The organism is Arthrobacter sp. Cr_A7, from assembly GCF_029222765.1.
GTDB lineage: Bacteria > Actinomycetota > Actinomycetes > Actinomycetales > Micrococcaceae > Arthrobacter.
This window is the reverse complement of record NZ_JARHXQ010000066.1, coordinates 1-57,671: the sequence shown is the minus strand read 5'-3', so window position 1 is coordinate 57,671 and position 57,671 is coordinate 1. Positions and strand designations below refer to the sequence as shown.

Here is a 57,671-nt window from a genome sequence, read left to right as displayed (position 1 = left end):
TGGATCAGCAGGCGCCGCAACCCGCCGCCATGGTGTTCGGCGAGCCGTACCTCCGTGACATGGTGCTTGCCTATCCGGAACGTTTCGACGGCGTCCAGGACCTGTCCCTGGAGGAAACGCCGGCAGAGTCCGGGACGTTGTGGGGCCTCGATGCCCCCGTCACCGCCGCTGAACTGTCCGGCCGCGGCGAAGTGCTGTTTGTCGGGCTCGGAAATGCCGCCCCCAGCGACCTCTCCGCTTTCACCGCTGCGCAGTGCCGGGAGACCGGCAACCAGCCCTTCCAGCGGCTGGTCCTGATCTCCTTCACCTGCTCCTGAAAGTCCCGGCCGCAAAGGTCCCGCCGCACATGCGGCAGGAATATCAGTGCCGGCCGTACATGTCAGCGCAGCCCGCTCATCTGTTGGTGCATCAGGACAAATACGTCATTCCGCTGCCGCTCCAAGAGGTCTTGGTTGAACAGCATCCTGCTCCTGGTCCGCCGTGGCGCAGTGAACAGGAACTTCCGGAGTTTTCGGATCATTGGTTCTCACCTCCCTACGGGGTGACAGCCAGCCTTATAAATGGGCATAACAAAATAAGGCCGCGTTGAAAAGGAATTAGCGCCCACATAATTGCGCTACAAATTGCCGAACTAATCGAGGGTATTTTGGCGGAAACGGGATTTCCGGCAGGCGACCGAGACACATCGGAAAACTGGTTCCGAATTATGGGATGCGGGAGTCCGCGCTCACAGGAAATGCCCGGAACCGCCGCCAGCTGCACGCCACCCAGAAAGGGGAGACAGGCCTAGGGACGCGAAATTCCGCCGGATATACCGTGAATACCTTGCCGCCCCACCAGGGGACGGAGGACAAGGGCAGGCGTCAGCAGCCTGGCTGGCCCCCGAACAGGTGCGCATTGTGCGCGGGGGCCGGGTGCGCGGTGATGGTGGTCTTCCGTCCGCCAGTCAAAGTCATCATTTCTCCCAACCTCCTTTTCCGCTGTTCGCTGCAGACAAAGCGTGCAACCGGGGCGCTGACCCCGGCAGTTGGCTCTGGGGTCAGGAATAAAAGTACACCAGGATTCTTCCGGTGACTACTGCTTTTGGGGAATTCAGCAACCCTAATTTACAAAAAGGGAATTAAAGGCCCCAGCGGACAATTGCGGGCGTCCTCTTATCCCACCCCAGTGTGCAGACTTTTGCGGTCCCCAGGATGAAGTGCCTGCCCTCTGTGGGGGCCAGTTCCAGCCACCGTGCCGTGAGGATCCGCGAGAAGTGGCCGTGTGCAACGATCAGCACATTGTCCATTCCCGATTCCAGGACCCGGCCAATGATCTTATCCGCCCTGGCCGCAACCTCGTCCAGCGTCTCGCCGTTGGGAACACCGTGCGTCCAGATGAGGTAGTCGGGGTTGTCCTTGCGGATCAGGTCCGAGCTGATGCCTTCGTAGTCGCCGTAGTTCCACTCCACTGCCAGCGGTTCGTGCTGCGCGTCCGGAAATCCCGCCAGTTCCGCGGTCCGCCGGGCACGCCGCAGCGGCGAGGTGAGCACCAGGTCGAAGTCGACGGCGTCGAGCACTTTACGGGCTTCCACAGCCTGCTGTTCGCCTTCGACCGTGAGCGGGAGGTCCGTGAGCCCGGTGTACTGGCCGCTCTTGGACCACTCGGTCTCGCCGTGCCGGAGGATCCAGAGCTGGGGGCGGGGGGCAAGGGCGGGATCGGTCACTTGGTCTCCTCAGACGGGGAAGGTTCGACGGCGGCGGGAGACTTTCCGGCCTCCGCTGCGGCAGGAGCTGATTCGGGCTGTTCGGCCCACCAGCGGAGCAGCCGTGCCTCCGCGTCCTCGACAGGCAGGGGACCGTGTTCCATCCGCTCATTGAGCAGGAACTTGTACGCCCTGCCCACCACGGGTCCGGGCTTGAGGCTGAGCAGTGCCATGATCCGGGCGCCGTCCAGGTCCGGCCGCACAGCATCCAGGGACTCCTGCTCCCGCAATGCGGCGATGCGGTCTTCAAGGTCGTCGTAGGCAAAGGCCAGACGCTCGGCCTTCCTCTGGTTCCGTGTGGTGACGTCTGAGCGGGTGAGCCGGTGCAGGCGTTCCAGCAGGGGCCCGGCGTCTGTGACGTAGCGGCGGACCGCCGAATCGCTCCAGCCGGCGTCGCCGTAGCCGTAGAAACGCATATGCAGCTCCACCAGCCGGGCCACGGCCTTGGTGGTGTCGTTGTCGAAACGCAGGGCCTTCATGCGTTTGGTGGTGAGCTTTGCCCCCACCATGTCGTGGTGGCGGAAGCTGACCGCCCCGCCAGGTTCGAAGCGCCGCGTCGCCGGCTTGCCGACGTCGTGCATCAATGCCGCGAACCGCAGCACAAAGTCGGGCCCGGGCACCGGGCCGTCACCGTCCGTCTCCAGCTCCGCTGCCTGTTCCAGCACCTGCAGGGAGTGCTGGTAGACATCCTTGTGGCGGTGGTGCTCGTCGGACTCAAGGCGGAGGGCGGAAACTTCGGGCAGCACGAACTCGGCGAGGCCCGTGTCCACCAGCAGGTCCACGCCGACCCGGGGCTGTGCCCCGCAGATGAGCTTGACCAGTTCGTCGCGCACCCGCTCGGCGGAAATGATGGTGATGCGTTCGGCCATGCGGGTCATGGCTTCCCGGACGTCGTCGGAAACTGACACGCCCAGCTGCGCCGCGAACCTGGCGGCCCGCATCATCCTCAGCGGGTCATCGGAGAAGGACGCCTCGGGCGATCCCGGGGTGGCCAGCACGGAGGCGTGCAGGTCGCGGACGCCCCCAAAGGGGTCCACGAGCTCCATGGCGGGCAGTTTCAAGGCCATGGCATTGATGGTGAAGTCCCGCCGCAACAGGTCGTCGGTCAGGGATGAACCGAATGCCACCAAAGGTTTGCGGGATTCGGGATCGTACGCCTCCGCCCGGTAGGTGGTGATCTCAATCTGGAATCCGTCCTTGCGCATGCCGATGGTTCCGAAGGCGCGCCCGATCTCCCAGAAATTGTCAGCCCACTTCTTGATGAGGGCCACGGTCTGGTCCGGGGTGGCGTCCGTGGTGAAGTCCAGGTCGGGGGAGGTCCGCCCCAGGAACAGGTCCCGCACCGGCCCGCCCACCAGGGACAGTTCGTGGCCGGCGTCCACAAAGCGCTGGCCGAGCTCCAGGACCACCGGGTCCACCTGGAAATCGACGGTGTGGGAATCAGTCTTGTGATGTGCGTGCGCCATAGTTACTTAAGCTTGGCAGAAACCTGCCGCCCGGCAGGCCAAAAAAGCGTCAAGATCCCGTGGATTCGGTCCGCCGCCGGGAAACTGCGTCATATGCCGTCCATGTTGGTGTCATGTTCCGGTCATCACGAGCGGGCAACAGTCGTTAGAGTGGACTCCATGGCCCATCCAGTACCGAGCGCTCCAGGCAGGAGGACGAACGCACCATTGCCGTCGGCAATCGGTGCGCACGTTGCGCCTGCCCAGCATTCGGCGCCGGCTTCACTGCCGACGGTGGAGGAAGTCTCCGCCGGCGGCGTGGTGGTGGACACGTCCGACGCCGAGTTGAGGGTTGCGATCATCGCCCGCCTTAACAGGGGCGGACGCCTTGAATGGTGCCTGCCCAAGGGCCATCCGGAGGGCAAGGAAAACAACGAGGAAGCGGCGGTCCGGGAGATCGCCGAGGAAACCGGCATCGAGGGCAGCATCCTCGCCCCGCTGGGCAGCATCGACTACTGGTTTACCGTCAGCGGCCACCGGGTCCACAAAACGGTCCACCACTACCTCCTGCGCGCCACCGGCGGTGAGCTGACCATCGAAAACGATCCCGACCAGGAAGCCGTGGACGTGGCATGGGTGCCTATCCAGGAGCTGGCCCGGAAACTGTCCTTTCCGAATGAGCGGCGCATCGCCGACCTTGCCCGCGAAGTCCTGCCCGGACACCTGTAGCGCCGCACTGCCCGTGCCGGCGTTGCGGCGATAGCGGCGTCCGGGTGAGACGATGAACTCGATGTCAGCTTCCAATTTTCCTTCCGATAAACCCGGCCGGCCCGGCGATGCGGTTCCCGAGGGTGTACCCATGGAACCGGCAGGCCCGGACACCGGTCCAGTAGCCGTCGGCGCCAGCGAAACCCGTTCCAGCGCCATCATGGCCGCCGGCACGCTCGTGTCGCGGTTCCTGGGGTTCGGCAAGACCTGGATGCTGGGCACGGCGCTGGGGCTTGGCTCCACGGTCAATGACACGTTCATCAACGCCAACAACCTGCCCAACCTGATCTTCCTGCTGGTGGCCGGCGGCGTGTTCAACGCAGTCCTGGTGCCGCAGATCATCAAGGCCAGCAAGGCTCCGGACAGGGGAGCGGACTACATCAGCAGGCTGCTGACGCTTGCTGTCCTGCTCCTGCTGGGCCTAACGGCGCTGGTCACCCTGGCAGCCCCGGCGGTCATTGAACTCACCACGCAGGGATACACCCCGCAGCAAAAGGCCCTGGCTGTAACGTTCGCTTTCTGGTGCCTGCCGCAGATCTTCTTTTACGGCCTCTATGCCCTCCTGACCCAGGTCCTCAACGCCAACGGCGCCTTTGGTCCTGCCATGTGGGCGCCCATCCTCAACAACCTCGTGGCCATCGCCGGCCTCGGAATGTTCATCTGGATCTTCGGCACCAACGAGCTCAGTCCGCACACCCTGGAGAACTGGGGTGAGACGCAAACACTGTTCGTGGCCGGCTTCTCCACCATCGGCGTCATCTCCCAGACGGCCATCCTCCTGATACCCGTATTCCGGCTCCGGCTGGGACTCCGGCCGCGCTTTGGCTGGCGCGGCGTGGGACTGGGCCAGGCAGCCAAGCTGAGCGTCTGGACCCTGCTGACTGCCGCCGTCGGGCAGCTCGCGTTCCTGTATGTCATGCGCATCGCCACCATCCCCGGCGCGGAACGCCTCCGGCTGCAGGAAGCGGGCAACCCGGCCGCGGAGATGCTGCCGGGCAACGCCGTGCTGGAAGTGGCCAGCCAGCTGTACCTGCTGCCGCACTCCATCATTGCGCTGTCCCTGGCCACGGTGCTGTTCAACCGGATGACCAGGGCCTCTCAGGACGGCAACCGGGACGAGCTGCGGGATGCCCTTTCACACGGGCTGCGCACCATGGCCGTTGCCACCGTTTTCGGTGCCCTGGCCCTGTTCGCCCTCGCCGGCCCGCTGGGCATGTTCTTCTCCGGCGGGGACAAGCAGGACGGCGTGATGCTGGCGCAGACGCTCACCATCCTGGCGCTCAGCACACCGTTCATGAGCGCAAACTTCATGATGTCCCGGGTGTTTTACGCCAACGAGGACGCACGTACCCCCTTCTACATCCAGCTGCTGCTCGCGGTGGTTTACGTTGCCGGTGCCTTTGCGATCCAGTTCCTGCCGGTCAACCAGATCATCTACGCCATCGCGGTCCTCTACATGGTGGGCAACATCCTGTCCGTGGTCATCAGCGCGTACTTCCTGCGCCGGCTCCTCGGACACCTTGATGGGGCCCGGATCGCCAACTCCTACATCCGCATGGGCTACGCCGCCCTCGGATCCGCCATCGCCGGTGCGGGTGCGCTGTGGTTGATGGGCAGCTACGACCCCAATGGCTTCGCCTGGCATGACCGGCTGACCGCGCTGATCACGGTCATTGTTGTAGGTCCCGTGATGCTGGTGGTCTACTTCTTCCTGCTCAAACTGTTCCGCGTGGCTGAACTTCGCGATCTCCTCCGCCCCCTGCTCGGCCGCCTGGGCCGTGGCGGGCCCGCTGCCCCCGCGGCGGCAGGCGGGGCCCCGCCGTCGTCCTCTCCGGAGGGAACGCCCTCCGTGGAAGGTGCGGTCGCCGCAGAACGCCCCGTCCGCCCCGAACGGGCCACGACCTCCGTGGACACGGGGCTCATTCCCCGGATTTCCGGCGAGTTTGATGCTGCTTCCTTCCGCGCCGGCCCCGAGCCGGAGCGTGTGGGCAGGCGCCCGGATTCTTACGACGGCGGCGGCCAGGGAACGTCCGACGGCGGCTACCTGCCGGGCGAGGACCAGCCGGGGACAGCCCGCGGCGGATTGCTCCGTGAGCAGATCCCGCTGCCCGGCCGGCGCACGTTCCAGGGCAAGGCAGGCGAAAACCCTTATTTCAAGCGGCGGCGCCCCCGTAAAAAGTGACTGCCCTGCCGTTTCCGGAGGTCTTTGTCCACGGCGCGCCGGACGCAATCCGCTAGGATCGAAAAGGTACAGGGGGAGTTGTATCCAGGGGCAGGCCGCGCGGCAGTCCCTGAACGGCGGTTGCGTCATCTATGCCGGCAATCCCGGAAAATCTAGGAGGAACACGTGTCCAACCCGATCGATGTCGGATCAGTACTGGGCGGCCGCTACAAGGTCACAGCCACCGTATTGGCCTCGCACGACCACGATCTGGTGCTGGATGGTGTGGACCAGGTCCTGAACCGGCCCGTCAGCATCCTGGTCGCCGGACCCGAAAACACAGAGCAGGTTGCCCAGAGCGCCCGCGAGGTTGCCACCGGTGAACGGCCCGGCACCGTGCAGGTGCTGGACCTCGGCGTCACTGAGGCAGCCACCTACCTCATCACCAACCACACATCCGCCGCTGATCTGCTGGACCTCGTGGTGGCATCGAATCCTCCGTACGTGGAGCCCTTTTTCACCGACACCCTGGGCAGCGAAATCTTTGGCCAGCCCCGGTCACACGAGCCGGAACCCTACGACGATGAAGATCACGTCGACGCCGGCTACATCAATTACGGCCAAACACACCCCAGCCAGGTGGACCCTTACCGGACTGCACCCGTTGTGCCGCCCAGGCCTCCCGTCCGGCCCGCAGCATCGCCTGGGGTTGGCCGGTCTGGAGCCTCCGCGGTCGGTGGGTCCTCGGCTGATCGTGGGGCCGCCGCTGTTGGCGGCGCTGCGGCTGTTGGCGGTGCTGCCGCTGCGGCTGCCTCCGGTGCCAGTGGGGCTGCGCGCGGTGGCGCGGCTGCGCCCGAAGCTGATCCGGACGCCACCGCCGCGCACCCCGTTCAAGACGCTTCCCGTGGCGCCGATGGTGCTGCTTCTTCCGCTACTTCAGCCGAAGCAGCAGGCTCCGGGAAGCCCAAGGTATCCCTGTGGTCGGACGACGATTACGTGCAGTCGGACCAGGAGGGCTACAACCACCACGAAGAACCGGTGGATGAGCCCCAGCCGGTGAACAAGAAATCAGCCGTCTTTGCCCGGGCAGCAGCCCCCGCGGCCGCGGGAGTTTCTTTTGCCGACCCGGGTGACTACGACGGCGACCGGGACGAGCCTGAACGTGAACCGCGGTCCATGCGTTGGCTGGTGGGCGGACTCCTGGCTGTTGTCCTTATCGCCGGTCTCGTGTTCGCCGTAACCAATCTGGGCAGCCTCTTTTCCCAGCCCCAGGCAAATAATCCGGCTCCAGCCACCAACACAAGCGCACCGGAAGGTTCGGCCGCTCCCTCCGCAGCTCCCAGCTCCGCTCCGCCTGCCGCGCCGCCCGTCATTGAGAGTGTGACCCGGCAGGGCAACTTCGACTTTGCCGCCACGTTCGACGGCGACCTGGTGAAGGCATACGACGGCAATGCCGCAAGCTACTGGTCGGACATGGAATTCGCCACCGACAACTGGGGCGGCCTGGCAGCACAGGGCGTTCCGCTGGTGGTGAAGCTCGAGAGCCCTGCCACTGTTTCTTCCATCACCCTCTCTCAGCTTGGTGGCTCTGGCGGAAATATCACCGTTTACACCAACGACCAGCCATCCCTGGACGGTGCCAAGGCTGTTGGGACCAACAGTTTTACTTCCACGGACCTCAACATGCCGTTGGCCGCGCCTGTGGAAGCGGAATATGTCATCGTTTCGGTCAACTCCCTTCCCCGGCTCGCTGCACCGAAGACCCGGTACGGCTACGGCATCCGTTTGGCGGAGATCAAAGTCCAGTAGTCGTCCGCTCTTCACCATCTGCGGCCCTCCCCATCAAATGGGGGAGGGCCGCAGGCTTTTAATACGTTTCCGGGTTGCGGTCTTTACAGCCGGTGATGGGGAACTGCTGTGGGACGGTAATCTGGAAAGAGCGTCTGGCGGAGATGGCATGATGCCGTCTACCGGCGGTCTTCCATGTCCAGTCGCCGGAATATCCAGCATCCAGTAGCAGTTGTGCCATATGGCCGGCCTCCAGAGGGAGGTGCGTCAAATAAGGAAGAGGTTCACCGTTCAGTGACCATCGAAGAAAACACCGCGTCCGAAGTGCGTGATGTCATCATTGTCGGCTCCGGTCCGGCGGGTTACACGGCTGCCGTTTACACGGCCCGCGCAAATCTCAAGCCCTTGCTGCTCGCTGGCTCCGTAACCGCCGGCGGTGAACTGATGAACACCACTGACGTCGAGAACTACCCGGGCTTCCCCGACGGCATCATGGGTCCGGACCTCATGGAGAACTTCGAGAAGCAGGCTGCCCGCTTTGGCACCGAGATCCAGTTTGAGGATGTCACCGCACTTGAGCTCCAAGGTCCGGTCAAGACGGTGACCATCGCCACGGGGGAGACCTTCCGGGCCAAGGCCATTATCCTCTCCACCGGCTCTGCATACCGGGAACTGGGACTGCCGAACGAGAAGCGCCTTTCAGGGCACGGCGTCAGCTGGTGTGCAACCTGCGACGGTTTCTTTTTCAAGGACCAGGACATCGCGGTGATCGGTGGCGGAGACTCCGCAATGGAAGAGGCGCTGTTCCTGACCAAGTTCGCGAAATCGGTAACGGTTGTACACCGCCGTGATTCGCTTAAGGCTTCCAAGATCATGGCGGACCGTGCGCTGGCCCATGAGAAGATCAACTTCATCTGGAACAGCACTGTGGATGACGTTATTGGCGAAGACAAAGTCACCGGACTTAAGTTGAAGAACCTGGTTGACGGAACTGTCTCCGATCTTGCCGTTACGGGTGTGTTCGTCGCTATCGGCAACGACCCGAGGACCGACCTCGTGAAGGATGTCTTGGCACTGACCCCGGAGGGAACCATTGCCGTGGAGGGGCGCAGCTCCCGTACCAGCATTCCCGGAGTATTCGCTGCCGGCGACGTTGTTGACCCCACCTACCGGCAGGCAATCACAGCTTCCGGCTCAGGTTGTGTAGCCGCTATCGACGTGGAGCATTACCTGGCAGACCTGGCCGCATAAGTTTCGCCCATCCCTATTGGAAAGAAAGACAAGGTATATGAGCAACGCAAAAGATGTAACTGACGCAAGCTTCGGGACGGACGTACTGTCCTCCGACAAGCCGGTTATCGTGGATTTCTGGGCGGAATGGTGCGGTCCGTGCCGCAAGCTCGGTCCGATTCTCGACGAGATCTCCGTTGAGTACAGCGAGAAGGTTGATGTCGTGAAGGTGAATGTTGATGACAACCCCGCCATCGCCGCGGAGTACGGCATCACGTCCATTCCTGCCGTTTACCTGTTCCAGGGCGGCGAAGTGAAGAACACGGTTATCGGTGCGAAGCCGAAGCAGTTCTTTGAAAAGGAATTCTCCGACGTCCTTTCCTAGGGATTCCGATTCTCAGATTGCTATCTGAGACATTCGAAAGTGGTCACTGCCCTCGGGTAGTGGCCACTTTTTGTTTGTCCGGCACATCAGGATCCTTTGTTCTCGTGTGCGATGGTCCCTTGGGTTGCCCTTCGAACCGCTAGCAGCACCAAATCGACCACGTTGGGGATTAGACGTGTCTCGGGATGCAAAGGTGCGCCCATACTTATGTTTCACGTGAAACAAGCCGGACCGTAAGGCGCTGCTCCTGTTAGATGGCGGCAGATGGACTTCTGCTTCCCGATACCGCTGGCCGCGGGTTCGCGAAGATGACAGGGAAGAGCTGCGTCCTGGTGTCCGTACGGCTGCCGCGAACCCAGCGGATGCTAATCAGGCACCGCATAAGTGTGCTCTCATCATGGTCCGGAGTACGGCAAGCAGGCGGTACTTGTCACAACCTCAAGTAAGCATCGTCAAGGGAATCTGTTGGCGACCACTGGGATGGTCAAATAGGGCTTGACGAGCCGAGTGCTGCTCGTACGCCTGCAATCGGCGCCCCCATGACGGAGGGCGCTCGGACGGTTCGCATTGGCTCAGGCCGACGACTCGCGTGCTGTTGTACTGTTGCACGTGAAACATAGGACCCACCATTTTCGCGCTCCCCAGCTCCGCCGTGGGGAAGGGGGCACTCTGCCGATGCACCTGATACCGTCATCATCGACATCAAGGTGAATTGCACATCGCTTCGTAAGCGCCCGCTGCCCGCTGACAGCACGATTGTGCTCTTTTCGTATATCCACGAACCTTTCAGTCTCCGCTGATGCCGAGATACCAGCCGTGGTGCGAGCAACTCATGTTTCACGTGAAACGGCGCACCATCCCGGGAAAGTAGCTAGGGAGCATGTAAGCACGCCCACATGTCGTTTTTCCTACTTTCACGTAGGCAAGCTTGATTGCATACTCGACGCCCTTCTCCGCCAACGGCGAAGCGAATTTGGCATCCCCTAGGAGCTGTTACGGGATCCCTAGGCCGCAAACGATAGTGGACCATGAGTTCGAAGAGTGCGGGCACGTCAATCGCCGCTTCTTCGTTTGACCCGAACCAGGGGGACCACGGACGAGTCTCGCACCCATCGCCCCCTTCTTCACAGGCGTAGCCCGCCGACACACACTTTCGACGCGCCAGCTCCAAGTGCCGAATACGAGAGCACGTACAAACGTCCAACTTCTAAAACCATTCGGGCCCGGGACTAGGCCTCCAGAAGGACCATCATCAGCGGCCTGCATACCGACAGAGAGCCTAATCAGACAAGAGAAGCATGTTGCGCCTAAAGACTGGATGAGTCGAAGGGCCCTTCCAGCTGTTCCGGAAGAAGGCCACACAGCTTCAGCTGCTTACCGTCATCTTCGTCGTGACATAACTTCGCAGCCGCCGGCAACGTCGCCGCGTCAACGAAAGGCTGGAGCTTCAGGTGAGGCTTTCGAACCACGCGCCTGATCCGTCGCTGCCACATAGCAACGATTGCCGCCCTGTCGGTTTTTAGGAACACCAGGGGATTGACCGGCGGCATCGACGTGGAAGCCACCGCTAACGTGTGTGATGTTCGTGCTGGCCGTAACACAAAGGATCTAGATGATCAGGGCACGACAGTCGGTACCGGCCTAGGCATCCTTGCCTCAGCAAGGACTGACTAGTGCGACCGAGCAGACCCCGCAAGGAAGCCATAGAGGAACGGCATCCCTAAATGTTTCACGTGAAACGAAAGGCCGCCGGCGGGAGGTGCCAAGAAGCACAAGCTGCACCCGCTCTTGAACCACGGCAAAGCTTCAAGTCGGCCGACATCCAGAAAGTCACCAGTAACCCGGCCTACCACTGGCCGCCCGCTGTCGGTGGATAACCACGACGCTCGGCACCTTGCCAATGCACAGGCCGGGAATGGCTCTCCGTAGCGAAAGAAGGATCTACAGGGCCAAGAAGGGGCGCCGTACCAAGAACTGGGGGAGATGAGGGGAACCTACATACAGTACCACTGGAGGCTCAACTACAGTTACTGCCTGAGTCATATTGCACAACGAGCTTCCAGAGGAAGACAACTTCGTCTATCCGAAGGACTCGCCCCCGAACTTCCTTCGCTTCGTAGGCAGATGCGTTCCTACCATATGGGCATCCACACCTCGGCGAGTAGACACAAGCTCAGCCGGGCCTTCCACTTCAAACATCCATGTTCCCGGTACATCACGCCGACCCGACGACCACACCTACCGACCCGACACGGAGACAAAGTCGACTCCAAGTCGTCCTTGTCCAGCGAGAGACGCGCTGCCGATACCCCCTGATACGGGTCAGGAGACTCCTATGCGCTACGCTAATCCACAAGTTATCCACAAGCGGTGACCCTGGTTATCCACGTAGTTATCCACAGCCCTACGATGTGTGCTTGTTGTGGTCCGGGTAGCCGCCTCCCCTCATTGGCATAGCGTCGGGAAGGATAGGCGGCTCTATGTGCCTAGGGTCCGCCCTTCAATCTGAACCGACAGCACCACAAGACGCAGCTAAAGGCCTCTAAGACCACCGTATTCATGCGAATATTGGCGGCATAGTCCCCATTCCGGTGTCGTCTCTGGTGTTTCACGTGAAACAGGAGCGCGCGGGGAACGGGCGCTAAGCGAACTGGATGTCACTAACTTGGGACCTATCCTTCCAAGCGACCTGCACCTGAGTGTAGTCCATGCCACTTATCCACGCTTGGGCGCCTGGTAATCCACAAAGTTATCCACAGCGATATCCACCACCTATGATGTTGCTCATACTCACAAGCAAGTGTGGAAATCTCACTGACCTTGTCGTCCCGATCGACCTACGGGCTCGTGACAAGGCGTTGTACTGGAAGTGCTGGCTGTGACCAGAAGTTCACCCCGACTGCGACACGTTGTCGGCCCGCACTAGGTCTCGACCGTGGTGCCGCCCTGCTGATCCCGAGCCGTCGCACCATACGAAAGTAGCCCACCCAGCCTGGAAGGAGGCCTGGTAGCTGCAACCCTCCATCAGCGTCTTTGTACGCCAAACTGAAGGGACAGCGCGAATGCAAGGAGTGGTCTCCCTCGAACTCGGCCGTTGTCGGCGCCACTATTGCGGCGGATACAGAGCACCGAGCTAGTGTCCATTTTGGGACTGGCGCCCTCACGTCGGCGCAAAGTGAACGCAGGCTTGATGTGATCTCGGCGCACGGGTTCTACATCGACGACCACAAAAGCAGCGCGCGGGGTTAGTGGAATCCAATCAGGGGGGAGGAATAAAACGGGGATCATGTTTCACGTGAAACACTCATCCGTGACCGGCAGGAGTACGTGAGAGATGCTGGGGCCAGGGCCCGGAGGATATGGTCGACGCGCGGCCGGATATTCGTTGCAACTCAAAATTTGCAAGGACGCCCCTCCGCCCTGGGAGGCCTGCGCACCTGCCGCTCGACCCCAATCCGCTCATAAAGGCATAACGCTGGGACCGGGTCGTCCTGGTTGCGTCTGATCCTTCTTCCTAGTGCAGCCTTCCGTGCGGTGCCATCGATCGGGGCCTACGAAGATTTGCCGTGGCGACCATCAGTTCTAGTGATGGCAGCCCTTGGAGCGGAGGTCTATCGAGAGTGTAGACACCAGCGAGCTCGGAAAGCGCAAGGGGACAGGGAGGGGAGCTCGGAAAGCGCTAGGGGACAGTGAAGGTGCGCCAAGTGCCGGCGAGGCTGACCCCGTTTCACGTGAAACACCGACTGCACCTCGACAGCAGACGGGTCAGCGTCGTTAAGGGGGATGGGATGGAGGGCCGCAATTGCTCGCGTGATACGCGACGCTGTGGCTCACTGGCTCGGAGCAAGAAACACTTTAACGGCATAAGGAGCGGGCGAAAGGTGGGCGCGCGGCCTACTGCGTAGGTGTCGACTGTGGCCGTCTCCGCATTATGCTTATGAGGCGCTCATGCGTGGAGGCTACCAACTCTTTTGGTGCCAACCCGCCTGAACAACTCCCGCTTGATCTCATCGGGACGGCATACGTGCAGTACAGCTTTCGCCGTCCCGGACGCACAGTAGTGCCCCCCTGACAGGAAAACGAGATGCCAAGACTTTTCCTGGTCTAGTGACACCTGCATTCTGCTTGGCCCTACGCCTGCATAGGTGCGGCCCCGACACCCCATCAAGGATTCTGCTAGGCCGAACGATCAGGGGAGAGAGCCGCGCCCGGAACGAGTCCCCATCCACGAGGAGCGCGAAACCGGCCGTCGAGCCATCCTTCGCTTCGGACCACGTGATCGAGTGCGAGTTCTGATGCTCCAGAACCGATACGCTGGAGCGACCGACCCCCAGCGGCGGCCGTCAAAGGTCCTAACGTTGTTGATCGCCCTTCAGGGCCATGATGCCCTCGAGACTCTTGAATCATCTGAAGGCGGATACTCAAGTACGCACCATAGCGTGCGCCATGCCGGACACCGCCACTCGTCTAGCGGCGCCGTTTCACGTGAAACAGGGGCGTCGCCATGCGACCGGTTATCCAGGACGCTCAAGCTCCCGGGTGCCATCTCCGATAAGTCTTACCTGAATTACTGTGCTGCGAACGTGTGGACAAGCTGTCGCTTGCGATAGAAGCGATGAAGAAGTGCGACCTGCAGGCAGTGCACGCGGGGCGGCAGTGCTTCCACGGCCGGCCTATATGCTTGGCATATCGGTGTCTGTCCCATCCATGAAAAGACTGCGAATGCTTTCGATGCAGCAGATCGGAGAGGATCCTTGAATGCCTTTGTGTATGACCGAACGGACAACGGTCAGCATGTGGATCGGAATGACACGCCCGTATCCAAAAAAACTATATTCAGGCAGAAAAAAGGCCCGGTTCGTGGTGAACCGGGCCCTTAGGAAAAGATTAGTTTGTTGAACCGGGAGCCAACACATCCATGATGCGGTTCAGGTCTTCAACACTCGCGAATTCGATGCTGACCTTTCCTTTCCTGACACCCAACGAAATCTTCACGTTGGTATCGAGGCGGTCTGACAAGGATGATGCGAGGTAATCAAGACGCTCATGACGCGCGCCGGGACGAGGCACATTGTTTTTCGGCTGCTTCGTCGGGTCCTGGTAAAGGGTGACCGCCTCTTCTGTGGCCCGTACCGACATACCCTCAGCGACGATCTTTTGGGCCAGACGCTCCATTGCGGCAGCATCTGGAAGGGACAGCAGCGCGCGGGCGTGACCGGCGGACAGAACGCCCGCAGCAACGCGCCGCTGCACCAACGGAGGAAGCTTGAGGAGCCGCAGTGTGTTTGACACCTGGGGCCGTGAGCGACCGATACGGTCAGCCAGCTGCTCATGCGTCGTGCCAAAGTCCTCCAGAAGCTGCTGGTAAGCCGCAGCTTCTTCCAAGGGATTCAGCTGGCTGCGGTGCAGGTTCTCCAACAATGCGTCGCGAAGGAGATCATCGTCGGTGGTATCCCTGACGATCGCGGGGATGGTTTCGAGTCCCGCAGCCTGAACGGCACGCCAACGACGCTCACCCATGACGAGCTCATATGGCTCATCACCGGATTCGGTTGATTTACGGACGACAATTGGCTGAAGGACGCCGATTTCCCGAACCGAGTGAACAAGCTCGGCCATGTCGTCTTCATCGAAGACGGAACGCGGCTGCTTCCGGTTGGGATGGATCTCGGAAACGGGTATTTCGGCAAAACGGACACCCGGAACTTCAACAAGCTCAACATCGGCATTGGATCCGGCGAACTCATCCAACGGCTCGGCGGCAGCAACGTCCGGGCGGACCTCGGGGGATACCTCAGGCTCCTGGCCGGACTCAGCATTGTCGGACTCGCCTTTCCCGGCTGCAGGAGCCGGTGGAGTGGCAGCCTTCTTGGCTGTGGCAGCACTGGAAGAACGGGAAGTAGCTTCGGCAGCCGGGGAGGCGGTGTTCCTGGCAGTCGACTTCGCCGGGGCCTTTCGGGCTGGCGGGGCGGTCAACTTCTCGGCTACGGTCTTTGCTGTGCCCGCGGCATTTTCGTCCGAGGGTTCGGTCTTCCTTCTGCCCTCGGGAAAGAAGAGATCTACAGGACGGGATACGGCTGCACCGTTACCCTGCCCATTGGACGCGGCGGAACTTGGAATCAGCGCGCCAAGACCGCGGCCTAGGCCCCGTCGCTTCTCGCTCATGGGTAAATCCCTCCAGTGGTAGAACCAGGCGTGAGCCGGCTCCGGTCGTTGCAGTGTTGAAGATATTAGCGTTCTGCTATTTCAGCAGCGGCTTCCAAGTAAGACAGGGCTCCACTGGAGGATGGGTCGTACGTCATGACCGTCTGCTGGTAGCTCGGTGCCTCTGAGATCCGTACCGAACGGGGCACCACTGCAGACAGCACCTGGTCGGGGAAGTGCGTCCGCACCTCGGCAGCAACCTGCGCAGCCAGGTTGGTGCGGCCGTCGTACATGGTGAGCAGGATGGTTGAGACGACGAGATCAGCGTTGAGGTGCTTCTGGATCATCTCGATGTTTTTGAGAAGCTGGCTCAAACCTTCGAGGGCATAGTATTCGCACTGGATAGGAATCAGGACTTCATTGGCTGCGCAGAAGGCGTTGACGGTGAGGAGCCCCAGGCTTGGCGGGCAGTCGATGAAGATGTAATCGAGACGCTCTTCGCCGTTCTTTTCACGGGTCTTTGCGTAGACGTCGATCGCCCGGCGCAGTCGCTGCTCCCGCGCTACCAGCGATACCAGCTCAATCTCGGCACCTGCCAAGTGAATGGTGGCCGGCGCGCAGATGAGCTTGTCGATATCGGGGCACTGGGCCACCACATCTGCCAGGGCAACATCGTTGATCAGGACGTCATAGATGCTGTCGACATCGGCATGGTGCTCAATACCCAGCGCGGTGGAGGCATTGCCCTGGGGATCGATATCGATCACCAGGACGTTCAGTCCCGCTGCTGCCAAAGCGGCGGCGATGTTGACGGTGGTGGTGGTCTTACCCACGCCGCCCTTCTGGTTGGACACGGTGAAGATGCGTGTCTTTTCGGGACGCGGCAGTTTGCGTCCCATCAGGCGCTCACGGCGCTTCGTTTCATGGGCCAGCTCCCGGGCAATAGGGCTGGAATCGTCGATTGCATCAATGATGTTGGTTCGACCTGCTGAGGTTGTTTCACGTGAAACAAGCGAGGAGGTTCCAAGGGTTGATACTTGTTTTGGGTGAATTCCCCCTCTGCCGGGGACCGAAAACGGGCCAGCGACAGAACGAGCTGACCCCAATGACACAAACGGTGGTATCCGTTGTGCGGAGGCTTCACTACTGGTCACTGGGGCACACTCACTCTCGTTCAGCCAATTTTGCTGCCGTTGACTAGCCTAACTGCTTGACCCGGCAGACTTCGGTCACCGGGCCTTGATTAGGATTTCTTTTGGGACTTGTTCACAACGATGCGGACTACGGTGGTGGGCTCCTCAAGCAGGTTGTCACCAACTGTAAGGACCGAGGTCTGAACACCGCCCAATTTTCGAATGACCTTGGCGGCCTTCTCGATTTCCTCGGCCGCGCTGCGGCCTTTAATGGCAACAACCTCGCCATGGCCGGCCAGGAGGGGGATGGTGAGGCCGGCCAGGTTGCTCAAGGCAGAAACTGCCCGCGCTGTCACCACATCGGCTTCCACTTGGCCCACTGCCAGCTCAGCACGGGTCCGCATCACCGTCACGTTATCCAGTCCGAGGTCGTCGACCACTTCCTGGAGCCAGATCACCCTGCGTTCGAGCGGCTCGATCAGGGTCAGTTCCAGGTCCGGCCGCGCAATCGCGAGGCAGAGGCCGGGCAGCCCGGCGCCGCTTCCGACGTCGGCCACGTGGCTGCCCTGGGCAATCTCGCTTTCGATGACGGCGCAGTTGAGTACATGCCGGCTCCAGAGCCGCGGAATTTCCCGTGGGCCAATCAGCCCGCGCTCTGTTCCGGAAGTAGCCAGATGTTCGACGTAGCGCTTGGCCAGGTCCAGTCGGTCGCCGAAAATCTTCTCAGCGGCCAGAAGCTCAGCTGCCGTGATGTCAACCATGATTAGCGGGTCAGCAATTCTCTAGTCTGCGGAAACAACAATGTGGCGTCCGGTGCCTTCGCCCTCGGACTCGCTGACGAGGCCCAGGTCAGCGACAGCGTCGTGAACAATCTTCCGCTCGTAGGCGCTCATCGGTTCCAGCGCCACGGACTGGCCGGTTTCCTTCACCGTAGCCGCAGCGTCTTCCGCGATCTTCTGCAGGTGGCCGGTGCGTTCCTGCCGGTAGCCGTTGATATCCAGGACCAGCCGTGAACGGTTCTCCGTCGCGGACAGCACAGCAAGCCTGGTGAGCTCCTGAAGGGCTTCAAGGACTTCCCCGTCCTCGCCCACCAGGCTGTCCAGGCCTTCGGTCTCCTCTTCGGCAACGATCGAAATATAGGTGCGGCCGTTGCGGACCTCAATGTCGATGTCACCATCGATGTCAGCGATGTCGAGCAGTTCCTCCAAGTAATCCGCCGCGATGTCGCCTTCTTCTTCAAGACGGCTGACAGCTGAGACCTTGGGGGAGGAAGCTTCTTCGTTCACGGACTCGTCCTGATCTTCGAGGATCTCTTCAGAAAGGGCGTGTTCGGTACTCTCGGCTGACATTACTTCTTCTTCCTGTTCTTGCGTTGTGGCTGGACACGCTGGCCCTTGGATTCAGCGACGGCGGCCGCAGCAGCAGCGTCCGCTGCTTCATCCTTCTTGCCGCTCAGGATCGAAAGGGCCGGAAGGCCCTTGGCGGCACGGCGTTCGGCGAGGGCCTTTGCGGCGGGGGATCCCGGCGTCGGCATGCGGCGGATGACGAAGAACTGCTGGCCCATGGTCCACAGGTTGGTGGTGGTCCAGTAGATCAGGACGCCAATGGGGAAGTTGATGCCACCCACGCCAAAGACGATGGGCAGGATGTAGAGCATCATCTTCTGCTGGCGCATGAAGGGGCTGGCCATGGCTTCTTCAGACATGTTCTTGGCCATGATCTGCTTCTGGGTGATGAACTGCGAGGCCGTCATGGCCAGGATCATGAGGATGGAGAGGATCCAGACAGCGACGACGTTGCCGCCAGGAGGAGTCCCATGGAGCAAAGTCGCGGAAAGCGGAGCGCCGAAGATGGTGGACTGGTCGAACTGCACCACCTGCTCGTGGCTCATCGCGCCGATGCCCTCACCCTCGCGGCTCGCCGTCGAAATGCCGGACAGCACAGTGAACAGGGCGAAGAAGAACGGCATCTGGATCAGCATGGGCAGGCAGGCCGAGAACGGGTTGGTCCCGTGCTTCTTGTACATGGCCATCTGTTCCTGCGCCATTGCCTGGCGGGACAGCTGGTCCGTCTTGCCCTTGTACTTGTCCTGGAGCTTCTTCAGGTCCGGCTGCAGCAACTGCATGCCGCGCTGGGCCTTGATCTGCTTGACGAAGACGGGAATCAGGGCGGCACGGATCACCAGCACGAGGCCAATGATGGACAAGGTCCAGGTCCAGCCAGAGGCTTCAGGAAGCCCAATAGCAGTCAGGCCCTCATGGAAGCCCACCATGATGATGGATACAAGCCATTTGAACGGAAACATGATTGTTTCAAAGAAGTCCATACTTATCCCTATTCGTCAGGCCGCACTGCGGCCTTCTTCATCAGTCCGAGCAGCCAGGTACTTGTCCGGGTTGTTCAGCACAACAATTGTGGGGGCTTGGCTCTCCGGCCAATCCCGCTTACCGGCGGGGACATGGTCCACGCCGCCGGCATTCCATGGATGGCAGCGGCCAAGGCGCCTGACTGCGAGCCAGCTGCCCTTGACGGCTCCATGGACAGTAACCGCTTCAAGGGCGTAGGCCGAGCATGAAGGGAAGAATCGGCAGACCTGGCCGTACAAGGGAGAAATCACCTTGCGGTAGGCCTTGAGCAACACGATGAGGATGTTCCTGGGCAGGTTCCAAAAGAACATGCCGACGGCGGCGGCAACAGGATGGGGACGGGCGACGACGGCGGTGGCGTTACGCACGCGGTGTCCCCTCCTGTGTTGTACCGGCCGAACCGTTGGCGGCAGCCTTCGGGAGGCGGCCGGCCAGCCGGGTCAGCGTCGATTCCAGTGCAGCGTTGTAGTCCGACAGCAGCTGATCCCAGCTGGCAGTCGCGGACGCAGGAAGCGCCCGGACCACTATGGCGAAGCCTGTGCCATGCTCGCGCAGCGACGCAGCACCTGCTTCTCTTAGTCTCCTCTTAACGAGGTTCCTGACCACAGCGTTCCCTACACTCTTGGAAACGATGAACCCGATCCGGCTGGGTTCGTCGGCAGCAATAGCTGCCGCATATAACACTACGTTCCGGCGCCCATTGCGGACACCGGAACGTACAGTTGTTGAAAAATCGGATGCAGTCCTTAAGCGGTTGCGGGTGGCCAGCACCTTAAACTCGCAAAGAGATGTCTACCGAAAAGTTCAGTTATTTAAGCCGACAGCTCGGTACGGCCCTTGCCACGACGGGCTGCCAGGATGGCGCGGCCGGCACGGGTACGCATACGAAGGCGGAAGCCGTGCTTCTTGGCTCGACGGCGGTTATTCGGCTGAAAAGTCCGCTTGCTCACGTTAGTTACTCCAGTGGATCAAAGGTGCGCCCACCCGATCAGTATGGGGAAGAACTGGCCGACGCTAAGTTTTGTATATGCACGCTTCCCCCGGCTGCTCAAACGCGGAGCGCCTGAGAGATTCAGATGGGGCCAAAAAGCGGACACAAAGGACTTCACAACGTTAGGGCAATTTAAGCCTTCGAGTCAAACCGGCTGGTCGCCCCCACGCTATCCCCAGCTGTGCCTAACCCACCCGCCGTGCCTGTGGATGAAGTGGCTCACAACCCCCTTTTTCGAACAACAACCGTGTAATTATCCACAAGCTACTTGCCAGCTATCTTCTAGGCTTTTCATCCCCTAGAGTGGCTCAGTAGCCGATTATCCACGGACTGTGCATAACCCTGTGGATGAAGCTGAACCGATAGCGGTTCACGACTTGCGGCTGCAGGCAATGCAGGCAAAGCAAGTTTTGAGGGAACCGATTGATGACAGTAGACGAAGCCAACCACGCCAATACTGTCGGAAGTTCCTGGCGGCGCGTTGTCAGCCTGCTGGAACAGGACCACCGTGTTTCACCGCGGCAGCGTGGCTTTGTCATCCTCGCCCAGGCGCAGGGCCTGATTGGCTCCACCCTCCTGGTGGCGGTTCCCAATGAACTCACCCGTGAAGTCCTCCAGACGCAGGTCAAGGACGCCCTCGATGATGCCCTGCACAACGTCTTCTCCGAGGACATCCGGTGCGCCATCGACGTCGACACAGACCTGGTTCCCATCCACGAGGAGCCCGAACCCGCCGTCGAGCCGTCCTTCGCTTCGGACCAGCTGATCGAGCAAAAGCCGCAGCCCATGCTTCCCAGCACCTCCCATGAGTTTGGCCGGCTGAATCCGAAGTATGTCTTCGACACCTTCGTGATCGGTTCCTCCAACCGGTTCGCCCACGCTGCCGCCGTCGCCGTCGCGGAGGCCCCGGCAAAGGCATACAACCCGCTGTTCATCTACGGCGATTCCGGATTGGGCAAGACCCACCTCCTGCACGCGATCGGCCACTATGCCCGCCGCCTGTACAGCGGTATCCGCGTCCGCTACGTCAACTCCGAAGAATTCACCAACGACTTCATCAACTCCATCCGCGATGACGAAGGCGCCAGCTTCAAGACCACGTACCGGAACGTGGACGTCCTGCTCATCGACGACATCCAGTTCCTGGCCGGCAAGGACCGGACGCTGGAGGAGTTCTTCCACACATTCAACTCGCTGCACAACAACAACAAGCAGGTGGTCATCACCTCGGACCAGCCGCCCAAGCTGCTCGCGGGATTCGAAGACCGGATGAAGTCCCGCTTCGAGTGGGGCCTGCTGACAGATATCCAGCCGCCGGAACTTGAAACCCGCATCGCCATCCTCCGCAAGAAGGCCCTGAGCGAAGGTCTGTCCGCGCCCGATGATGCCCTCGAGTACATCGCTTCCAAGATCTCCAGCAATATCCGTGAACTCGAAGGTGCCCTGATCCGCGTCACGGCCTTCGCCAGCCTCAACCGGGAGGCCGTGGATGTGGCGCTGGCGGAAATGGTCCTCAAGGACCTCATCACCGACGATGGCGCCCAGGAGATCACCTCGAGCCAGATCCTGCAGCAGACGGCCGACTACTTCAAGCTCAGCATGGAAGAGCTCTGCAGCAAGTCACGGACCCGCACTTTGGTGACTGCCCGGCAGATCGCCATGTACCTGTGCCGGGAGCTGACGGACATGTCCTTGCCCAAGATTGGACAGGAGCTCGGCGGCCGCGACCACACCACCGTCATCCACGCCGACCGGAAGATCCGCGAGCTGATGGCCGAACGCCGTGTGATCTACAACCAGGTGACAGAGCTGACCAACCGCATCAAGCAGCAGCAGCGCGACTCCTAAGCGCCCCGCCTATACCTTATTAACAGGTGCATGTGGATAAGCCTGTGGATAGTTAAGGGGACAACCGCGGTTAATGGGCTTAAAACCCTTAAGCCGCCTGTGGATCGGCAAAATCGCCAAAATTCTTATCCCCATCCACACCCTGTTTAAAACCTGCTGCGCCCACAGTCCATGAACAGGGCTTAACCGCCGGAACGCGGGGCGGGACGAGGTTATCCACAGTTTCCACAGCAGTTATTAACACTACTAATCCCAAAAAATTGAAATCCCTCAAACAACAAGATCGATCCGCACCCCGCAAGGGGCGGGCCGGGCGGCCCTGGCCTTCCCCAGGACGAACTCGGGGGATGGGTTAATCCCGGATCTTCCGGCTAAGCTGTCAGCAGCGCTCCCATCCTCGGGTTCCTGCGTGGTTTCCATCAGCAGGGACCATGCACGTTCCGTGTGTGGGGCACCACTTTTTGGGATTCCCCCACGGGAGTTTCCAGTCCACATGGCAGCAGCAATGAAAGGCGGCACCCTTCCGTGAAGTTCAGAGTCGATCGGGACGTCCTGGCAGAAGCCGTCACCTGGACAGCCCGGTCCTTGTCTCCGCGGCCGCCTGTGCCCGTACTTTCCGGGCTGCTTTTGAAGGCTGAGGCCGGAACAGTCAGCCTCTCGAGCTTTGACTACGAAACCTCCGCCCGCCTGGAAATTGCAGCCGACATCCGGGACGAAGGCACCATCCTGGTGTCCGGGCGCCTGCTTGCCGATATCTGCCGAAGCCTCCCGTCGGCTCCTGTCGACGTCGAAACCGACGGCAACAAGGTGACTCTCACCTGCCGCCGCAGCAGCTTCCACCTGGCCACAATGCCTGAAGCCGAATATCCGCCGCTGCCGGCGTTGCCGGCTATCAGCGGAACCGTGCCCGGGGACTCCTTCGCCCAGGCTGTTTCCCAGGTGATCATCGCTGCGAGCAAGGACGACACCCTCCCCATCCTGACCGGTGTCCGGATGGAAATCGAAGACGACCTGATCACCCTTCTCGCCACGGACCGCTACCGCCTTGCCATGCGTGAGGTTCCGTGGAAGCCGGTGACCCCCGGCATCTCCACCAGCGCCCTGGTCAAGGCAAAAACCCTGAACGAAGTAGCGAAAACGCTCGGCAACAGCGGAGATATCAACCTGGCCCTCTCCGACGACGACAGCCGCCTGATCGGCTTCGAAAGCGGCGGACGCACCACCACGTCCCTGCTGGTTGACGGCGACTACCCGAAGATCCGCTCGCTCTTCCCGGAATCCACCCCCATCCATGCCACGGTGCAGACCCAGGAACTGGTGGAGGCTGTCCGCCGTGTGTCGCTCGTGGCCGAACGCAACACCCCTGTCCGGCTTGCCTTCACCGAGGGCCAGCTGAACCTGGACGCCGGTACCGGCGAAGACGCCCAGGCATCAGAGGAACTTGAAGCCCAGCTTTCCGGTGAGGACATCACGGTGGCCTTCAACCCGCACTACCTGGTGGAAGGCCTGAGCGTCATCGAAACCAAGTTCGTCCGGTTCTCCTTCACCTCGGCTCCCAAGCCCGCAATGATCACCGCCCAGGCAGACGCCGACGGCGAGGACCAGGATGACTACCGTTACCTGGTGATGCCCGTCCGCCTCCCCAACTAGGCCCCATCGGCTCCCAGCCTTCGCAAGCTCAGGCCGGGCCCCTCGCCGATGGGGCCCCAACCACCGCCACCCTCGCCTCGCAGAAAAGAGTTCTCCCATGCACATTGGACTGATCGGCCTTGGCAAAATGGGATTCAACATGCGCGAACGGCTGCGCAAGGGCGGCATCGAGGTCACGGGTTATGACCGCAACCCGGACGTCACCGACGTCACCTCGGTGGATGAACTCCTCGCCGCCATCCCGGCGCCCCGGCTGGTCTGGGTGATGGTTCCGGCCGGCGCGGTCACCGATGCCGTCATCATGGAACTGGCGGAGAAGCTGGACGAGGGCGACCTGGTGGTCGACGGCGGCAACTCCCGCTTCACCGAGGACCAGAAGCACGGCGAGCTCCTCGCCGCCAAAGGCATCCGGTTCGTTGACTGCGGAGTATCCGGAGGTGTCTGGGGGCTGCAGAACGGCTACGGCCTGATGGCCGGCGGGGACGCCGCAGACATCGAACGTGCACTGCCGGTCTTCGATGCACTGCGTCCCGAAGGTGAACGCGAGGACAGCTTTGTGCATGTAGGCGGCATCGGCGCCGGCCACTACGCCAAGATGGTCCACAACGGAATCGAATACGGCCTGATGCAGGCCTACGCCGAGGGCTACCAGCTGCTCGCTTCCAAGGACATCATCAACGACCTGCCCGGCACCTTCCGCGCCTGGCAAAAAGGCACCGTGGTCCGGTCATGGCTCCTTGACCTGCTGGTCAAGGCACTGGAAGAGGACCCTGGGCTGCAGAACATCGACGACTACGTCGAGGATTCCGGCGAAGGCAGATGGACGGTGGAAGAGGCCATCGCCAACGCCATCCCCGCCCCAGCCATCACGGCCGCACTGTTTGCCAGGTTCGAGTCCCGTGAAGATAGTTCCCCTGCCATGAAAATGGTGTCTGCCCTCCGGCACCAATTCGGCGGACACGCAACCCGTCCGGCCAAGTAGCATCCACCGGGGACCGCTGCTGTCCCCAGAATTGTCGAAACCCGCGTGTATCTGGAACACCTTTCCCTGACCGATTTCCGCAGCTACGCCCAGGTTGACCTTGCCTTCGAACCGGGCGTCACCGTCCTGGTGGGATACAACGGCATCGGCAAAACCAACCTGATGGAAGCCATTGGCTACCTTGCCACGCTGAGCTCCCACCGGGTCAGTTCAGACGGACCCCTCCTGCGGTTCGGTACAGATCGCGCACTCGTCAGGGCACGGCTTGTCCGCGGCGGGCAAACCACCGTCCTGGAACTGGAAATCAACGCCGGGCGGGCCAACCGCGGCCGCATCAACCGCAGCAACCCGGTACGAGCCCGAGATCTGCTGGGCATTTGCCAGACCGTCCTCTTCGCTCCGGAGGACCTGGCGCTGGTCAAAGGCGACCCTTCGAACCGCCGGCGTTTCCTGGACGAACTGCTCGCCAGCCTCATCCCGCACCACGCTGCCACCCGCAGCGACTACGACAGGGTGCTGAAACAACGCAACGCCCTGCTCAAATCGGCGCGGGGCGGAAAGTTCACGTCCGGACATGAGGCAACCCTGGACGTATGGGACCAGCACATGGCAAAAGCGGGCGCCGAACTGCTCCACGCGCGCCTCGAACTGGTGGAGCGCCTGCGCCCGCACCTGGCACGCGCCTATGCCGAACTGACGGACGGGTCCAAATCCGCTGACGCCACGTACCGCTCCACGCTTCAGAACCAGATGGACGACGACGGCGCGCCGCTGCCAGGTGGGCCACGCACCGCAGTGCCAGGCACCGCCGTCGAACCGGACGACCTGCGCGCCTTATCCGTGGAAGAGCTCACCGAACGCTACGTCCGGGCCTTCGCCGAATCACGGAAAAAGGAGTTGGAGCGCGGTATTTCGCTGGTGGGCCCGCACCGCGACGACCTGGAACTTGTCCTGGGACAGGCGCCGGCGAAAGGCTATGCATCGCACGGTGAGACCTGGTCCATGTGCCTGTCCCTTCGGCTCGCTTCCTACTACGTGATGCTCGACGACGCCCGCACGGGCGGGTCCGCCCCCATCCTGATCCTCGACGACGTTTTTGCCGAACTGGATGTGCAGCGCCGGCGTAAACTTGCCGCTATAGTCTCCGGCGCGGAACAGGTCCTGGTGACCGCCGCCGTCGACGCCGATATCCCGGAAGAGCTGTCCGGACGGCGGGTGAAAGTCATCCCGGGAGGAATTGATGGTCAGGGACAGTGAAGACGGCGGGTTGCAGCCCGGCCGCGATCCCGACAACATTGATGCCCCGCAGGCCGCACTGAACAGAATGCGGGAGGCCGCCGCTGCCCGCGGTGAAATCCGCAGGAAGGCAGTGCGTCCGGGGTCCGCAAAAGCCAAAAACGGAATCCGGGACACCCGCGGCTTCAGCCAGTTCCACGCCACCGGCCGCGACCCGTTGGGGCTGGGCAAGGTGGTGGGCCGGCTGGTAGCCGAACGCGGTTGGACATCACCCGTGGCCGTCGGCTCCGTCATGGCCGAATGGGCCACCCTGGTGGGACCGGAAATCTCAGCTCACTGCACCCCCGAAAGCTTTACGGCCACCACGCTCCACGTCCGGTGCGATTCAACCGCCTGGGCAACCCAGCTCCGCCTGCTGAGTGCCAGCCTGCTCGAGAAATTCAGGGTGGAACTCGGCGACGGAGTGGTCACCAGTATCCAGGTGCTGGGCCCCTCGGCCCCGAGCTGGCGCAAGGGCGGCCGCACCGTCAACGGCCGCGGCCCCCGGGATACCTACGGCTAGCTTCGCTGCCGACTCTTGAAAATACCCCCAACGGCGTGTAGAGCGCTGAAAGGGCCGGAGGGTGTATAGGCACCCGGAGGCCGTCCTTCTGGGGCGCCCTAGGCGCGGTCAACGGCCTCACACGGCCACGTTGCCGCCTGTCCACGCCCCTGGAATGCGGGGTTATGGCCTGTTTCGCGGTAGAATCGTTGCAGATAACTGGGCGCGGGTGAAACGTTGACTGAGTCCGTTCTCCGTGCGCATCCGGCACACGGAGTGCGGGCCCCCAACCGTCAGCAAGTCACCGGCGCCATAAGTTTGTGCCTGTTGGCGGGTGACTTTTCCGGATGGAAGGGAAACCCGCCGGCCATCATCGAGAACAGAGGAGTCGACAGCGCCTGTGGCTAACGACAATACAGATATTCTGGCAGTTGAACCCGCAGTCGAGGATGCCCGTACCCCAGACACCCCGGCGGAATCCGCGAAGCCACGCGAGTACGGCGCCAGCGACATCACTGTCCTTGAAGGCCTGGAAGCAGTCCGGAAGCGACCGGGCATGTACATCGGTTCCACCGGACCGCGCGGGCTCCACCACCTGGTGTACGAAGTGGTGGACAACTCCGTCGATGAGGCCCTGGCCGGGTACTGCACCCACATCGAGATCGTCCTGCAGGCCGACGGCGGCGTCAAAGTCGTGGACGACGGCCGCGGCATCCCCGTGGACATGCACCCCACAGAGCACAAGCCCACCGTCGAAGTGGTCATGACCATCCTGCACGCCGGCGGCAAGTTCGGCGGCGCGGGCTACGCGGTTTCCGGCGGCCTGCACGGCGTGGGCATCTCGGTGGTCAACGCGCTGTCCAGCCGCGTGGACACCGAGGTCCGCCGCCAGGGCCACGTCTGGCGCATGTCCTTCGCTGACGGCGGCAAGCCCCAGGGCAGCCTGGTCAAGGGCGAAGAGACCGACCGCACCGGCACCACCCAGACCTTCTACCCGGACCCGGCAATCTTCGAAACCACCGAGTTCGATTTTGAGACCCTCCGCGCGCGGTTCCAGCAGATGGCCTTCCTCAACAAGGGCCTGCGCATCACTCTGACGGACGAACGCGCACCCGCCAAGGATGAAGCCGACGCGGATCTTGACCTGGACGCCATCGCCACCGAAGGCGAGGTCAGCGCGGAGCACCGCACCGTGGTGTACCAGTACGACGAAGGCCTCCTGGACTACGTCAAGCACCTGAACTCCGGCAAGAAGGTGGACGTTGTCCACGAGGACGTCATCGCCTTCGAAACCGAGGACAAGGAACGCCGGATTGCCCTGGAAATGGCGATGCAGTGGACCAACGCCTACTCCGAGAGCGTCCACACCTACGCCAACACGATCAACACCCACGAGGGCGGCACCCACGAAGAGGGTTTCCGCGCCGCCATGACCTCCCTGATCAACCGCTATGCGCGGGAAAAGGGGATCATCAAGGAAAAAGACGACAACCTCACCGGTGACGACATCCGCGAAGGCCTGACCGCCGTCATCTCCGTCAAGCTGTCCGAGCCCCAGTTCGAGGGCCAGACCAAGACCAAGCTCGGCAACTCCGAGGTCAAGGGCTTCGTCCAGCGCGTGGTCACTGACGGCCTTGGCGACTGGCTGGAACGAAACCCGGGCCCGGCCCGTGATGTCATCCGTAAGGCAATTTCCGCAGCGCAGGCCCGCATGGCGGCACGTAAGGCACGGGACAACGCCCGCCGGAAGAGCCCCCTGGAATCCTTCGGCATGCCCGGCAAGCTCTCCGACTGCTCCTCGAAGGACCCGGAGAAGTGCGAGGTCTACATCGTGGAGGGTGACTCCGCAGGCGGATCCGCAAAGCGCGGCCGCAACCCGGAAACCCAGGCCATCCTGCCCCTCCGCGGCAAGATCCTGAACGTGGAGCGCGCACGCCTGGACAAGGCCCTGGGCAATGCCGAGGTCCAGTCCATGATCACCGCTTTCGGCACGGGCATCGGCGAAGACTTCGACCTTTCGAAGCTGCGGTACCACAAGATCGTCCTGATGGCCGATGCCGACGTGGACGGCCAGCACATCACCACCCTGCTGATGACCCTGCTGTTCCGCTACATGCGGCCCCTCATCGAGAACGGCTACGTTTACCTGGCGCAGCCCCCGCTGTACCGGATCAAGTGGTCCAATGCGGCCCACGACTACGTCTACAGCGACCGGGAACGCGACGCCAAGCTGGTGGCCGGACAGGCCGCAGGCCGCAGGATTCCCAAGGACAACGGCATTCAGCGCTACAAGGGTCTTGGCGAGATGGACTACACCGAGCTGTGGGACACCACCATGGATCCGGACAACCGGACGCTGCTGCAGGTCACCATGGACGACGCCCTCGCCGCTGACCAGATTTTCTCTGTCCTCATGGGCGAAGATGTGGAATCACGCCGCAACTTCATCCAGCAGAACGCCAAGGACGTCCGGTTCCTGGATATCTAGAGCGCCGCTCCTAAATATTCAGAATCTGACATATACCTGAAACGGAAATAAATAAATGAGCGACGAAACACCCGAGACCCCGGCATCAGACGCCGGGACCCCGGACACCGTTCTTGAAGGCGACGTGCTGATTGACCGTGTGGAGCAGGTGGACCTGCAGACGGAAATGCAGCGGTCGTACCTGGACTACGCCATGGCCGTCATCGTGGGCCGTGCCCTCCCCGACGTCCGTGATGGACTCAAGCCCGTCCACCGACGCGTTCTCTACGCGATGTTCGACGGCGGCTACCGCCCCGACCGTTCCTTCAACAAGTGCGCCCGCGTGGTGGGCGAAGTCATGGGCCAGTACCACCCCCACGGCGACACCGCGATCTATGACGCCCTGGTCCGCCTGATCCAGGACTGGACCATGCGCTACCCGCTGGCACTCGGCCAGGGAAACTTCGGTTCCCCCGGCAACGACGGCGCTGCCGCACCGCGTTACACCGAAACCAAGATGGCGCCGCTGGCCATGGAGATGGTCCGGGACATCGACGAGGAAACCGTCGACTTCCAGGACAACTACGACGGCAAGAACCAGGAACCCACCATCCTTCCGGCCCGGTTCCCCAACCTGCTGGTCAACGGGTCCTCCGGCATCGCCGTCGGCATGGCCACCAACATCCCGCCCCACAACCTCCGCGAAGTGGCAGACGGGGTGCAGTGGTACCTGGCCAACCCCGGCGCCAGCCGCGAGGAACTGCTCGAAGAACTCCTGCTGCGGGTCAAGGGCCCCGATTTCCCCACCGGCGCCACCATCCTGGGCCACAAGGGCATCGAGGACGCCTACCGTACCGGCCGCGGTTCCGTCACCATGCGTGCAGTGGTCAACGTTGAGGAACTGCAGGGCCGCACCTGCCTGGTGGTTACCGAGCTTCCGTACCAGGCCAACCCGGACAACCTGGCCATCAAGATTGCCGAACTGGTCAAGGACGGCAAGATCCAGGGCATCGCCGACCTTCGCGATGAAACCTCGGGCCGCACCGGCCAGCGGCTGGTCATCGTCCTCAAGCGCGACGCCGTGCCCAAGGTTGTCCTGAACAACCTCTACAAGCACACCGAACTGCAGAGCAACTTCTCCGCCAACATGCTGGCCATTGTTGACGGCGTGCCCCGCACCCTGAGCCTGGATGCCTTCATCCGCCACTGGGTGACGCACCAGATGGACGTCATTGCCCGGCGCACCCGCTACCGCCTGCGCAAGGCGGAAGAAGAAGCACATATCCTTCGCGCGCTGCTCAAGGCCCTGGACATGCTGGACGAGGTCATCGCCCTCATCCGCGCGTCGAATACCACCGAAGCAGCACGCGACGGACTCATGGAGCTCCTGGACATCGACGAACTGCAGGCCCGGGCCATCCTGGACATGCAGCTGCGCCGCCTCGCCGCCCTGGAACGCCAGAAGATCCAGGACCGGCACGCCGAACTCGAGGAACTGATCGCCGAGTACAACGCGATCCTGGGCTCCGAGCAGCGGCAGCGCGAGATCATCAGCACCGAACTCGGCGAGATCGTGGACAAGCACGGCGATGACCGGCGCACCAGGATCCTCATGGGCTACGACGGCGACATGTCCATGGAAGACCTCATCCCCGAAGAGGAGATGGTGGTCACCATCACCCGCGGCGGCTACGTCAAGCGCACGCGGAGCGACAACTACCGCTCCCAGCAGCGCGGCGGCAAGGGCATCAAGGGTGCCCAGCTCCGCGGTGACGACGTGGTGGAACACTTCTTCGTCACCACCACCCACCACTGGCTCCTGTTCTTCACCAACCTCGGCCGGGTGTACCGTGCCAAAGCCTATGAGCTGATGGAAGCCGGCCGGGACGCCAAGGGCCAGCATGTGGCCAACCTGATGGCGTTCCAGCCCGACGAACACATTGCCCAGGTCCTGGACCTGAAGGACTACCAGCAGGCACCATACCTGGTCCTCGCCACCAAGCGCGGCCTGGTCAAGAAGACGCGGCTTGAGGATTACGACACCAACCGTTCCGCCGGCGTGATCGCCATCAACCTCCGCGACGGCGACGAACTGGTCTCGGCGCAGCTGGTGTCCGAAACCGACGATTTGCTGCTGGTGTCACGCAAGGGCCAGTCCATCCGCTTCACTGCCACCGAGGACGCGCTCCGGCCCATGGGCCGCGCCACGTCCGGCGTCACCGGCATGAAGTTCCGCGAAGACGACGAGCTGCTCGCCGCCAACGTGGTCACAGACGGTTCCTACGTGTTCATCGTGACCGAGGGCGGCTACGCCAAGCGCACCGCAGTGGAGGAATACCGCCTCCAGGGCCGCGGCGGCCTGGGCATCAAGGTGGCCAAGCTTGCCGAGGAACGCGGCGACCTGGTGGGGGCGCTCATCGTCCAGGAGGAAGATGAAGTGCTGGTGGTCATGGAAGGCGGCAAGGTTGTGCGGTCCTCGGTGGCCGGCGTGCCTGCCAAGGGGCGCGACACCATGGGCGTCATCTTCGCGAAGCCGGACAAGAACGACCGGATCATCGAAGTGGCACGGAACAGCGAACGGGGTCTTGAGGGCGAAGAATCGCTGGAGGATGACGTAACGTTGGCTGAAGATGGCGGGATCCCCGGGGAATCCGCCGCGCCAGCAATGGCAGAAGAATCACCGGCCGTTGAGTCAGAGGACGCCTCGGGCGACGCTGAGCCGAACGAAGACAACACGGAGGTAACGAGTGAGTAATTCCGACTCATTTCCCAAGCCGAACAGTACTGTTCCCGACGGAAACCGGCCCTCGGCGGCGCCCCGCGTGAACGCCCCCGTTCGTCCGCAGCAGCGGCCGGCAGCGCCTGCCGGTGCTCCGGGCCAGCGTCCGGCCGTCCCCGGCCAGCGTCCCGTCCAGGGCCCGCAGGGCCAACCCGGCCAGCGGCCGGCGCAGGGCCCCCGTCCTGCCGCTGCGGCTCCCGGGCAGGGAACGCCGGGGCTGGTCAAGCCGGCGCCAAAGGCAAAAGTCCGGCGTGCCCGGCTGCTGGTCAGCAGGGTTGACCCCTGGTCCGTCCTGAAAATGGCGTTCCTGCTGTCCGTGGCTTTGGGAATCGTCACAGTGGTGGCTGCCATCGTCCTGTGGACCGTCCTTGACCTCACCGGCATCTTCGACCAGGTGGACAGCCTGCTCGGCACGCTGGCCGGCTCCGAAGGCGGCGGCTTCGAACTGAAGAAGGTCGCATCCCTGGGACAGGTGGCTTCATTCGCCACCATCATCGCCGTGGTGAACGTGGTTCTCCTGACGGCGCTGTCCATGCTGTCCGCCGTGCTGTACAACATCTCCGCCACCCTTGTGGGCGGCATCGGCGTTACCCTCACCGACGATTAGGACCCCCTTTCCGCCGGCTTCCGGCCGGCGGAAAGGCCCGATTTGAGATCGGGCCGGGATGTGCTGTAAAGTCATGTCTCGGCCCGATGAGGCATCGGGGCGTATAGCTCAGGCGGTTAGAGCGCTTCGCTGATAACGAAGAGGTCCCAGGTTCAAGTCCTGGTACGCCCACGGAACCTGTGCAGGTTCAAGTGGAGGTTTGGTTCGGGGTAACCCGCAGCCGGGCCGGAACGGGGAGCATGTGAAGAAGTTGCTGGTACTTGCAGCTGCAATCGCAGGCGTCCTGGTCTACCGGAAAGCACAGGAATCCGAAGCCCGGAAAGATGTCTGGAGCAAGTCAACCGATACGGTGGACTAGCCTGGACGCCCGGCCCGGGAGCTGGTCAAAGGCTCTCCGGTTCTAGGGTATGATTGACGGGTTGCTTCTTATGGGGGCATGGCGCAATTGGTAGCGCACCTGCTTTGCAAGCAGGGGGTTCGGGGTTCGAGTCCCCGTGCCTCCACCATAGGAAAGTCCCGGTCAGCGGAAACGCTGGCCGGGACTTTTGTTTTGCCCCGCAGGTACCGACATTAGGGTTGGACAGTGAACCTCTTACTCGCGGCCCTGGGTGTCCTGGGTGTTGCCTCTTCCGGCCCGCTGATTGCGGCCACCCTGGGTGCCACCAGCGTCAGTGCCCTGGCCATCGCCTTCTGGCGGAATGCCATCGGAGCGGCCGTCATGGCCACCCCCACCCTTGTGCGTGAACCCGGCCAGTTCGGCAGGGTCACCCGCCGCGAGTTCCGCTGGTCACTGCTGGCCGCCGTCGCACTGGCCCTTCACTTCGCCTGCTTCATCACCTCACTGCAACTGACGTCCGTTGCCGCGGCCACCGCGCTGGTCTGCCTGCAGTCAGCCTGGATTGCCGTCTTCCAGCTGTTCCGCGGCATCCGCCACCGCTGGCAGGTGATGGCGGGGCTCAGCATCGCCTTCGCGGGCGTCGTGGCCATCACGGGGTTCGACATGGGCTCGTCCCCGAACGCGCTGCTGGGTGACCTCCTCGCCGTGGCCGGCGGAGCGCTTGCCGGCCTCTACACCCTGGCAGGGGGCAAGGCCCGGCAGAGCATGACCACGGGAACGTACACAACCCTGTGCTACGGGATGTGCGCTGCCTTGGTGGCACTGATGGCAGTGCTGGCAGGCCAGCCGCTGGCGGGCTTCGAGGCGGCGGGATGGCTGGGAATACTTGCCATCACCGTGTGCGCGCAACTGGTGGGCCATACTGCTTTCAACCACCTGCTGGCCACCATGAGCCCGCTCCTGGTCTCAATGATCATCCTCCTCGAGATTCCGGGCGCCGCCCTGCTGGCGGCCGTCTTCCTCGGGGAGACGCTTCCCGCCGGCACCTATGCCGGGCTCGGCCTCATCCTGGCGGGACTCGCCGTCGTCGTCCTTGGCCAGAGGCCCGGGAGGGCAGGGCGGCGGAACAGGGCACCCGGGGACGAACCGCCGTCGGACCGACCCTTGGCGGAGCTGGGCACCGACTAGCAGAGGGGCGGCTACTGGCCGCCGCGGCGGACCGGCTGTGCTGTATTGACGGTGTGGATGGCCCGCAGGATCTTGGCCGGGAAATACACCGAGAAAAAGACCACCATGGGAGCCTTCAGCGCCATCTTCTTGACGTTGTGCGCCTTGTACGTGCGGTCGAACCGTGTCACGTAGTAGCGGTAGTCGCGGGGTGAGTCCTCCAGCCGCCGCGCGGACATCCCGGAGACCATCTGCGGGCAGTACTGGATCTTGAGTTCGTGGTCGGCCAGGTGCAGGGACAAATCGATGTCCTCGTGCATCTCGTCCCGCTCATCGCGGCAGGTCTCAGCCCGAATGGTTGCCCAGGCGGAGGCGCGCAAGGCCATGTTTGACCCGAACAGGAAGTGGTACTGGTGCTTGGCCAGCTTCAGCATCAGCTGGCGCATCTTGTCGTCGGCCTTGAGCCCGAAGCGGCGCATGGGCATGTCGTAGTAGACCACCGGGCCGGTGGCTGCCTGGACCGAGGAATCGAGGAACGCCCGCTGCACCTGCTCCACCCAGTCGGGCTCCAGCACCGAATCAGCATCGATGCGGCCCAGGACGTCACCCGTTGCGTTGTCCAGACCGAAGTTGCGGGTGGGAATGAGTCCCTGTTCCCGGTCCTGGCTCAACAGGATAAGGGGGCTTTCCGGATACTCAAGCTGCATTTGCCGCACGATGTCAGCTGTGCGGTCTTTGGAAAGGTTGTCCACCACGATGATTTCGTGGGCAGGGACGGACTGGTAGATGGCAGCTATAAGGCACTGCCGGATGACGCTCTCCTCGTTGTACGCCGGGATAACGATGGACACACGGGGCAGCTCGGCTGCGTCGTTCAAGGCATCCCCAAGGGATTGATCGGCTGACATCACCTCAAATCTAGCACCGCCCGGCAGTCCTGCCCGGAAGGGGAAGCAGGACATCGGATGAAGATTAGGAGTCCCGGCGACAGCAGAAGGGGCCCCGTACAACGGGACCCCTTCCGGTGAATGCTGTGACTAGGCCTGGGTGCTGCCCTTGTCTGCGTTGCTCCTGGTGGCCGACTTGGCGTCGGCGGCAACCGTGGCAGTGCTGTCGGAAACATCCTCGGCCACGTGCTTGGCCTTGTCGGCAGCGTCCTCGGCCTTTTCCTTGGCGGCGTCCGCAGCCCCGGAGGTCTTGTCCGCACCGGCGGCTGCGAAGGACGCGGTGGCGTCTGCCGCCTTGTCCGAGGCGTCCAGGGTGGTTTCCTTGACGTCATTGACCGTCGTTGCGGGGACCGGAGCCGGCGTGGACGTGACGGGCGACGGGGTCTTCCAGGGGTCCTCGACCGGCTTGGAGGCCTTCCAGGCCGCAACTCCTGCAGCGACCGCCGCGGCGATGACGCCAAAGACCAGCCAGCCGCGCTGCTTCTTGGGCGGCTCCGGCTGTGCCAGCTGGATGCCGACGGTACGTCCTGCTCCGGTGGCGGCCGCCTTCAGCTGGCTGCCCGTGGCCTGGGCCTGCTCCTGGATGATGTGGACGATTCCCACGTCACCAAGCTTCTGCGCGACGGCGTCAACGCGGGCCGGGGTGTTCTCCAGGGTGCGGTGCACGGCCTCGGAAGCGTGGCCGATCTGGTCCGACAGCCGGGGCAGGTACTCCACGACGACGCGGTCGCGGGCGCTCAAGACCACCGGGGTGGCCTTGTCCAGCGCTTCATGCAGCCGCGGGGAGGCGCCCTCCACGGCGTCGTTGATCCTGGGGGCGAGCTGCGCCAGGCCGTCCTGGATCCGGGGAGTCACGGTGGCCACGCCGTCCGCCAGGTTGTGCGCCGCCGACTTCAGGCCTTCCTGGATCTTGGGAGATGCGGTGTCCAAGCTGTGCTGGAGGCGGGGAACAGCCCAGTCCACAGCTGCTTCCACTCGGGGGCCCGCCCAATCCTTGGCATTCTCAACGGCGCCAATGACTGACAGCTCAAGGTCACGGGCAATACGATCCGATTTCTTCACAACTACCTCCCGATTAATGTGACGGTTTGTGGTTAGCCTACGTGGCTTGGTCATCACCGGCTATTCACACGGCGGATTTTAGGCAGATTTCACCCAGCGCGGAACTGTTGCCGAGGCCGCCTGCGCCCTTGGACGGCGTGGAAGAATGGGCCCTATGACTGCCATCGCAACTGCAAAAGCAACCATCCACACGAGCCTCGGCGACATCAGGGTTAACCTCTTCGGGAACCATGCGCCCAAGACCGTCAAGAACTTCATCGGCCTCGCCACCGGCGAGCAGGCGTGGACCCACCCCGAAACCGGCGAGGACAAGACCGGCACCCCGCTGTACAACGGAACCATCTTCCACCGCATCATCAAGGACTTCATGATCCAGGCCGGCGATCCGCTGGGCCGCGGAACGGGTGGCCCCGGTTACCGGTTCGACGACGAGATCCACCCTGAGCTCAGCTTCAACCAGCCCTACAAGCTGGCCATGGCCAACGCCGGCATCCAGATGGGCAAGGGCACCAACGGCTCACAGTTCTTCATCACCACCATCCCCACCGACTGGCTCCAGGGCAAGCACAGCATCTTCGGCGAGGTGGCGGACGACGAATCCAAGAAGGTTGTTGACGCCATCGAGGGTGTCCGCACCGGCATGGGCGACCGCCCGGTGGAGGACGTCACCATTAACAGCATCGACATCGAACAGCTGTAATACCGCACCATGAGTTACGGAATTCCGTCGGCTGAGCCGTCCGCCCAGGTCCCGGTGTGCCCCCGGCATCCGGACCGGCCTTCGTATGTGCGATGCCAGCGGTGCGGGCGCCCCGCGTGCCCCGACTGCCAGCGGGCGGCCGCCGTCGGATTCCAATGCGTTGACTGCGTCAACGAAACAAGGCGTACGACGCCGGAAGTACGGACCGTCTACGGCGGCGCCGTTGCCACCGGCAAACCTATGGTGACGTTTGGGATCATCGCCGTCTGCGCGGTGCTGTACGTCCTGCAGTGGCTGATCCCCAACGACGCCGTCTACCAGAGCCTGGGCTTTGCGAATATCTATGCCGAGCCGCGTTACGGGCAGTTTGAGCCATGGCGGATGCTCACGGCCGCATTCCTGCACTCCCAGGGGTTCATCCTTCACATCGCGCTGAACATGTACATGCTCTGGGCGTTTGGCCAGGCCCTTGAACCGCTGCTGGGGCGGGCGCGGTTCCTGGCGCTCTACCTGATTTCCGCGATCGGCGGCTCTGTGGGCTATCTTCTGCTCACCCCCCTGTACCAGCCGGGCCTGCCGCTTTATGGTGTGGTGGGTGCTTCGGGCGCCATTTTCGGGCTCTTCGGCGCCATGCTGCTGGTCCAGCGGCACCGGGGCGGCGACACCCGCCAGCTGTGGGTGTTGATCGCGATTAACGGCGTCATCGGCTTCCTCATCCCCCAAATCGCCTGGCAGGCGCATCTGGGAGGCCTCATCACGGGCGGGCTCTGTGCTGCGGTGCTCGCCTACACACCCCGCGGACGCCGCCAGGGGCTGATCCAGGCCGCAGGCCTGGTGGCGGTAGTGGTCCTGCTCGCAGTGGCGGTATGGGCCCGCGTCTCCATGTAATACCCGCGAACCCCTACATGGACAGTTTCCATCACAAAACCCCCGGCGCTCACGGCGCCGGGGGTTTTTGTTTTCCACAGCCGTTATCCACAGTGTTGGTAACTTACATGCCTGTGATTCATAAGAACCAGCAGCTTTCGCGCCGCGTTGCCGGGGTTTTCCCCGTTTGGCGCCTGTTTTTCTCCACACCTGTGGATAACTCTTGGGGATAGGCATGTGCTTAAGTGGACAAAATGCCCCTGCTGCGCCGAACTGTGGAAAAGTCGCGTTTAGCTGTGGCTTTTCCGTGCCCGCCGTGCCGCGACAGGGTGTGAATCAACAACCTTATGCACACTGTTAATAAGTTCCGCCCAAGTCATTCCGCATGGATAATCCCCGCGGATGGCAACGTGCAGGCCTCGGACGCCGAATTTTCCCCCAGCTGTTTCCACAGTTGTGGATAACTTGTGGGTATCGGGATGTTGGTAAGTGGATAAGCTTCTGATGCTCTTATCATGCCGCCGGCTTCCAGGAGGAAACCTTGACCGCCACCACCAAGCACATCTTCCTCGACAAGCAGCATCCTGCGCTCTGGCGGGCTATTAACGGGCTGGCACTCAAAATCAAGGAAGCTGCGCAGGACGCCGGCATCGACGCGAAGACCCTGGAACTCCTCAACGTGCGGATTTCCCAGATCAACGGCTGCGCCTACTGCCTGGACCTCCACGTGAGGGACGCACTCAAGGCGGGTGAAACTTCCCAGCGGCTGGCCGTGCTTCCGGCGTGGCGGGACACGGCACTGTTCACGGAGAAGGAACGCGCCTCACTGGCCCTGGTCGAAAGCATCACCGAACTCCCCTCCGAGCGGCTGCGTGAGCAGGAGGAGGGTTTTGCCCGTGACTATCTGACCGAAGAGGAATTCTCGGTAGTGAGCTGGGCGGCTGCCAGCATGAACGCCTTCAACCGCATCTCCATCACCAGCCACCATCCTGTGCGCCGGGAGCGCTAACCTGGAGCGGCTCTCCGGGCCCGCGATCGATTATCCACAGGTATTCCACACTGTTAATAACTGCATTTCGGGGGCGTGATTCGGAAGTTGGCCCCAGTTCTGGCCCTCGGCGCGGGCTACCCATGGTTATCCGCAGGTTTTCAACACTGTGGATAACTTTCCCAACAGTTGGGGAGAACCCGCTAGCCGGTAGAAACGGTCCAGACCCCTGATGAACCCCTCCGGTGGCTGTCCACAAGGTGTGTGTCCACCATTCCAATGGCTTCCATCAAGGCGAACATGGTGGTTGGCCCAACGAAGGAGAAGCCCTTTTTGCGGAGGGCTTTGGAGAGCGCTACGGACTCCTCGGACTGGGTGGGGATATCGGTGTGTACCACCGGCTGTGGAGTCTCTGCAGGCTGGAATTTCCAGACGAAGTCCACCAGGCCGCCCTCTTGCCGCAGGGCGAGAGTGGCCCGGGCGTTCCTGATGGCGGCCAGGATCTTCAGTCTGTTCCGCACGATGCCGGGGTCCTGCAGGAGGCGTGCCACGTCAGCGTCGGTAAACAACGCCACGGCATCGGGATTAAAGTCCGCGAAGGCGGCACGGAAAGCCGGACGCTTCCGCAGGATGGTGGCCCAGGAAAGCCCCGACTGGAAGCCTTCCAGGCAAATACGTTCGTACAGGCCACGTTCGTCGGTGACCGGAAGGCCCCATTCATGGTCGTAGTAGTCCCGCATCAGCGGATCCACTGACGCCCAGACCGGCCGGGCCAGGCCGTCGTCGCCCACCACCACGCCTGACGTGTCAGCTGCCATGCTTATCTCCGGCGGAATGGGCCCGTGGGTGATGTGGAAAGGCTAGGAGCGCCAGCGTGTGGTCATCAGGAAGCCCACGATGGCGATGCCGAAACCGGCCACGATGTTCCATGATTCCCACGCCTGGACGGGAAAACGTCCCTCGCTGATGTAGAACGTGATGATCCAGAACAGGCCAATAATCATCAAGCCAAACATCACGGGCTTGAACCACACCGGATTTGGTTTGTATGCCTGGGGGGAAGCCTTCTCGGCTGTGCTGGCAGTCTTCTTGCGCGGCTTTGACTCGGGCACTGGCTCTCCTTGGCGGGCTGAGGCAAGCTCGGCGTCCCGGGCTTGATATCCTGCAAGAAGGAAATTGCCAGCGGTCTGCGCGATCTTGGTCAAATCTGGATTCTTACTAGCAGCCAATTCTAGCCGGAGTTCACGGGCCGCCGGTGCCCACCGGAACCGCCCCGAGGAGAACGCGTGGTATTGCAGTTGAAGGTGAGGCCGGCCGCTGCGCCGGCTGCCGGCGGCGGAATTCTGCGCGGAACCATCCAGGTGCTCGGTGAGCTGCTGATTACCGCCGGCATCATCCTCCTGCTGTTCGTCGCCTGGCAGCTGTGGTGGACCAACGTGGAATCCGACGCCAAACAGAGTGAAGTCATCAAGGAATTCGCCCAGGACTTCGGCGGCGCAGCCCCCGAAACCCCTGATGCTGCCGCTCCGCCGGCCGTCGAGGATTTCGGGGCGCCCGTAGTGGCGGCCGCCCCCGGCCACGCAGGGACGATCGGCATCATGTACATCCCCCGGTTCGGCGCCAACTACACCCGGCCCATCGTGCAGGGAACCACCGGGGATGTCCTGGACACCCTGGGCCTGGGCCACTACGCCAACACCGCCATGCCGGGCGCCGTGGGCAACTTCGCGGTCGCAGGGCACCGGCAGACGCACGGCGCCGTGCTGGATAATATCCACACCCTGGTCCCCGGCGACAAGATCTACGTCCAGACCAAGGACGGCTACTACGTCTATGTGTTCCGCAACAACCAGATCGTGATGCCCTCCCGCACCGACGTCCTGGAACCCGTGCCGACCCTTCCGGGCGTCACCCCCACCGAAAGCTTCCTGACCATGACCAGCTGCAACCCGCGCTTCGGTGCGGAAGAACGCATCATTGCCTACGCCCTGCTGGACAGCTGGCGCCCCGCATCGGCCGGGCCGCCGGCGGAAATCGCAGCCCAGGTGGCCGCAGCGATCGGAAAGGGCTGAGTATGTACGGCTGGATCTTCCGCCACCTTCCCGGGCCGCTGTGGCTCAGGATCGTCACCTCACTGGTACTCATCGCCGTCGCACTGGTATTGATGGTGCAGTTCCTTTTTCCGTGGATGTCCGAGTACACCCAGTTCACTGACTCAACGATTGGTGCAGCAAGCCAGCCATGACCACAACCAAGATCCTCGTGGTGGATAACTACGACAGCTTCGTCTACACCCTGGTGGGCTACCTCCAGGAACTCGGCGCCGAGACCACCGTGGTCCGCAACGACGACGTCACCCTGGCCGAGGCCATCGAGTTGGCCAGCACCCGCGACGGCGTCCTGATCTCACCCGGCCCTGGCAACCCGGCCGAGGCCGGGGTCTGCATCGAGCTGATTAAATGGTGCGGCGAAAACAGCGTCCCGATGTTCGGCGTATGCCTGGGACACCAGGCGCTGGCGGAGGCATTCGGCGGCAAGGTGACACACGCCCCCGAGCTCATGCACGGCAAGACGTCACTCGTTGAACACATCGGAACCAGCGTTTTCGCCGGGCTCCCCTCCCCCGTCACGGCCACGCGCTACCACTCGCTTGCCGCTGTCCGGGAGTCCATTCCCGATGTCCTTGAAGTCACCGCCGAAACGGCCTCCGGCGTCATCATGGGCCTCCAGCACCGCACCGCCCCCCTCTGCGGGGTGCAGTTCCACCCGGAATCGGTACTGACCGAGGGCGGCTACCAGATGCTGGGCAACTGGCTGGAGTCGCTGGGCATGGCCGGCGCGGCCGCGCGGGCAGCCAAACTGAGCCCGCTCATCCAGCACTGACCTGACAGCACCAACCTGACAGCACCGACCTGACAACACTGACTCTGGCACGCCCGCGGGCGCCCCGCTCCGGCTCATCCCCTCCGGGACGACGTGGGTGAGGGCGTCGGCGTGGGCGTGGGGGTTGGTGTCGGGGAGGGCGACGGCGGCGGAGGCGGCGCCTTGGCCACCACGATGGTCACGGTCTTGCCCTGCTCCACGGCGGCGTTGACCGGGTCGCTCTGCTCCATCACCCTTCCCGGCTCCACCTGGGCGTTCTCCGCCTCAATGACGGCTGGAACCAGGCTCAACTCCTTGAGGGCAGCCTCGGCCTCCTCACGGGTACGCCCGCGCAGTTCGGGGACAGCCACCTTTCCGGTGGATACCACCAGTTCAACGCTGGTTCCCACTCCCACCATCTGCCCGGGGGCAGGGCTGGTGGTGATGACGATTCCGGCAGGTACAGAGGCGCTGTTGGCCGTCGTGGTGGACGGCGCCCCCACCAGGCCGCTTTGCCGCAAAATATCGCGCGCTGCAGCTTCGGTCTTGCCCGGCAGGCTCTCCGGGATCTTGACCGCACTGGGCCCCTCGGAGATATTCAGGACCACTTCGGCGCCGGGATCCAGGGAAACACCGGATGCCGGGTCGGTGCCGATGGCCTGGCCCTTGGGGACGGTGTCGTTCTGGCTGCGGACAATCCGCGGCTTCAGGTCCGCGTTGTAGAGTTCCTGCAGTGCCGCCGATTCGGTCATGGTGGCCACCACCGGAATCTGCACCTTGGGCGGTGCAGGTTCGGGCCGGTTTACCGTGTTGTACAGCCACAGCCCGCCTCCGGCCAGGACCAGCAGGGTAAGAACCACCAGGGTGGCGATCCACGCACGACGGCGTGACTTCTGGCGGGCGGTCGGCTCACGTTCCGGAACAAGGCCCAGGGGCAGCGGTTCGGCGTCCCGGGGATCCTTCATCCCAACGGCCGGTCCGCCGTCGGGCTCGTATGCCGTGACGGCCAGCCGGCCAGTGGGCGCATCGTCCAGGAAGCTGGCTCCTGTGGCCGCAAAAGCCTGGGTCACCGGAGCGGCCGCCGGTACATGGTCGTTCGGGTCGGTGGGAGCCTCGGAGGCGGCCACGGCAGGCACCGGAACGCCGGACCGTGCGGCGCGCAGGGCACGCCGGAAGGCGGCAGCGTCCTGGAACCTGTCATCCCGGTTTTTCTGCAGGGCCTTGGCCAGCACGGTGTCCAGTGCCGGCGTTACGTCCGGATTCAGGCTGCTGGCAGGCGCGGGGATTTCGCGGACGTGCTGGTACGCAACGGATACCGGGCTGTCGCCGATGAACGGGGGCCGGGACGTCAGCATTTCGTAGAGCAGGCAGGCGGCCGAGTACAGGTCGCTCCGGGCGTCCACCGTCTCGCCCCTCGCCTGCTCCGGCGAGAGATACTGTGCGGTGCCCACTACTGCCTGTGTCTGGGTCATGGTGGCTGAGGAATCGGCGATGGCGCGGGCGATGCCGAAGTCCATCACCTTCACGGAATCAGTACCCTCGCAGTACATGACATTGGCCGGTTTGATGTCCCGGTGGACGATGCCCGCCTTATGGCTGTATTCCAGCGCACCGAGGACCCCGAGGCAGTAGTCGATGGCCCGGTCAATGGTGACGTCGTTCGACCGGATGAGGTCGCGGATGGTCTTGCCCTCAACGAACTCCATCACGATGTAGGGCACCCGGACGTTTTCCGCCGACCCGTCGGGAACCAGGTGTTCGCCGGTGTCATAGATGGCGACGATGGACGAGTGGTTCAGGGCGGCAACAGCCTGGGCCTCGCGTTTGAACCGCGCCTGGAACTGGGGATCCCGTGCCAGGTCCGGCCGCAGCAGCTTGATGGCGACGGTCCTCCCCAACCGGGTGTCCACACCGCGGTACACGTCCGCCATGCCGCCACGGCCAATCAGGCCACCCAGTTCGTAGCGGCCGCTCAGGACACGCTGGTTATCCACCGGGAGGCTGTCCTCACGGTGCAACGGTGTGCGCGGTGACTCGTTCACTGATCGTCCTGGCGGTTATGGCGTGCAGGTGGGCGGCGTTCCCGGGGTCTCGCCGGGGGCACACGTGGGCAGGGTCAGCCGGGGCGAAGGAGCAGATTGGGCGGTGGTGGGCGACGCAGTCTGGACCGGAACTGGAGCGCTGCTGGTCGTGGCTGGTGGCGGTGCCACGGCGTAGGTCACGGTGATGGGCGATCCCACGGGCAAGGGACCAGCCGGGTTTAGTCCCACTACCCTTCCCGGTGCGGCCTCGCTGGTTTGCAGCGGCTCCACCGTCACGGCAAGCCCCAGGTTTGACAGCTCCGACTGGACCTGGCGGTAATCCTTGCCCAAATAAGCAGCAGGTATCACGTTGACAGTCTCCGGCGTGGGCTCCTGCGTGGGCGTCGGCGTATTCCGCGTTTGGGTTGGAGTGGGAGTTGGTGTTGCGCTGGTGGGGGTTGCGCTCGTGGCGGGCGGGCTGCTGGACGGCGCGCTGGACGTGGCGTTATTGGAGGGGAAGAGGACTCCCTGCTGGTTCAGGAAAAACCCCACCAGGGCGAACAGCACCAGCAGAATCAGCGCGATCAGTGGCCAAGTCCAGGGGCTGCGGCCGCGACGTTCAGGCTCATCGGCGGGCTCGTCGTCGTACGTTGTTTCTTCCGGAACCCACGTACGCTCAGCGGCCAAGGCATTCGCGCGGGCCAGCTGGCTCTGGGGGCCCTCCGGATCAACCGCCGAGGCACCGGCAGCGCCGGCTGCCACCCCGGCAGCTGCACCGGCCGCGCCGGCACCAAGCACCGGCAAGGCGGACGTGGGAGTTGGTGATGAATCCCGTGAGGCGCCGATGATTCCGGTCGGTGCCGTGGCTGTATCCACAGGGGCAGTAATGGGGCCCGTATCCGGGGCGTCAAAAAGCAGCATGCCGGGGACGGCGGCGCGCGCGGCGCTGACGTCGCCGTTGCGGATGGCTTCGGCTGCTTCGGCCAGCTTGATGGCGTTGGCCGGCCGGTCCTTGGGATCCTTGGCCAGCATGGACATCAGGAGGGCACGTACCGGCGTGGGCAGGGTTTCCGGCAGCGGCGGCGGAGCATCGTTGACCTGGGCCAGGGCGATGGCGATTTGCGATTCCCCCGAGAAGGGGCGGTGCCCGCTGAGGCATTCATAGCCAATGACGCCCAGGGAGTAGATGTCCGAGGATCCCGTGGCGGTCTGGCCCGTTGCCTGCTCGGGAGCGAGGTACTGGGCGGTGCCCATGACCTGGCCCGTCTGGGTGAGGGGCACCTGGTCGGCAAGGCGGGCAATGCCGAAGTCCGTGACTTTGACTCGCCCTTCGGGCGTGATCAGCAGGTTGCCCGGCTTGATGTCGCGGTGCACGAGGCCCTGGGCGTGGGCCACGGACAGGGCCCGGGCGGTCTGCGCGATGATGGACAGGGTCCGGTCCGGGGACAGCACCTGCTCGTGTTCGATGATGCTGCTCAGCGGCTGGCCCGGAACGAGTTCCATGACCAGGTAGGCCGAGCCTTCTTCCTCGCCGTAGTCAAAGACATTGGCGATGCCCACATGGTTCAGGAGTGCTGTGTGACGGGCCTCCGCACGGAAACGCTGAAGGAAGCCGGGATCGCCCGTGTATTCCTCCTTGAGGACCTTGATGGCGACGATGCGGCCCAGGACGAGGTCTTTCGCCTTCCAGACTTCCCCCATGCCGCCGATCGCGATCCGCGTGGTCAGCTGGAATCTGCCGCCGAGGGTGATTCCGGTTGTAGGCCTCACTTATTCAACACCGCCTCAAAAATTCTCTTCGCGTTCGGACTGGTCAGCTGTGCGCCGGTGGTGATGTCTACGCCCTCCATGACGATCGTGACACCCACCTGCGGGTTGTTTGCGGGGGCAAATCCGGTAAACCAGGAGTTGTTGCTCCCGTTGCCCAGTTCGGCGGTTCCGGTCTTTCCCGCCACCTGGACACCGGGAACGGCGGCCCGGTTCGCGATGCCTTCGCTGACCGCACTCACCATCCATTCCGTGATCTGGTTGGCGATGTCCGGGGTGGTGGAGGTCCGCAGCGACTTCGGCTGCGGTTCGTCAATCACCCGCAGGTCCGGAGACCGCAGGGTCTTGATGAGGGTGGGCTGCATCTGGACGCCGTCGTTCGCGATCGCGGCAGTCATCATGGCCACCTGCAGGGGCGTGGCACGGACGTCCTTCTGGCCGATGACGGACTGCGCCAGCCCGGGGCCGTCGAGGTCGTCGGGGAAGGTGTTGCCTCTGGCATAGTCCAGCTTCAGCTGGTCGCCCATGTCCTGGCCGAAACCAAACTTCTCCGCCTGTTCGGCGATGGCGTCCCGTCCCAGGTCCAGGGCAATGCTTGCGAAGGGGGTGTTGCAGGACTGCTGGAGCGCGAAAGCGAAGCTGGCCGTGTCCCGGGTATAGCAGTTTCCGCCTGCATAGTTGGGCAGGCGGTACTGGATGCCTTCGAACGGGAGTTCCGCAGGGTTGGGCAGCACGCTGTCCTTGTTGTACTTGCCGGATGCAAGGGCCGCTGCGGTGTCCACCAGCTTGAACACGGATCCGGGGGCGAGCTGTTCACCGGTGGGTCCGCTGACGTTCGGGTTCAGGTTGATTCCGGGAACCTTGATCAGTTCATCCATGCTGGCGTCAGCCGCGGTGAGGTCCTGGGTGGCCACCAGGTTCGGATTGTAGGAGGGCTTGGACACCATGGCCAGGATGGCGCCGGTCTTGGGGTTGGTGACCACAATGGAACCGCGCTGCCCGTCCGGGATCAGGCTGTAGGCGAGCTGCTGGATTTCGGGGTCGATGGTGAGTTCCACCGACGCACCCTTGGGCTGGTTGCCGAGGAACAGCTGCCCCACCCGGTCCAGGAACAGCTGGTCGGACTCGCCGGCCAGCTCGCTTCCAATCGATTGTTCCAGGGCGGTGGCACCAAAATTCTGCGAGAAGTAACCGGTGATGCCCGCATACAGTTCCGGCTGCGGATACGTGCGCTGGAAGGCGCAGGTCTCCGAACCGGTCTCCACGGACTCTGCCACGGGTGATCCACCCACGATGATGGCGCCGCGGTCGTTGCAGAAGCTTTGCAGGACAGCGCGCTGGTTCCAGGGGTTCGCCTTGAGTTCGTCGGCGCCGATCACCTGGACGTAGCTGATGGCCCCGAAGATGAGGGCAAACATGGCGATGGCCGCCACCCATGAATGCCGTATTGCCTGGTTCACAGGTGCTTCACCGCCTCGGTAGGAGTATCAATGCCGGTTGCTTCAGAACCCTTGCCAGCAGGCAAGGGAGTGGTGTCCACAGGGCCGCGGGCTGTATGCGAAATCATCAGCAGCAGGCCAACAATGATCCAGTTGGCCAGAAGGGAAGAACCGCCGGCCGCCAGGAACGGCGTGGTCAGGCCCGTCAGGGGGATCAGGCGGGTCACACCGCCGATCACCACAAAGCACTGCAGCGCCACCGCGAAGGACAAGCCGCACGCCAGGAGTTTCCCGAACGCGTCCCGGGTGCCCAGCGCCGCGCGGAAGCCGCGCGTGAACAGCAGGAGGTACATCAGGACGACGGCGAAGAGGCCAATCAGCCCCAGCTCCTCGCCCAGGGAGGCAATGATCATGTCGCTGTTGGCGAAGGGAACCAGATCGGGGCGCCCCTGGCCCAGACCGGTGCCCACCAGGCCGCCGTTGGCCATGCCGAAAAGCCCCTGGATGATCTGCCGGCTTCCGCCGGGAAAGCGGTCGTAGACCTCCGGTGTAAAGGCGTTGAGCCAGCCGTCGATGCGCAACTGCACGTGCGAGAACACCTGGGCTGCCACGAACCCGCCGCCCGCGATGAGGGCCAGGCCGATGACTACCCAGCTGATCCGGCTGGTGGCCACGTAGATCATCACGATGAACAGGCCGAAGAACAGGATGGAGGAGCCCAGGTCGCGCTGGAAGATGAGCACGCCGATGCTGACCAGCCACGCCGTGATCATGGGGCCCATGTCCTTGAAGCGAGGGAACTGCAGGGGCCCGATCTTCCGGCCCGCCAGCAGGATCAGGTCCCGGTTGGATGAAAGATACCCGGCAAAGAATATGGCCAGGGTGATCTTGGCGACCTCACCGGGCTGGAACGTCATGGGGCCAAGCCTGATCCACACCCGGGCGCCCAGGATCTCGCCGGCGCTGATGCCGGGAACCAGCGGCAGGATGAGCAGGAGTGCACTGGCCGCAAGGGAGATGAAGGTGAACCGGCGCAGGATCCGGTGGTCTTTAAGGAACCAGATCACGGCGATGGCCACGGCCATCGCAATCAGGGTCCAGCGCAGCTGGTTGTTGCCGGTGTCGTCGCCGGGCGCGTCCAGCCGGTGGATCATGGCCAGGCCAATACCGTTCAGGGCGACCACCAGCGGAAGTATTACCGGGTCAGCATATTTAGCGCGGAAGCGAAGGACGCCGTGGAAGACCAGCGCGGCTACGGCCAGGAGGCTGGATTGGAACCAGAAATCGGAGTCAAAGGCCTTCTCCTGGTCCACACCCACCAGCATGTTCGCGCCGATGCCGATGGTGAGGGCCAGCAGGAGCAGTGCAAGCTCCACATTGCGGCGTGGTTTGGGAGTAGTGCTGAGCTGGCTCATTGGCCCACCTCGCAGGTAACAGTGGGAGTGGGTGAGGGGGATGGGCTTGCCGGAGTAGGCGCCGGTGCCTCGGCAGCGGGGCTGGCCGCCGGATCCGTGGGTGTTGGGGCGGGAGCGGATTGCGTGGCGGGGGCGGAAGCCGACGCCGTGGGGCACTCCTCTTCCGGCGACGTGGTGCCGGTGAGCTCCAGGTTCTTTACGATCCGCTGGGCGTCATAGAGGTCGTTGGCCGGAACTGTCTGGCGGACCCGCTGTTGGGAGAACGGGGGCAGGGAACTCATCGGGAGTTCCGTGACTGTTTCCAGGCGGGACAGCTGGATGGGCCCGAGCCGCTGGGACACGCCGTTGTAGATGGCCACGCGCGAATCGAATTCTCCCACGTAGTAGCGGGTCTGGGTCCAGGCATAGCCCAGCCACAGTCCGACGCCAAGAACCAGGAGGACCATGCCGGCAATGGACCAGGTGATCCACCGGCGGGGCTTCAGCGGGACGAGGGTTTCGTCCTCGTCGCCCTGCGCCGGTTCTGCCTTGTGGGTGAGGAGGGTGGCCGCCCGTCGAGCGACGGTGCGTCCGCCGATGGTGGGAATCGAGCCTGTCTCCGCCGCCGAGGCCGCAGCCCCCACAAGTTCATGGGGACGCGAGGACAGTTCTTCCCGGAGGACCTCTGCGGTGAGGTGTTCACCCAGGTGGGGGTCGGTGGAAGCCGGCTCCACAACGCTGGACCCTGACCTTTCCGAGGCCGGCTCCGCTGCGCTGTCCGCATCCGGCTCGGCGTCGTCCTTGGACTGGTCCCCGGCAGATGCGCCGGAAGCCGCAGCCGCGGCAGCGGGCTTGGCGGCGCCAACGGAAGGGATGACGTCGACGGCGGCGGTGCTGACGTCGTCGGGCGTTTCCTCCACGATCTCCACCATCACGACGGTGACGTTGTCCGGGGATCCCGCTTCAAGGGTGAGGTCAACGAGGGTTTCCACGCACTCGCGGAGGTCCTTGGTTTCCTTGACGGTGCGCTCCACGGCATGGCCGGCGACGTAGTTGAGGCCGTCGGAGCAGAGCAGCCAGCGGTCGCCCGGCTTCACGTCCAGGGTGTCCAGGTCCAACTCGGGGCTGGCATCAACATCACCGAGCACGCGCATCAGGACATTCTTGTGCGGGTGGGTTTCCGCTTCCTCGGGCTTGAGCCTGCCTTCGTCAATGAGCCGCTGCACGAAGGTGTGGTCAACGCTGACCTGCTCGAACTCGCCGTCCCGGAGGCGGTACGCCCGGGAGTCGCCGATGTGGGCGAAGTGCAGTTTGCCCTCGGCCAGCAGGAGGGCGGTGACCGTGGTGCCCATGCCCGCCAGCTTGGGGTTGATGTGCACGAGTTCGGAGAGCAGGGAGTTCGCCGTCTGGATCTCGTCGGCGAGGATGGTGCCGGCGTCGCCGTCGTAGTCATCGCGGTCCAGGTGGATCATGTCCAGGACGGTGGCAGCGGAGGCGACGTCACCGCCCGCGTGGCCGCCCATGCCGTCAGCCACCACGGCCAGGTGGCGCCCGGCATAGGCCGAGTCATCGTTTTTGGAACGGATCCGGCCGACGTCGGACCGGGCGGCGAACCGCATGATGAGGGGCCGCTCCGCGGGCTTTTGCCCGTTAGCGGGGTTCTCGGGGACGGCCACGGCTATGGCCTCAATTCAATGACCGTCTTGCCGATTCTCACAGGTACGCCTGGCTCAACGGGCAGGGCACGGGTAAGTTGCTGGTCCGCCAGGTAGGTTCCGTTGGTGGAGCCCAGGTCTTCGATGAACCAGCGGCTGCCCTGCGGGAACAGCCTGGCGTGACGGCCGGAGGCGTAGTCGTCCTCGAGTACCAGCGTGGCTTCCTGCGCCCGTCCCAGCAGGATGGGGCTGGCAGCCAGCGGAAGGGTGGTTCCCTTTAACGGACCCTCGACCACCACGAGTTGCCGGGCCTGCTGCTTGACGGGCTGCGGCGGGGCCTCGGCGAGCTCCGGATTCTTGCGGACCTGGCGCGCAGTGGGTGCCCCGGCAGCAGCCTTGCGACCCACCATGAGGTCGCGGCGCATCGCCGAAACGATGCTGAAGATCAGAACCCAGAGGAGCAGCAGGAAGCCAAACCGCAGCGCGGTGATGGTCAGGTCGCTCATGCGTTGCCACCAGGGCTGGCAGGAAGCAGGCGGAAGATGATCTTTGTCCGTCCCATGGTGATGGTGGATCCGTCCGTAAGCTCGGTACTTCCGGAAACCTTTTGCCCGTTGACGTAGCTTCCATTGGTGGAGCCCATGTCCACGGCGCTCGTGACGCCGTTTGCGGTGCGGATTTCGAGGTGCCGGCGTGAAACCCCGGTGTCTTCGACGTGGATGTCGGCCTCCGAGGACCTGCCCAGCACGATGGACGGGGCGTTCAGTGAGTAACGCTGCCCGTCGATGTCCAGTACGGGCTGCAGCCGGACGGGCTGGCGGCTGGGGGCGGCCGGAAGATTGGGGCGGGCCGGTGGATTGCCGGGGGCGCCTGTCGATTTTTCGGTCGAGGAGGCAATTTCAAAGTCCCCGGCGCGCAGTTCCGCATCGCGGCGGAATGAGATCCGCACCGAGCCCTGCAGGGTGTAGCCCTGGCTGCGCACGTGGTTGATGACAACATCGCACAGTTCTTCTGCAAGCGGAGTGCCCCATTCCTGGGCCCGGCGGAAGTCGTCGTCACTGAGCCGGACGTCAAAGACGTTCGGGACCAGTGTCCGTCCAGCCGCTACCGTGAGGGATTTGTGGTCCACTTCGCGGCGGAGCCGGCTGGCGATCTCCACGGGTTCAACCTGGGCCTTCGAGCCGGTGGAGAAGACGCCCCGGACAGCCTTTTCAATGCCGCGTTCAACTTTGTCCAGCAGTCCCATGGTTCTTCTCCTTTCCCCCCGTGTACGGGGCCGTTTGCGTACCGGAACCCCACTTGCCGTGCAGTTCACAACTCAACAGTGCGCCTGCCTGCAGCAGCCGCCTCTACATCCGATACTACTGGGCAGGCCTGTGAATGACCTTAATCCACAACGGCCGGGCGCCGGGAAAAGTTCAGTTTTCATGGACGGCCGGCCCCGGGCTGGCACCGGTTGCCGCGGCACGAAGGGGCCTCTTTTCGTTGCGTTGAACGGGGCTTCCCGGGTCCTCCCGGAGCCCGATTGGTGTTTTTCCGCATCAGTCCGTTATGCTTGATCTCGCTGCTTTTGCAAGACTGCGGATCCGGGAAACCGGCCGTTGTCAGGCGAAAGAAGTTGCGCGCGAGTGGCGGAACGGCAGACGCGCTGGCTTCAGGTGCCAGTATCCGAAAGGGTGTGGGGGTTCAAATCCCCCCTCGCGCACGCAAATGAAAGAGCCCCGGTCTTAGGACCGGGGCTCTTTTGCATTCTCCAGGGGTGCCGGACCTAAGCTCGTTCGCAGATCCGGCCCTTGATGGTCCGGATTCGCGAACAGGCTTAGGTTTGGGCGGGGGAGGCTCACCCCAGCAGCGGCTAGGGGCGCGCGGAAGCCTTGAACCGGCGTCGGGAGTTGGCCAGGTGGCTGCGCATGGCGGCCGCGGCTGCTGCTTCATCGCTGTCGGCAATGGCCTCGGCGATGGAGCGGTGTTCCTGCACCACCTGGTCGAAGTGGTCCCGGGCGTAATGCTCGACGTCGGTCATCAGCCGGGTGCGGGGCATGGCGATCATGGTCTGGCCCAGCGCGGCGAGGCAGTCCGAGTAAAAGGGGTTGCCCGATGCCGCGGCCACGGCCCGGTGGAATTCGAAGTCTGACTTCATGGCGTGGGCCGGATGTCCGGCGCTGGCCGTGAACTCCTCAAGGGCCGAGGTCACCGCCCGCAGTTGGCGCTCGGAGTGGTTGCGGGCAGCCAGCGCGGCGGCTTCCGTTTCCACTCCCATCCGGAATTCCAGCATGTGCAGCCGGTCCTCGGTGGTGGCCACCGGACGGGCCCCCGGCGCTGCCGAGGGCCCTTCGGAGGGCGGGGTAAGGGCAAAGCTGCCGCGTCCCCGCTCCGTTTCCACGAGCCCTTCGGCCTGGAGCCGGGTAAGGGCGGCGCGGACCACGGTGCGGCTGACGCCGAAATCACTGATCAGCGTGTTTTCGCTCGGAAGCTTCTCGCCTGGCTGGATCACGCCGTCAACAATGCGGTTTCGAAGGTCGGCGGCGAGGTCCGCGGTGAGGTTCCGGCTCATGGATTCAAGATTACGCGCCGAACTCCACGGACTCGGTTGTCCAGGCGCGGGCCTGGTCGCTGAGGGTGACGCCGAGGCCGGGGCGGTCCGGGACGATCATCCGGCCGTTCTTGGTTTCGAGGCGCTCGTTGAACAGCGGATCAAGCCAGTCGAAGTGCTCAACCCACGGCTCGCGCGGGTAGGCGGCGGCGAGGTGGAGGTGGATTTCCATGGCGAAGTGCGGGGCCAGGCCCAGGCCGCGTTCGTCGGCAAGGGCGGCCAGGCGCAGGAACTGGGTAATGCCGCCGACGCGCGGGGCGTCCGGCTGGATGATGTCGCAGCCGTTCGCGGTGATGAGGCCCTTGTGCTCCGCCACGGAGGCGAGCATTTCACCGGTGGCGATGGGTGTGTCCAGGACCTGGGCCAGGTGGGCGTGGCCTTCGAAGTCGTAGGCATCCAGGGGTTCCTCGATCCAGATGAGGTTGAACTCCTCGAGCTGCCGGCCCATGCGGAGGGCGGTGGCGCGGTCCCATTGCTGGTTGGCGTCCACCATCAGCGGGACGTCCCAGCCGATGTGCTCGCGGATCCCGGCAACGCGGCGGAGGTCCTCCTTGCTGTCCGGGAGGCCCACCTTGATCTTGATGCCGCCGATGCCTTCTTCAATGGACTGGGTGGCGCGGGCCTTGACCTCGTCGAGCGTGGCATTGAGGAAGCCGCCGGAGGTGTTGTAGGTCTGGACGGAGTCGCGGTAGGAGCCGAGGAACTTGGCAAGCGACAGGCCTGCACGCTTGGCCTTGAGGTCGTAAAGGGCTATGTCAATGGCGGCCAGCGCCTGGGTGGCGACGCCGGAGCGGCCCACCGAAGCGCCTGCCCAGAGCAGCTTGGTGTAGATCTTGGCAATGTCGTTGGGGTCCTCGCCGATGATGCCCTCGGCCACTTCCTTGGCGTGGGCGTATTGGGCGGGACCGCCGGCGCGCTTGGAGTAGCTGAAGCCGATGCCGGTGTGTCCCAGTTCGGTGGTGATCTCGGCAAAGAGGAAGACCACCTCGGTCATGGGCTTCTGCCGGCCGGTGAAGACCTTGGCGTCACTGATGGGAACAGCGAGGGGAAGGCGGGCGGTGGACAGCTTGACGTGCCGGATCAGGTCAACGGTGCTCATGGATTCTCCTAAAGGCGGGGCTGGGCTCCTTCGCCCACCCCCTTAGGATATAAGTTACTAACTTGTATTACAAGTGTTTCCAGGGCCCTTACCCCTAATTGCCGGAATAACCATGTCCCCGGACGCCGGCGATAACTACACTGGGACGCATGACCGGGCACGAACCGGCTCCGTCCGGGGCCGCTGAAGCTCACGACGGCGGCGCGAACCTTTCGGAGGAAGCGGCGGCGCCATCCACCCGGGGCGGGGAAGACCGCCCAACCGATTCTGCCGCCGTCGACATGTCCCTGCGCAGCCCGGAACAGCGGTCCCGCACCTTCACGGGAATCCTGGTGAACACCGCGCTGGCCAACATCACCACCAGCTACCTGTGGTTCGCCCTGACATTCTGGGTCTACCTGGAGACCCGCAACGTCATCGCCACCGGGGTAATTGGCGGCGCGTACATGCTCCTGATCGCCCTTTCCAGCATCAGCTTCGGCACCTTCGTGGACCGCTACCGGAAACTGGCCGTGATGCGCTTCGCCGCGGGCTTCACCCTGGTGATGTTCGTGCTGTCCGGAGTCATGTTCCTGCTGACGCCCACGCCCCGGCTGCTGGACCTGACGCAGCCGTGGTTCTGGATTTTCACCATGATCATCCTGGTGGGCGCCGTGGTTGAGAACATGCGCAACGTCGCCCTTTCCACCACGGTCACCATCCTCATCGAACCGGACCGCCGGGCCAACGCCAACGGCATGGTGGGCATGGTGCAGGGGCTCGCGTTTATCGTCACCTCAGTGCTCTCCGGCCTGTCGGTGGGGCTGCTGGGCATGGGCTGGACGGTGGTCGTCGCCGTCGTCCTCACTGTGCTGGCCTTCGCGCACCTGCTGACCCTGCGGATGCCGGAGGAAGTACGCGTTGCCGCCACCGACGCCCACGGTGCGTTTGACCTGCGCGGGTCCATCGCAGCCGTCATGGCCATCACCGGACTGTTCGCGCTGATTCTGTTCTCCACGTTCAACAACTTCATCGGCGGCGTCTACATGGCGTTGATGGATCCGTACGGCCTCGAAATGTTCCCCGTGGAGGTGTGGGGCGCCGTCTTCGCGTTGGGGTCCACCGGGTTCATTATCGGCGGTGCGCTCATCGGCAAGTTCGGACTTGGCGCCAACCCGCTCCGCAGCCTGCTGCTCGCCGTGGTGGCAATGGGGTTCCTCGGTGCGGTGTTCACTATCCGGGAGTGGGCGTGGCTCTACATCGCCGGCATCTGGCTGTACCTGATCCTGATCCCGGTGGTGGAGGCGGCCGAGCAGACGGTCATCCAGCAGGTGGTGCCGTTGAACCGGCAGGGCCGTGTGTTCGGTTTCGCCATGGCCTTCGAGTCCGCCGCGGCGCCGATCACCGCGTTCCTCATCGCACCGATCGCCCAGTTCTGGATCATTCCGTACGCGCGGTCGGAGGAAGGATCTGCGCAACTTGCCCCGCTGCTGGGTGAAGGCGTTTCCCGCGGCATCGCGCTGGTGTTCCTGATCGCCGGGATCATCATGATTGCCGCCGCGCTGCTCGCCTTCCTGACCCCGGTGTACCGGCGTGTTTCAGCCACCTATGCCCAGGCCGCCGCGGAGAATGCCAGCGACACGGCGGCCGGTAACGGCAGCGACGCCGACGCCGGCACCATCAGCGAGCGGGATGCCGCACCCCGTCCGCCGGCCGGGTAAAAAAGGCTTCAGCCCCGCAGGGCCCCCAGACCGGAAATCAGCGCCTCCAGTCCCAGGCTGAACGCCGTGTCCGCCGGACGTTCCGACGACGGCGGCCCGCCCAGGCTGCGCACGGCGGCGGTGAAGTGCGGGGTTGATTCAGCCATGGTGCCGGGCTCGAAGATGTCCTCCGGTGCGGTGACGTCGTACGCGGAGCCGAAGATGAAGGACTCCAACGCCACGATCGATGACACAATCCGCGACTCGGGAAAACCGGCGTCGAGGAAGCCCTTGCTGATGGCCTCATACATCGCCAGGGTCTGCGGCGCGTCCGTGACGGGCAGCACGGCAATCACCGGAATCAGCGGCGTGTGTTCCGCGAAGACATTCCGGTAGCTCCAGGCCCAGGTCCGCACGGCCTCCTCCCACTTCGAAGCGCCGAACCCGGAAACATCCACCAGGGACATAAGGTGGTCCTCCACCAGGAGCAGTACGTCCCGCTTGGATGCCACGTGGTTGTACAGGGCCGAAGGAGCGACGTCCAGCTGTTTCGCCAGGGCCGCCATGGTCAGCCCGTCGTAGCCTTTCCGGCTGACGAGCTCCAATGCGGCGGCGGTGATACCGGTTTTGTCCAGCACGGCGGCCGAGGGCCTGCCGGCGCGCCGCCGCCGTGCCTCGGCATTGCCGGACCCATTCGCGGCGGCGGTCCCGGTGGCGGGCCCCTGTGCGGCTGATACTGCCGGCATTCCTGCCCTTTCTTTGGTGGTCTCCAGCATTATTCCACCCGGGCACTTCCGGTCCCTGCCAAGAGCCGCTATAGTTCTAATAAATGAATGACATTCATTTAGTGGTCCCGGTCACCTGACGGGCCGCAGAAAGGACATCATGCTGAACCTGAACCGCGACGTTGTGGTCGTTGGAGCCGGGCCGTCCGGATTGACCGCGGCACGTGAACTGAAAAAGGCAGGCCTTACCGTCGCCGTGCTCGAGGCCCGTGACCGCGTGGGCGGCCGTACCTGGACCGACACCGTGGACGGCGCCATGCTGGAGATCGGCGGCCAATGGGTCTCGCCGGACCAGACCGTACTCCTGGAGCTTTTGGACGAGCTGGGCCTCAAGACCTACCCCCGGTACCGCCAGGGCGAGTCCGTCTACATCGGCTCGGACGGCATTCCCGTGCGCTACACCGGCGACACCTTCCCGGTGGACCCCGCCACCGCCGTCGAAATGGACAGGCTGGTGGCACTGCTGGACGGACTCGCAGCGGAGATCGGTGCCACCGAACCCTGGGCGCATCCCAAGGCGCGCGAGCTGGACACCATTTCCTTCCATCACTGGCTGCGGCAGAACTCCGCCAATGAGGAGGCCTGCAAGAACATCGGCCTGTTCATCGCCGGCGGCATGCTTACCAAGCCCGCGCACGCCTTCTCCGCACTGCAGGCTGTCTTGATGGCAGCCTCGGCCGGTTCCTTCACCCACCTCACGGACGAGGACTTCATCCTGGACCGGCGCGTGGTGGGCGGCATGCAGCAGGTTTCCCTGCTGCTGGCGCAGGAACTCGGCGACGACGTCGTCCTCAATGCCCCCGTGCGCACCATCAACTGGGGGCCGGACGCAGACGGCGGCCACCGCGTCACCGTCGAATCAGAGCAGGCCACCGTCAATGCCCGGTTCGTGATCATGGCCGTGCCGCCCAACCTTTACTCACGAGTCTCCTTCAACCCGCCGCTGCCGCGCCGCCAGCACCAGATGCATCAGCATCAGTCCCTGGGGCTGGTCATCAAGGTCCACGCCGTCTATAGCAGGCCGTTCTGGCGTGACGCCGGGCTCTCAGGCACCGGCTTCGGCGCCGACGCCCTGGTGCAGGAGGTGTACGACAACACCAACTATGGCGATACCCGCGGCACCCTGGTGGGCTTCATCTCCGATGAAAAGGCCGACGCCGTGTTCGAGCTCAGTGCCGAAGACCGCAAGAAGGCCGTCCTCAACTCCATCGCCGGCTTCCTGGGCCAAGAGGCGCTGACGCCGGAGGTCTACTACGAGTCCGACTGGGGCTCGGAGGAATGGACCCGCGGCGCCTATGCCTCCAGCTACGACCTGGGCGGACTGCACCGCTATGGCAAGGACCAGCACGCCCCGGTCGGACCGATCTACTGGTCCTCCTCCGACTTGGCGGCGGAGGGCTACCAGCACGTGGACGGCGCCATCCGGATGGGCCTTCGCACCGCCGCCCGGGTCGCCGAAGAAGCGAAAGTAACTGTTCCCGCCGGCTGGTAAATAAGCATGCTTACTAATAGGCTGGCCGATGGGGAACGTCCCCGACCCCAGACGAAAGAGGTGAGGCATGACTGACGCCCAGAGCATCAGCAAGGTTACGGAAATCATCAATGATTCCAAGATCGGAATGTTGACCACCATCAACGAAGAGGGTGCCCTCGTCAGCCGTCCGCTGGCCGTCCAGGAAGTAAAGGACGACGGCGACATGTGGTTCTTCACCGGGCTCGGCACGTCCCAGGTTGCGCATGTCCGGGCCGACTCCCGCGTCAACGTCGCCTTTGGCAAGAACACCGAGTGGGTCTCAGTGGCAGGCCGGGCCGAGGTTGTAACGGACCGCGCCAAGATCCACGAGCTGTGGAACCAGGCGGTGGAGGCCTGGTTCCCGGACGGGCCGGACACCCCGGAGGTGTGCCTGCTCCGCGTCGACTCGGACTCGGCGGAGTACTGGACCAGCCCCGGCGGCACCGCCGCAACCGTGCTGCAGTGGGTGAAGTCCAAGGTCACCAACAGCCGCATGAGCGTCGGCGAAAGCGGCACGGTAGAACTGTAGAT

Annotated in this window: 49 protein-coding genes and 3 tRNA genes (1 of these 52 running past the window's edge); 28 read left to right on the top strand and 24 right to left on the bottom strand. The window is 63.4% G+C overall.

Annotation, left to right across the window (positions count from 1 at the left end; translation table 11 throughout):
- Positions 1 to 317: the end of a glycosyltransferase family 39 protein gene (locus P2Q66_RS04135; RefSeq protein WP_275725818.1), read on the top strand. Its footprint begins 1,201 nt before the window's first position; the window shows 317 of its 1,518 coding nt (coding positions 1,202-1,518); its start codon lies off the left edge, out of view; it ends in the stop codon at positions 315 to 317.
- A gap of 803 nt (positions 318 to 1,120) precedes the next feature.
- Here P2Q66_RS04135 and P2Q66_RS04130 read toward each other — a convergent pair.
- Together P2Q66_RS04130 and P2Q66_RS04125 are read right to left on the bottom strand one after the other, a co-directional pair.
- Positions 1,121 to 1,705, bottom strand: a complete 585-nt coding sequence (locus P2Q66_RS04130; protein WP_079597928.1) for a histidine phosphatase family protein — start codon at positions 1,703 to 1,705, stop codon at positions 1,121 to 1,123.
- Positions 1,702 to 3,210: a CCA tRNA nucleotidyltransferase gene (locus P2Q66_RS04125; protein ID WP_275725816.1), complete on the bottom strand. Its 1,509-nt coding sequence runs from the start codon at positions 3,208 to 3,210 to the stop codon at positions 1,702 to 1,704. Before P2Q66_RS04125 ends, P2Q66_RS04130 begins: the two co-directional genes overlap by 4 nt.
- A 207-nt stretch (positions 3,211 to 3,417) precedes the next feature.
- Between P2Q66_RS04125 and P2Q66_RS04120 the strand changes: the two genes are divergently transcribed.
- The 5 genes from P2Q66_RS04120 to trxA all read left to right on the top strand — a co-directional run bounded on the left by P2Q66_RS04120 (position 3,418) and on the right by trxA (position 9,521).
- Complete coding sequence (locus P2Q66_RS04120; protein WP_058269716.1) at positions 3,418 to 3,918, top strand: NUDIX hydrolase; 501 nt, start codon at positions 3,418 to 3,420, stop codon at positions 3,916 to 3,918.
- A 61-nt stretch (positions 3,919 to 3,979) separates the two neighbouring features.
- Entirely contained in the window at positions 3,980 to 6,139 is a 2,160-nt protein-coding gene (gene murJ / locus P2Q66_RS04115) for a murein biosynthesis integral membrane protein MurJ (RefSeq protein ID WP_275725814.1), read from the top strand.
- Positions 6,140 to 6,304: 165 nt separating this feature from the next.
- Positions 6,305 to 7,927, top strand: coding sequence for an ABC transporter substrate-binding protein (locus P2Q66_RS04110; RefSeq protein WP_275725811.1), 1,623 nt, complete (start codon positions 6,305 to 6,307; stop codon positions 7,925 to 7,927).
- A gap of 273 nt (positions 7,928 to 8,200) precedes the next feature.
- A complete protein-coding gene (trxB, locus tag P2Q66_RS04105; protein ID WP_275725807.1) occupies positions 8,201 to 9,157 on the top strand; it encodes a thioredoxin-disulfide reductase in 957 nt (318 codons plus the stop codon).
- Between the two features lie 37 nt (positions 9,158 to 9,194).
- Complete coding sequence (trxA, locus tag P2Q66_RS04100; RefSeq protein ID WP_079597934.1) at positions 9,195 to 9,521, top strand: thioredoxin; 327 nt, start codon at positions 9,195 to 9,197, stop codon at positions 9,519 to 9,521.
- Positions 9,522 to 14,408: 4,887 nt separating this feature from the next.
- Here trxA and P2Q66_RS04095 read toward each other — a convergent pair.
- From P2Q66_RS04095 to rpmH, 8 genes are all read right to left on the bottom strand, one after another.
- Positions 14,409 to 15,686 carry a ParB/RepB/Spo0J family partition protein gene (locus P2Q66_RS04095; RefSeq protein ID WP_275725804.1) on the bottom strand — a complete coding sequence of 426 codons (1,278 nt, stop codon included), beginning with the start codon at positions 15,684 to 15,686 and terminating at the stop codon, positions 14,409 to 14,411.
- A gap of 65 nt (positions 15,687 to 15,751) precedes the next feature.
- Positions 15,752 to 16,819 (bottom strand): ParA family protein, encoded by a 1,068-nt coding sequence (locus tag P2Q66_RS04090; RefSeq protein WP_275725802.1) that lies wholly within the window; start codon positions 16,817 to 16,819, stop codon positions 15,752 to 15,754.
- A gap of 89 nt (positions 16,820 to 16,908) precedes the next feature.
- Positions 16,909 to 17,559 (bottom strand): 16S rRNA (guanine(527)-N(7))-methyltransferase RsmG, encoded by a 651-nt coding sequence (rsmG, locus tag P2Q66_RS04085; protein WP_079597937.1) that lies wholly within the window; start codon positions 17,557 to 17,559, stop codon positions 16,909 to 16,911.
- A gap of 21 nt (positions 17,560 to 17,580) precedes the next feature.
- Complete coding sequence (locus P2Q66_RS04080) at positions 17,581 to 18,147, bottom strand: R3H domain-containing nucleic acid-binding protein (RefSeq protein WP_079597938.1); 567 nt, start codon at positions 18,145 to 18,147, stop codon at positions 17,581 to 17,583.
- A complete protein-coding gene (gene yidC / locus P2Q66_RS04075; RefSeq protein WP_275725797.1) occupies positions 18,147 to 19,124 on the bottom strand; it encodes a membrane protein insertase YidC in 978 nt (325 codons plus the stop codon). Before yidC ends, P2Q66_RS04080 begins: the two co-directional genes overlap by 1 nt.
- A gap of 15 nt (positions 19,125 to 19,139) precedes the next feature.
- Positions 19,140 to 19,532: a membrane protein insertion efficiency factor YidD gene (gene yidD, locus P2Q66_RS04070; RefSeq protein ID WP_275725794.1), complete on the bottom strand. Its 393-nt coding sequence runs from the start codon at positions 19,530 to 19,532 to the stop codon at positions 19,140 to 19,142.
- The gene (gene rnpA / locus P2Q66_RS04065) at positions 19,525 to 19,935 is read right to left on the bottom strand and encodes a ribonuclease P protein component (protein WP_079597941.1); all 411 of its coding nucleotides are present in this window, start codon (positions 19,933 to 19,935) and stop codon (positions 19,525 to 19,527) included. The genes yidD and rnpA overlap by 8 nt, the downstream gene beginning before the upstream one ends.
- Positions 19,936 to 19,976: 41 nt before the next feature.
- Positions 19,977 to 20,114, bottom strand: coding sequence for a 50S ribosomal protein L34 (gene rpmH, locus P2Q66_RS04060; protein ID WP_003800212.1), 138 nt, complete (start codon positions 20,112 to 20,114; stop codon positions 19,977 to 19,979).
- A gap of 467 nt (positions 20,115 to 20,581) precedes the next feature.
- Between rpmH and dnaA the strand changes: the two genes are divergently transcribed.
- The 12 genes from dnaA to P2Q66_RS04000 all read left to right on the top strand — a co-directional run bounded on the left by dnaA (position 20,582) and on the right by P2Q66_RS04000 (position 33,790).
- A complete protein-coding gene (dnaA, locus tag P2Q66_RS04055; RefSeq protein ID WP_079597942.1) occupies positions 20,582 to 22,003 on the top strand; it encodes a chromosomal replication initiator protein DnaA in 1,422 nt (473 codons plus the stop codon).
- A gap of 525 nt (positions 22,004 to 22,528) precedes the next feature.
- Positions 22,529 to 23,653, top strand: a complete 1,125-nt coding sequence (dnaN, locus tag P2Q66_RS04050) for a DNA polymerase III subunit beta (protein WP_079597943.1) — start codon at positions 22,529 to 22,531, stop codon at positions 23,651 to 23,653.
- 97 nt (positions 23,654 to 23,750) lie between these two features.
- On the top strand, positions 23,751 to 24,635 hold the full coding sequence (gnd, locus tag P2Q66_RS04045) for a phosphogluconate dehydrogenase (NAD(+)-dependent, decarboxylating) (RefSeq protein WP_275725770.1): 885 nt from the start codon (positions 23,751 to 23,753) through the stop codon (positions 24,633 to 24,635).
- 45 nt (positions 24,636 to 24,680) lie between these two features.
- Positions 24,681 to 25,892 carry a DNA replication/repair protein RecF gene (recF, locus tag P2Q66_RS04040; protein ID WP_275725769.1) on the top strand — a complete coding sequence of 404 codons (1,212 nt, stop codon included), beginning with the start codon at positions 24,681 to 24,683 and terminating at the stop codon, positions 25,890 to 25,892.
- On the top strand, positions 25,876 to 26,433 hold the full coding sequence (locus P2Q66_RS04035) for a DciA family protein (RefSeq protein ID WP_079597946.1): 558 nt from the start codon (positions 25,876 to 25,878) through the stop codon (positions 26,431 to 26,433). The genes recF and P2Q66_RS04035 overlap by 17 nt, the downstream gene beginning before the upstream one ends.
- Positions 26,434 to 26,812: 379 nt before the next feature.
- Entirely contained in the window at positions 26,813 to 28,900 is a 2,088-nt protein-coding gene (gene gyrB / locus P2Q66_RS04030) for a DNA topoisomerase (ATP-hydrolyzing) subunit B (RefSeq protein WP_115526027.1), read from the top strand.
- Between the two features lie 55 nt (positions 28,901 to 28,955).
- On the top strand, positions 28,956 to 31,634 hold the full coding sequence (gene gyrA, locus P2Q66_RS04025) for a DNA gyrase subunit A (RefSeq protein WP_275725766.1): 2,679 nt from the start codon (positions 28,956 to 28,958) through the stop codon (positions 31,632 to 31,634).
- Entirely contained in the window at positions 31,627 to 32,265 is a 639-nt protein-coding gene (locus P2Q66_RS04020; RefSeq protein ID WP_275725763.1) for a DUF3566 domain-containing protein, read from the top strand. Before gyrA ends, P2Q66_RS04020 begins: the two co-directional genes overlap by 8 nt.
- A gap of 97 nt (positions 32,266 to 32,362) precedes the next feature.
- A tRNA-Ile gene (locus P2Q66_RS04015) sits at positions 32,363 to 32,436 on the top strand.
- Positions 32,437 to 32,506: 70 nt separating this feature from the next.
- On the top strand, positions 32,507 to 32,623 hold the full coding sequence (locus P2Q66_RS04010) for a DLW-39 family protein (protein WP_217700331.1): 117 nt from the start codon (positions 32,507 to 32,509) through the stop codon (positions 32,621 to 32,623).
- A 72-nt stretch (positions 32,624 to 32,695) separates the two neighbouring features.
- Positions 32,696 to 32,771: transfer RNA gene (locus P2Q66_RS04005), tRNA-Ala, on the top strand.
- A 77-nt stretch (positions 32,772 to 32,848) separates the two neighbouring features.
- The gene (locus P2Q66_RS04000; RefSeq protein WP_275725759.1) at positions 32,849 to 33,790 is read left to right on the top strand and encodes a DMT family transporter; all 942 of its coding nucleotides are present in this window, start codon (positions 32,849 to 32,851) and stop codon (positions 33,788 to 33,790) included.
- A gap of 11 nt (positions 33,791 to 33,801) precedes the next feature.
- Here the strand turns inward: P2Q66_RS04000 and P2Q66_RS03995 are convergent, their stop codons facing one another.
- Both P2Q66_RS03995 and P2Q66_RS03990 read right to left on the bottom strand, forming a co-directional pair.
- Positions 33,802 to 34,677 (bottom strand): glycosyltransferase family 2 protein, encoded by an 876-nt coding sequence (locus P2Q66_RS03995; protein WP_079597951.1) that lies wholly within the window; start codon positions 34,675 to 34,677, stop codon positions 33,802 to 33,804.
- A gap of 129 nt (positions 34,678 to 34,806) precedes the next feature.
- Entirely contained in the window at positions 34,807 to 35,778 is a 972-nt protein-coding gene (locus P2Q66_RS03990; RefSeq protein WP_275725758.1) for a hypothetical protein, read from the bottom strand.
- Positions 35,779 to 35,932: 154 nt separating this feature from the next.
- Here P2Q66_RS03990 and P2Q66_RS03985 point away from each other — a divergent pair, with 154 nt between their 5' ends.
- From P2Q66_RS03985 to P2Q66_RS03975, 3 genes are all read left to right on the top strand, one after another.
- Entirely contained in the window at positions 35,933 to 36,478 is a 546-nt protein-coding gene (locus tag P2Q66_RS03985; RefSeq protein WP_079597953.1) for a peptidylprolyl isomerase, read from the top strand.
- A 9-nt stretch (positions 36,479 to 36,487) separates the two neighbouring features.
- Complete coding sequence (locus P2Q66_RS03980; RefSeq protein ID WP_275725755.1) at positions 36,488 to 37,366, top strand: rhomboid family intramembrane serine protease; 879 nt, start codon at positions 36,488 to 36,490, stop codon at positions 37,364 to 37,366.
- A gap of 520 nt (positions 37,367 to 37,886) precedes the next feature.
- Positions 37,887 to 38,354, top strand: a complete 468-nt coding sequence (locus tag P2Q66_RS03975; RefSeq protein ID WP_275725754.1) for a carboxymuconolactone decarboxylase family protein — start codon at positions 37,887 to 37,889, stop codon at positions 38,352 to 38,354.
- A gap of 182 nt (positions 38,355 to 38,536) precedes the next feature.
- On the opposite strand, the gene P2Q66_RS03970 is transcribed toward P2Q66_RS03975, so the two are convergent.
- Together P2Q66_RS03970 and P2Q66_RS03965 are read right to left on the bottom strand one after the other, a co-directional pair.
- Positions 38,537 to 39,151, bottom strand: a complete 615-nt coding sequence (locus tag P2Q66_RS03970) for a DNA-3-methyladenine glycosylase I (RefSeq protein ID WP_275725753.1) — start codon at positions 39,149 to 39,151, stop codon at positions 38,537 to 38,539.
- Positions 39,152 to 39,193: 42 nt separating this feature from the next.
- A complete protein-coding gene (locus P2Q66_RS03965; RefSeq protein WP_079597957.1) occupies positions 39,194 to 39,445 on the bottom strand; it encodes a cell division protein CrgA in 252 nt (83 codons plus the stop codon).
- A 174-nt stretch (positions 39,446 to 39,619) separates the two neighbouring features.
- Between P2Q66_RS03965 and P2Q66_RS03960 the strand changes: the two genes are divergently transcribed.
- From P2Q66_RS03960 to P2Q66_RS03950, 3 genes are read left to right on the top strand one after another with little or no spacing between them, the layout of a single operon-like run.
- Positions 39,620 to 40,405 (top strand): class E sortase, encoded by a 786-nt coding sequence (locus P2Q66_RS03960; RefSeq protein WP_275725750.1) that lies wholly within the window; start codon positions 39,620 to 39,622, stop codon positions 40,403 to 40,405.
- Positions 40,406 to 40,407: 2 nt separating this feature from the next.
- Positions 40,408 to 40,578, top strand: a complete 171-nt coding sequence (locus P2Q66_RS03955) for a hypothetical protein (protein ID WP_165976935.1) — start codon at positions 40,408 to 40,410, stop codon at positions 40,576 to 40,578.
- Positions 40,575 to 41,216, top strand: a complete 642-nt coding sequence (locus P2Q66_RS03950) for an aminodeoxychorismate/anthranilate synthase component II (protein ID WP_079597959.1) — start codon at positions 40,575 to 40,577, stop codon at positions 41,214 to 41,216. The genes P2Q66_RS03955 and P2Q66_RS03950 overlap by 4 nt, the downstream gene beginning before the upstream one ends.
- Positions 41,217 to 41,290: 74 nt before the next feature.
- Here the strand turns inward: P2Q66_RS03950 and pknB are convergent, their stop codons facing one another.
- From pknB to P2Q66_RS03915, 7 genes are read right to left on the bottom strand one after another with little or no spacing between them, the layout of a single operon-like run.
- Positions 41,291 to 43,237 carry a Stk1 family PASTA domain-containing Ser/Thr kinase gene (gene pknB / locus P2Q66_RS03945; protein WP_275725744.1) on the bottom strand — a complete coding sequence of 649 codons (1,947 nt, stop codon included), beginning with the start codon at positions 43,235 to 43,237 and terminating at the stop codon, positions 41,291 to 41,293.
- 15 nt (positions 43,238 to 43,252) lie between these two features.
- A complete protein-coding gene (locus P2Q66_RS03940) occupies positions 43,253 to 44,986 on the bottom strand; it encodes a protein kinase (protein WP_275725742.1) in 1,734 nt (577 codons plus the stop codon).
- The gene (locus tag P2Q66_RS03935) at positions 44,983 to 46,443 is read right to left on the bottom strand and encodes a penicillin-binding protein 2 (RefSeq protein ID WP_275725740.1); all 1,461 of its coding nucleotides are present in this window, start codon (positions 46,441 to 46,443) and stop codon (positions 44,983 to 44,985) included. The genes P2Q66_RS03940 and P2Q66_RS03935 overlap by 4 nt, the downstream gene beginning before the upstream one ends.
- The gene (locus tag P2Q66_RS03930; RefSeq protein ID WP_079597963.1) at positions 46,440 to 47,837 is read right to left on the bottom strand and encodes an FtsW/RodA/SpoVE family cell cycle protein; all 1,398 of its coding nucleotides are present in this window, start codon (positions 47,835 to 47,837) and stop codon (positions 46,440 to 46,442) included. The genes P2Q66_RS03935 and P2Q66_RS03930 overlap by 4 nt, the downstream gene beginning before the upstream one ends.
- Positions 47,834 to 49,492: a PP2C family serine/threonine-protein phosphatase gene (locus P2Q66_RS03925; protein ID WP_275725736.1), complete on the bottom strand. Its 1,659-nt coding sequence runs from the start codon at positions 49,490 to 49,492 to the stop codon at positions 47,834 to 47,836. Before P2Q66_RS03925 ends, P2Q66_RS03930 begins: the two co-directional genes overlap by 4 nt.
- Positions 49,493 to 49,494: 2 nt before the next feature.
- Entirely contained in the window at positions 49,495 to 49,977 is a 483-nt protein-coding gene (locus tag P2Q66_RS03920) for an FHA domain-containing protein (RefSeq protein ID WP_079597965.1), read from the bottom strand.
- Positions 49,974 to 50,717: a DUF3662 and FHA domain-containing protein gene (locus P2Q66_RS03915; RefSeq protein ID WP_079597966.1), complete on the bottom strand. Its 744-nt coding sequence runs from the start codon at positions 50,715 to 50,717 to the stop codon at positions 49,974 to 49,976. The genes P2Q66_RS03920 and P2Q66_RS03915 overlap by 4 nt, the downstream gene beginning before the upstream one ends.
- Positions 50,718 to 51,093: 376 nt before the next feature.
- Here P2Q66_RS03915 and P2Q66_RS03910 point away from each other — a divergent pair.
- Positions 51,094 to 51,176: transfer RNA gene (locus P2Q66_RS03910), tRNA-Leu, on the top strand.
- Positions 51,177 to 51,326: 150 nt separating this feature from the next.
- Here P2Q66_RS03910 and P2Q66_RS03905 read toward each other — a convergent pair.
- Both P2Q66_RS03905 and P2Q66_RS03900 read right to left on the bottom strand, forming a co-directional pair.
- On the bottom strand, positions 51,327 to 52,025 hold the full coding sequence (locus tag P2Q66_RS03905; RefSeq protein ID WP_275725733.1) for an FCD domain-containing protein: 699 nt from the start codon (positions 52,023 to 52,025) through the stop codon (positions 51,327 to 51,329).
- Positions 52,026 to 52,035: 10 nt separating this feature from the next.
- On the bottom strand, positions 52,036 to 53,163 hold the full coding sequence (locus P2Q66_RS03900; RefSeq protein WP_275725731.1) for a mandelate racemase/muconate lactonizing enzyme family protein: 1,128 nt from the start codon (positions 53,161 to 53,163) through the stop codon (positions 52,036 to 52,038).
- Positions 53,164 to 53,444: 281 nt separating this feature from the next.
- On the opposite strand from P2Q66_RS03900, the gene P2Q66_RS03895 reads away from it, so the two are divergent.
- The gene (locus P2Q66_RS03895; RefSeq protein ID WP_275725833.1) at positions 53,445 to 54,863 is read left to right on the top strand and encodes an MFS transporter; all 1,419 of its coding nucleotides are present in this window, start codon (positions 53,445 to 53,447) and stop codon (positions 54,861 to 54,863) included.
- Positions 54,864 to 54,871: 8 nt separating this feature from the next.
- Here the strand turns inward: P2Q66_RS03895 and P2Q66_RS03890 are convergent, their stop codons facing one another.
- Entirely contained in the window at positions 54,872 to 55,588 is a 717-nt protein-coding gene (locus P2Q66_RS03890) for a TetR/AcrR family transcriptional regulator C-terminal domain-containing protein (RefSeq protein WP_275725730.1), read from the bottom strand.
- 139 nt (positions 55,589 to 55,727) lie between these two features.
- Here P2Q66_RS03890 and P2Q66_RS03885 point away from each other — a divergent pair, with 139 nt between their 5' ends.
- Positions 55,728 to 57,119, top strand: coding sequence for an NAD(P)/FAD-dependent oxidoreductase (locus tag P2Q66_RS03885; RefSeq protein ID WP_275725728.1), 1,392 nt, complete (start codon positions 55,728 to 55,730; stop codon positions 57,117 to 57,119).
- Positions 57,120 to 57,186: 67 nt separating this feature from the next.
- Positions 57,187 to 57,669, top strand: a complete 483-nt coding sequence (locus P2Q66_RS03880; protein WP_275725725.1) for a pyridoxamine 5'-phosphate oxidase family protein — start codon at positions 57,187 to 57,189, stop codon at positions 57,667 to 57,669.
- Positions 57,670 to 57,671: the final 2 nt, after the last annotated feature.

Coding starts and splice junctions, on each gene's coding strand:
- yidC (WP_275725797.1), bottom strand. CDS start 19,124: ATGGACTTCTTTGAAACAATCATGTTTCCGTTCAAATGGCTTGTATCC.
- P2Q66_RS03920 (WP_079597965.1), bottom strand. CDS start 49,977: ATGAGCGACCTGACCATCACCGCGCTGCGGTTTGGCTTCCTGCTGCTC.
- rsmG (WP_079597937.1), bottom strand. CDS start 17,559: ATGGTTGACATCACGGCAGCTGAGCTTCTGGCCGCTGAGAAGATTTTC.
- P2Q66_RS03885 (WP_275725728.1), top strand. CDS start 55,728: ATGCTGAACCTGAACCGCGACGTTGTGGTCGTTGGAGCCGGGCCGTCC.
- P2Q66_RS03895 (WP_275725833.1), top strand. CDS start 53,445: ATGTCCCTGCGCAGCCCGGAACAGCGGTCCCGCACCTTCACGGGAATC.
- P2Q66_RS03890 (WP_275725730.1), bottom strand. CDS start 55,588: ATGCCGGCAGTATCAGCCGCACAGGGGCCCGCCACCGGGACCGCCGCC.
- P2Q66_RS03915 (WP_079597966.1), bottom strand. CDS start 50,717: ATGGGACTGCTGGACAAAGTTGAACGCGGCATTGAAAAGGCTGTCCGG.
- P2Q66_RS03905 (WP_275725733.1), bottom strand. CDS start 52,025: ATGAGCCGGAACCTCACCGCGGACCTCGCCGCCGACCTTCGAAACCGC.
- murJ (WP_275725814.1), top strand. CDS start 3,980: ATGTCAGCTTCCAATTTTCCTTCCGATAAACCCGGCCGGCCCGGCGAT.
- P2Q66_RS03970 (WP_275725753.1), bottom strand. CDS start 39,151: ATGGCAGCTGACACGTCAGGCGTGGTGGTGGGCGACGACGGCCTGGCC.
- gnd (WP_275725770.1), top strand. CDS start 23,751: ATGCACATTGGACTGATCGGCCTTGGCAAAATGGGATTCAACATGCGC.
- P2Q66_RS03995 (WP_079597951.1), bottom strand. CDS start 34,677: ATGTCAGCCGATCAATCCCTTGGGGATGCCTTGAACGACGCAGCCGAG.
- P2Q66_RS04080 (WP_079597938.1), bottom strand. CDS start 18,147: ATGTCAGCCGAGAGTACCGAACACGCCCTTTCTGAAGAGATCCTCGAA.
- P2Q66_RS04035 (WP_079597946.1), top strand. CDS start 25,876: ATGGTCAGGGACAGTGAAGACGGCGGGTTGCAGCCCGGCCGCGATCCC.
- trxA (WP_079597934.1), top strand. CDS start 9,195: ATGAGCAACGCAAAAGATGTAACTGACGCAAGCTTCGGGACGGACGTA.
- P2Q66_RS04095 (WP_275725804.1), bottom strand. CDS start 15,686: ATGAGCGAGAAGCGACGGGGCCTAGGCCGCGGTCTTGGCGCGCTGATT.
- P2Q66_RS03930 (WP_079597963.1), bottom strand. CDS start 47,837: ATGAGCCAGCTCAGCACTACTCCCAAACCACGCCGCAATGTGGAGCTT.
- P2Q66_RS03985 (WP_079597953.1), top strand. CDS start 35,933: ATGACTGCCATCGCAACTGCAAAAGCAACCATCCACACGAGCCTCGGC.
- dnaA (WP_079597942.1), top strand. CDS start 20,582: ATGACAGTAGACGAAGCCAACCACGCCAATACTGTCGGAAGTTCCTGG.
- P2Q66_RS04125 (WP_275725816.1), bottom strand. CDS start 3,210: ATGGCGCACGCACATCACAAGACTGATTCCCACACCGTCGATTTCCAG.
- P2Q66_RS03900 (WP_275725731.1), bottom strand. CDS start 53,163: ATGAGCACCGTTGACCTGATCCGGCACGTCAAGCTGTCCACCGCCCGC.
- gyrA (WP_275725766.1), top strand. CDS start 28,956: ATGAGCGACGAAACACCCGAGACCCCGGCATCAGACGCCGGGACCCCG.
- P2Q66_RS03880 (WP_275725725.1), top strand. CDS start 57,187: ATGACTGACGCCCAGAGCATCAGCAAGGTTACGGAAATCATCAATGAT.
- P2Q66_RS03955 (WP_165976935.1), top strand. CDS start 40,408: ATGTACGGCTGGATCTTCCGCCACCTTCCCGGGCCGCTGTGGCTCAGG.
- P2Q66_RS03950 (WP_079597959.1), top strand. CDS start 40,575: ATGACCACAACCAAGATCCTCGTGGTGGATAACTACGACAGCTTCGTC.
- P2Q66_RS03980 (WP_275725755.1), top strand. CDS start 36,488: ATGAGTTACGGAATTCCGTCGGCTGAGCCGTCCGCCCAGGTCCCGGTG.